We start from the raw sequence: 44,767 nt of genomic DNA on the forward strand, positions 1-44,767 counted from the left end.
GGACCACCGAAGGTGGTGGAGGGGCGGGCTACCGCGATCCGTAAGGTGATCTTGCGGGGCAGCGCCGCTTGCCCCTCCACCATGCTGCGCATGGCCCCCCTCCCCGTTCCGGGGAGGATTGCAAACATCCTTAAACTCGCGCGCCGCCGCCCGTCCTCACGATCATGACCACGACCTCCGGCTCATCCATCATCTCCGCGCTTGGCGCTGGCAGCGGCGTCGATTTCATCAAGCTGGCGCAGGATATCTCCGCCGCCAGCTTTGCCGCGCAGCGCAATGCCATCACCGCACGCAAGACCGCGCTGGAGGCGCAGATTTCTGCCGCCGGTAAGCTGCGCGGCGCGATTTCCGGACTGGTGAGCGCGCTGGGCGACCGCATCCGCAACGGCGATCTTGCGCCCAAGCCCGAACTTGCCAACCCCGCCGTCGCCAAGGTGACCGTGCCCGCTGGCCTCAACCCGCGCGGCAATTTCGCGCTGGAGGTGACCCAGCTTGCCCAAAGCCAGACGCTGGTGGGCCGTCCCTACGCCAATCGCGATGCGCTGGTGGGTCAGGGCACGCTCACCCTGCGGTTCGGCACGGTCAACGGCGCCAGCTTCACCCCCGATGTCGCGCGCGCCGCTGCCACCATTACCGTCACCGCGACCGATACGCTCGCAACGCTGGCGACCAAGATCAATCAGGCCAGCGGCGGGGCGGTGCAGGCCTATGTCGCCGAGGGCGCAAGCGGCGCGCAGCTGGTGATGAAAGGGGACGAAGGCGCGGCCAATGGCTTCGTGCTCGAAGCCGCGGGGGCGGGCGGCGCGGCGGCTCCGGGCGATCTCAGCTATAGCGGCTGGCAACCGGCGACCAATGCGGGCGAGTTGCAGACCGCCGCGCGCAATGCGGTGTCCCGGCTCGACACGGTGGAGCGCACCAGCCCGACCAACCGCGTCACCGACCTGCCGGGCGGGTTCGTCCTCAACCTCACCGCGACCAATGCCGGCGCGCCGACCAAGCTCAGCTTCGCCAGCAACACCGAGGCGATTGCCAGCGTGATGACGGATTTCGTCGCCGCGCTGAACGATATCGTCAGCCAGCTCGCCGATGTCGCCGCGCCGATTGGCGGGGAGCTCGGCAATGATCCCGGTGCGCGCGAATTGCGCCGCGCTCTCGCCGGATTGGCGGGCCAGATCGTCATGCCCGGCGCTGCCGAAGGCGAGCCGCGCACGCTCGGCGATCTCGGGCTGGCGCTGAACCGTGATGGCAGCTTCCGATTGGACAAGGCGCGCCTGAATCGCTCGCTTGAGACCAGCCCCGATGCCGTCGCGGCGATGTTCACCACCGGGGTCTCCGGCATATTCGCGACAATGGACCGCCTCGCGCGGGACAACAACCTGGTCACCGATCCCGGATCGCTGGGCGGATCGCTCAAGCGGTTCGAGGCGCAGAAAGCCGCCAGTGACGCGCGACTGGCGAAAATCACCGAGCAGCAGGACAACCTACGCGAACGCCTGACCCGCGAATTCACCGCGTCGGAGCGCCGTGTCGCAGCGTCGCAATCGACTTTGGCGTTCCTGCGCCAGCAGGTCGATATCTGGTCGAACAGCAATCGGTAACGGGGGCCTATAATGCAGATGTTCAGCCAGAACCCTGCCGCTGCCTATCGCCGGGTGGCGCTGGAAGCCCGGATCGAGGCTTCGGGCAGCGCCGATCTCACGCGCATATGTCTGGAAGAGGCTTACGCCGCGCTGGGGCAGGCATTGCGCGCCATAGAGCAGCAGTTGCCCGGTCATAGCGAGGCAGTAGCGGGGTCTTCGCGGGGTTATCGAGACCCGCTGAGCCGGGCGCAGACGATCCTGTTGTGGCTCGCCGGGTCGGTGGCGCCGGGCCATCCGTTGGGGGCAAGCCTCACAGCGTTCTATGGCGGACTGGCGAGCCAGACCGGGGTGCAAATCCAACAGCCGGACGCGCGGCGGATCGCCAGAATTCGTCAGGATATCAGCGATTTACTAGAGGCTGCGGCGTAGGGTTTCGCAGTGTTTCACGTGAAACATTTGACGAACATTGGCGCTCAGTCGATCCATTCCGCGATGATCCGCGCCGCGTCTGCCGGGTCCTGAAACGGGTGGAAGTGGGTCATGTCGGGCCGGTAAAGGTCAGTCCCCTGCGGCAGGACATTCGCCAATTCGGGCCAGGTCGGCGAGCTCTTGAAATCGTTGAGATTGGTCATCTGCGCCCGCACCACCAGCACCGGAATATCGACTGTCCGGGCGGTCTCCACGATCGCGCCGTTGCTGCGGCTTGAGGCATAGACGCTGGCTTCGACTTCGGGGGCGCAGGCCAGTTCCAGACCCTCGCCCGAGGCGGCTTGGGTCAGGCCGTAGCGGCAGTAATCGGCGAAAACGCGGGGGTCGAACAGGTTGTAGGGATCGCGGGTCTGGAAGCGCTCGATCATCGCGTCGGCGCTGGCGAAATCGCGCTTGCGGCGGATCGCGGGGTGGGGGTTGTCGGCGGTATAGAGCGGCTGGCCGTCCCCGTAGAACTCGGGCGCAAGGATCACCGGATCGAACAGCACGAGCCGGCTGAACCGTTCGGGCGCATCAGCGGCGACTTGCAGTAGGGTGTGCGCGCCCATCGAATGGCCGATGCCGACGGCGTCGGTGATGCCCGCCTGGGCGAAGAAATCGGCAACATCGCTGGCAACGACGCGCCAATCGTCAATCGGCCCGGCGCGCGATTGCCCGTGGCCGCGCAGGTCGATGGCGTAGGCGGGATGATCAGGGAAAGCCTCGACAATCGCGTCGAACACCCGCCCATGGAACCCGGTCGCATGGGCGAAGACGAGCGGCTTGCCGTCTCCGTCAGAGGCCCATTCGTGCACGGCAAGTTCGATGCCGCCAGTGGGGTAGAAGCGGGTGACGGGGGCGGGGCGGGTGGTGCTCATCCGCCTGCCCAACCGTATCACCGGCTCCAAGTCAATCGCACAGCTTTGCTAGGGGTCATTCGGCCGGAGCCGGTTCCGCCTCACCGCGATTGCGCAGGAAATGCAGCGCTTCGGCCAGCCGGTCCGGCGCGATCAGGTGGAGCGCGCCGAGGTACAGACCCACGCCGAGCAGCACGGCGCTCGCCAGCGCGGCGATGTCCGGCACCTCTGGCAAGGCCCGCAGCATCAGCCCCACGCCCGCCGCCATCACCAGCGCCGCAGCGGCCGGGGGTGCAATCGCGCTCGCCAGCCCGGCATAGCTGAAGCCCAGCACGGGGCGCGACAGCAGGATCGTCGCCCCGGTCAGCACTGCCATCCCGCCGACCCAGCCCCAGGCAAAGCCGACGAGGCCCCAGTTCGAACCGGTCAGGAATGCCAGCGGCATCACCACCGCGCCCAGCATCGTCACCTTGAGCGCGATCCCCGGAAAGCCGCGCGCATTGGTCGCGGGCGCGAACAGGATTTGCAGCGTCAGCATCGCCATTGCGCCCGCCAGGATCGGCAGCAGCGGGACGATCTGGATCCACTTTTCCCCCAGCAACACCGGCACCAGCACCGGGGCGACCACCGCGATCCCGGCATAGGCGGGCAGGCCGACCATCATCACCAACCGGATTGTGGCGAGCAGCGCGGAGGAACCCCAGTCGCTCTGCCCCTCACCCTGCTGGCGCGCATAGGCGGCGTAGGCGACTTCGTTGATCGGCGGGACGAACTTGGCCGCGAGCAATTGGGCGAGGAACAGGCCGGTGGTGTAAACGCCCAGACTGTGCGCATCGAGCACACGCCCGGCGATCATCACATCGGCCTGGCTCTGCACGAACCAGAACAGCTGCGTTGCGGTCATCACCCCGCCAAAGCCCGCGATATGGCCCGCGCCGGTAAAGCGGAAGATTGGGCGGATCGGCGCGTGCGCGGCCCAAGTCATGCCGACCGCTTCGGTCAGCAGCATGATCATCGGCGCGGCCACAAGCGTCCACACGCCCCAGCCGCTCAGGGCCCCGGTCAAAGCGGTCACCGCACCCGCCATCGCCGCCGCCAGCCGCACCTGTGCCGGGCGGCGGAAGTCCATCTTGCGGCTCAGCATCGCGTGCGGCAGCGCGCAGAATGGCACCGCGAGATAGAGCAGCGATTGCACCCGCAGCAGGTCTGTCACCATCGGCTGTTCGAACCACAGGGCCACCAACGGCGCGGCCAGGAACTGAGTCAGCGCCAGCCCGCCATTGAGCAGGATCAGCATCCCCAGCGTCTGGCGCAGGCGCTCGTCCGTCACCTCCTCCTCGCGGATCAGGGCACTCGCCAGACCCCAGCCATTCATGGTGCTGAGCAGCGTCAGCATCACCTGCGCCATCGCGAACAGGCCATAATCCTGCGGCGCGAGCAGGCGGATCACGATCAGGGTCGAGGCCCAGGACACGATCTGGGTCAGCACCTGACTGCCCGAGCGCCAGATCACCGCCGTGCGCACCTGCGCGGCGAGCGAGGGTTTGGAGATGGGGTCAGCCTCAGCCATCAATGGTCCTGCACGGCATGATCGCGGCGGTGGCGGGGGTGGGCGCCAGTTCGTCGCCCCAGGCTTGCGCCAGCATCCGCGCGGCGGAACGGCTGCGCACGAACAGCAGATCGGCCATCGCGTAGCCTTCGACCGCGCCCATGTCTTTCTTGTAGCCGGTGTCGCCCACGCCCATGTCCATCACGCTTTGCCCATCGGCAATGGCGTCCTCCATCGCGCGGTAATTGGTGAGCTTGCCGATGCCGAGGTGCTTCAGGTCTTCGACATAGCTGCCGGCAATGCCATATTGCACCGCGCCATCGTCGAGATCGAAGCTGAAGGCGACCGGGCGATCACCCATCATCAGGATCGTGGCCGAGAGATTCGCGGCGAGGACGGGATCGGTCAGCACATGGCTCCACAAGGCGCGCTGGGCGGGGGTCATGAACTTGGCGCCGCTGCCGTCGGTGGTGCGGCCGATCCAGCTTGCGGCTTCGATCCGGCCCATGTCCTCCAGCGCGCCGGTGTCCCAGCCCGTCCCGCGCACATAGCGCCAGCGCGGGGTGCCGTGCTCGTCGAGCTTGCGCCACGCGGCGCGCAATTTGCGGGCGGTCGAGGCGCTGGGCCAGCCCCGCTGGCGGGCAGCGTCGAGGTCGATCACCCAGCTTGTCCCGGCGGGGCGCGACAGCACGGTCCAGTTGGCGAGCTGGGCGGCGGCAATCAGCAGCGTCGTCGCCGGATCGTCGCACCGCGCCGGGCCAACCCGCCACACCGGGCCAAGACAGCGCGCGGCGGTGTGGTCGAGCGCATGGGCGAGTTCGAACACGTCGCAATCGGGCGCGAACAGCGGACTGCGCAGCGGCCAGTAGGATCCCGGCACCTTGCGTGCGCGGCCAATCATGGGGCCGAAAGTGATGGTCGGGATCGCGGCGAGCACTGTGCCGTCACCGCCGCGCCGCAACAGCAGCGTCCGCCCACGATTGGGCGCGCGGGCCGCATACCAGGCCGCGCGCAGGAAACCGTGTCCGGCAAGATTGCAGGATGCAAGCGTGTTGATTTCAGGCGGGAATCCCTCCACCGCTGCGACCGTCAGGCGGCTCGATGCAATGCTGCTCTCGTACATTCCTCACCTGCATGGCCCGTGTGGGCGAAGCGCAAACCTTGCCATAGCGGAGGGGCGTAACCACGCGGTTAACCACAGGCCTGACAATCGGGCGCTTTTGCCTGATGCCGCTGGAACCGTGGGCGGCGGTATTGATTGACACAGTGGGGCGGTATGCCGATGACCCCGGATGCGCGCCTGTTCCTTGATCGCCGGAGACCTTCGTGCCTGCTTCTGCTCCGGATATCTCTGCCGAAACCCGCGCGTTCCGCCAGCTGATGGGGCAATTTGCGACCGGTGTGGCGGTTATCTCGCTGGTGCCGCCCGGCGGCGGCGTGTCGGCGATGACGATCAATTCGCTGGTGTCGATCTCACTCGATCCGATGCTGGTGAGCTGGAGCTTGCAGAATTCGGCGAGCCTCTATGATGCCTATGCGGGCGCGGAGGCGTTTGCGTTCAGCATTCTGGCCGATAGCCAGCAGACGCTCGCCCGGCGCTATGCTGCGCGCGGGGACAGCGCGCTTGATCCGGCGGATTTTGAGCCGGGGCCGAGCGGGCTGCCGGTGATCCGTGGCGCGCTCGCCCACATCGCCTGCCGCCGGTTCGCGGTGCATCCAGCGGGCGACCATACGCTGATCCTCGGCGCGGTGACCGGGATCGCGCAGGCTGACACGGGCAGTGGACGCCCGCTGCTGTTCTTCGGCGGGCGGTTTGGCGAAATGGCGCCCTAGAACACCACCACGCTGCGGATCGACTTGCCTTCGTGCATCAGGTCGAAGGCGGTGTTGATCTCTTCGAGGCCCATGACGTGGGTGATCATCGGGTCGATCTGGATCTTGCCGGTCATGTACATGTCGACGATCTTGGGCACGTCGGTGCGGCCCTTGGCCCCGCCGAAGGCTGTGCCGCGCCAGTTGCGGCCCGTCACGAGCTGGAACGGACGGGTGGCGATTTCCTTGCCCGCTTCCGCAACGCCAATGATGATCGAGGTGCCCCAGCCCCGGTGGCAGGCTTCCAATGCGGTGCGCATCACTTCGGTGTTGCCGGTGGCATCGAAGGTGTAATCCGCGCCGCCATCGGTCATCTCGACGATCCTGGCGACCACCTCCTCGCGGCTCATGCCCTTCGAGTTGAGGAAGTGGGTCATGCCGAACTGGCGGCCCCAGTCCTCGCGCGCCGGGTTGATGTCGACCCCGATGATGAGGTTCGCGCCCGCCAGCCGTGCGCCCTGGATGACGTTGAGGCCGATGCCGCCGAGACCGAACACCACGACATTGTCGCCGACCTGCACCTTGGCGGTGTTGGTCACCGCGCCGACCCCGGTGGTGACGCCGCAGCCGATGTAGCAGGCGCTCTGGAACGGCGCGTCCTCGCGGATTTTGGCCACGGCGATTTCGGGCAGGACGGTGAAGTTCGAGAAGGTCGAGCAACCCATGTAGTGGTAGATCGGCTGACCCTTGTAGCTGAAGCGGGTTGTGCCATCGGGCATCAGCCCCTTGCCCTGGGTCGCGCGGATCGCGGTGCACAGGTTGGTCTTGCCGCTGAGGCATGACTTACACTGGCGGCATTCCGGCGTGTAGAGCGGGATCACGTGATCGCCCGGCTTCACGCTGAAGACGCCGGGTCCGACTTCGCGGACGATCCCTGCGCCTTCGTGGCCAAGCACGGAGGGGAAGATGCCCTCGCTGTCGAATCCGTCGAGCGTGTAGGCGTCGGTGTGGCAGATGCCGGTCGCCATGATTTCGACCAGCACTTCGCCCGCCTTCGGCCCCTCAAGGTCGAGTTCGACGATTTCGAGCGGCTTTTTCGCTTCAAAGGCAACGGCGGCGCGGGTCTTCATGGGGCGGATTCTCCGGTTGGTCAGCGGCGCGTCGGTACGGCCTCGTGATCGTAAGGGCAATGCCGACACGCCGATCCGCAACACTTCCCGCGCGCCAGATGGGCGACGCGGGTGAACACGGTGTAGCCGGTGTCGGGATCGCGATAGGTCGCCTCACCGCGCGCGCAGGCGGCTTCGTGCAGGGCGTGCCATGGTGGCTGGGTCATGGCGGCAAGCGATAAGGGACAAGTGTTCCGGATGCCATGCCTGAAACAAAATTGCCGCATGGGGCAGGATACCGTCTTGCGCGCCCGCCGCTTTTGCGCTCTCAAACGCCCCTGCCATTTTCCCGGAGAGCGCCCTTGCGTTTCGTGCTGTTTGTCGCCGCCCTGCTGTTCGCCGTCCCTGCTCACGCGCAAGGGGTTCAACAGACCAAGGGCAATTTCGAGGACAAGTTCCGCCAGCTGGACGAGGTGCTGCCCGACGCCAACACCTACCGCAACGCCAGCGGTGCGCCGGGGCATGAATACTGGCAGCAGAAGGTCGATTACAAGATCACGGCCACCCTCGACGAGACCAAGCGCCGCATCACCGCGCGCGCCACGGTGCGTTACACCAACAATTCGCCCGACAGCCTGCCGTGGCTGTGGATGCAGCTCGATCAGAACATCTTCAAAACCGATTCGATGGCCGAGCTGACCGATGCCTTCGGCGGCCCCGGTCGGCGCGGGCCGAAGGTGACACTGGGTTCCGGCAGCGAGCCGACCAAGCTGTCCTTCGAGGAACTGCGCCGTCAGCAGGCGATGGCCGACAACCAGTATGGCTATGACATCAGCGCCGTGAGATCGCTTGCGGGTGCGGACCTGCCGCATACCATCGTCGGCACGCTGATGCGGATCGATCTGCCCGCGCCGCTGGCTTCGGGTGAGACCACCGAATTCGCGATCGAATGGGCGTTCAACATCGTCGAGGAAGACGCCGTCAACGCACGTTCGGGCTACGAGCACTTCCCCGATGATCCGCGCAAGGGTGGGAACGACATCTTCCTGCTCGCCCAGTGGTTCCCGCGCATGGTGGTCTATTCGGACTACGAAGGCTGGCATAACAAGGAGTTCCTCGGGCGCGGCGAATTCACGCTCGAATTCGGCGATTACGAGGTCGATCTGACCGTGCCGTCGGACCACATCGTCGCCGCAACCGGCACGATCCAGAACCCCGACGCGGTGCTCACCGCCGCCCAGCGCCAGCGGCTCGAAACCGCCAAGAATGCGGATGCCCCCGTCTTCATCGTCACCCCGCAGGAGGCCGCTGCTGCCGAAGCGGGCAACCCCAAGGGCACCAAGACCTGGACATTCGCCGCCGCCAATGTGCGCGATTTCGCGTGGGCTTCCAGCCGCAAGTTCATGTGGGACGCGCAAGGGGTGAAGCAGCCGGGCGCGGAGAACGAAACCGTCCTCGCCATGAGCTTCTGGCCCAAAGAAGGCGGCGATCTCTGGAAGAAGTATTCCACCGCCGCCGTGGTGCACACGCTGAAGGTCTATTCGCGCTTCAGCTTCGATTACCCCTATCCCACCGCGCAGTCGGTCAATGGGCCGGTCGGCGGGATGGAATATCCGATGATCACCTTCAACGGCCCGCGCACCACCCTCAACAAGGATGGGACGCGCACCTATTCGCTGGCCGAGAAGATGTTCCTGGTCGGCGTGGTGATCCACGAGATCGGGCACATCTACTTCCCGATGACGGTCAATTCGGACGAGCGCCAGTGGACCTGGATGGACGAAGGGCTGAACTCCTTCCTCGATTCGGTTGCGGGTTACGAGTGGGACCCGAAGATGCCGTGGACCCGCAGCCTGCCGCGCGACATGGTCAGCTACATGGTGTCGAACAACCAGCAGCCGATCATGACGCAGTCGGACTCGGTCACGGACCTCGGCGCCAATGCCTATGGCAAGCCGTCGGCGGCCTATCACCTGCTGCGCGACACGATCATCGGGCGTGAACGCTTCGACTTCGCGCTGAAGGAATATGCCCGCCGCTGGAAGTTCAAGCGTCCGACCCCGGCTGACTTCTTCCGCACCATCGAGGAAGCCAGCGGCACCGATCTCGACTGGTTCTGGCGCGGCTGGTTCTACACCACCGATCACGTCGATATCACGCTGGATTCGATCTACCGGCTGAAGATGGACAGCAAGAACCCGGACATCGACCTGCCGCGTCGCCGGGCGGAACGTGCCGAGGAGCCGGAGGTGGTCGGCATCGGCCTCAATGAACAGCAAGGCCTGCCGATCTGGGTGCTCGAAAACCCCGGTGTGACCGACTTCTACGACAAGAATGACGAATTCACCGTCACGCCGAAGGACCGCAAGGGCTACACCGATTTCCTCGAAGCCCTGCTCCCGTGGGAACGTGCCGCGTTTGACCGTGCGGTGAAGGAGGACGCGAATTACTACGTCCTCAACTTCACCAACAAGGGCGGTCTGGTGATGCCGATCATCCTCGGCCTGACCTTCAAGGACGGCTCCACCGAGAAGCTCAACATCCCGGCGGAAATCTGGCGCCGCAATTCGCGCGAAGTCGCCAAGCTGCTGGTGTACCCCAAAGGCAAGGAGCTGGTGCAGGTGGTGGTCGATCCCGATTGGGAAACCGGCGACGCCGATCTCGAAAACAACCACTATCCGCGCCGCATCATTCCGAGCCGGATCGAGGCCTTCAAGGACGAAGCGTCGAAGTCGCGCGTCAGCCGCGATCTGATGGGTGAAGCCGCCGGGGCTGAGCCGGACAAGAAGAAGAAATGATCCGCCGCCTGCTGATGCTGCTAGCCTTGGTGCTGGCCCCGATCGGGGCTGGCACCGCCGGCGCGCATCAGCAGAAGTTCACGATCAGCACGGTCAGTCTCAACCCACGCACCGGCATGATCGAGATCGCGCATCAGGTGCCGGTGCACGATGCCGAGCATGCGCTGGTGGTGCAGCGGACGGGCAATCCCAACATCCACACGCCCGATATCATCGGCAGCGAGGACAGCCGCGAGGCCTTTGCGCGATATGTCACCCGGCGCTTCCTGCTGGTGGTCAATGACGCAATCATTACCCCCGATTACGTCGGCAGCGAGATCACGGGGGGCAGCCTGTGGGTCTATCAGGAGACGCCCGCACCTGAAGGTGAGGCCATGATCCGGGTCAATTCGCAGATCCTGACCGATGTCTGGGCGCGGCAGGAAAACCGGGTCAATATCGGCGGCGGCACCAGCGTGCAGACCTTCATCTTCAAGTCCGGAGACGTGGCCCAGACCACGCCGCTCACGCGGTAATCACGCCCGGCGGCGCTGCGCCGTTCCGGCCCCGTCCGTATCGGCAAAGCGCGCCTGCAAATCCGCCAGCAGCGCCGGTCGGCCATAGCGATAGCCCTGCACATGGCGGCAGCCGATGGCGCGCAGGAAGATTTCCTGTTCCTCGGTCTCGACCCCCTCCACCACGACGCGCAGGCCCAGGCTGTAGCCCATCTGCACAATCGCCTGAATGATCAGCCGCGACTGGTGATCCTCGCCAATCCCGGCGATGAAATCGCGGTCGATCTTGACCTTGTGGATCGGGAAGGCGCGCAGGTGGGTGAGTGACGAGAACCCGGTGCCGAAATCATCGAGGCAGATGGTGAAGCCGCATTCGTCCAGCATCGCCAGCGACGCGCGCAGCTGCCCGCCCGCGTCGATCAGCATGGTCTCGGTCACTTCGATGGTGATGTTCTGGGGGCTGAGCGGGCTATCGTCGATCACGTCGATCAGATGCTGCACGAAGTCGCCGCGCCGCAAATCGGCTTCCGACAGGTTGAGCCCGATCCGCGTGTCAGGCCCGAACAGAGCGAGGATTGCGGTGCCATCGGCCACGACCGAATCGAGCATCACCCGGCTGACCCGGCGCGACAATTCGGGATCGAGCAGGGCGGCAAACACGTCGCTCGCAGCCAGCAGGCGTCCATCCTCGTCGCGCAGCCGCAGCAGCGCTTCGACCGAGACGACTTCGCCGCTCTCCAGATCGACAATCGGTTGATAGGCCGCCATCGCCCGCCCGCTGTTGAGCGCCCCGCGCAGCTGCGCGATGGCGGTCTGGCGTTCGGACTGGCGCGCTTCGATGTGATGGTCCCAGCACACCACTGCGCCGCGCCCGGCCTCCTTGCCGCGATACAGCGCAAGGTCTGCCCGGCGCATGATTTCTTCGCTGCTCGCCGAGGTGCTCATCTGCGCTATGCCGCAGGTCGCGCCGATCTTGAGCATGGTGCTGCCGAGCGGCGGCATCTCCTCGAATTCGGCCAGCAGGTCCTCAAGGTAGCGGGTCACTTCGCCAAGCGTCATCGCGGGCGGGAACAGCATGGCGAATTCGTCACCACCCCAGCGCGCCAGAAACATGCCCGGCGCAATCCGCATCGTGAGCTGTTCGGCGATGGTTTCCAGCACCCGGTCTCCGACCAGATGGCCCAGCGTGTCATTGACGTCCTTGAACCCGTCGAGATCAAGCAGGGCGATCGTGACCGGCTCGGCCTCGGCCGCCTGCATCGCCTTGGCCAGCCTGCGATCGAAGCTGGCGCGGTTATAGAGCCCGGTCAGCCGGTCACGTTCGGCCGCACGGTTCAGGGCAACATTGCGCAGGTGTTCTTCGGTGCAATCAAGGATGATCCCGGCCACACATTCGGGCTGCCCGTCGACATCCATCCGTTCGCCGACCACGCGGATCCGGCGCCGTTCGCCATCGCGGCGGCGGATGGTGGTCTCAAAGCTGAACGGTTTGCCGTCCTCGATGGTGTCGTTGATCGCCTTGCTGACCATCGGGCGGTCTTCGGGCTGATAGAGCTGGACCACATCGGGGACGCTGACGGATCGGCCTGGCTCGAGTCCGGCGATATCGAACACCTGATCGGACCAGTGCAGCCGCCGGGTGGCGATATCGACCCGCCAGCTGCCGACATTGACCGCGCGTTCGGCCTGGCGAAACACTTGGGTCGACTGCTGGAGCGCAGCATTGGCAAGGCTCAAGGCGCGGGTACGGGCATTGAGCGCGAGGCTTTGTTCGGCAAGCTCGGCCAGCATTGCCAGCTGCGTGATCTGCTCGGGCCGGAAGGCGTTGGCTTCGGGCGAGATCACACACAGCGCGCCCAGCAGCACATCCTCGTCCGAACGGATCGGCACGCCGAGATAGGAGCGAATCCGAGGGCCGCCGGTGACAAGTTGGCTGTCACGCAGCCTATCGTCGGCTCGTGCGTCCGCGATCAGCAGTGGATCCTGGTTCAGCACGCAGACGGTGCAGAACGGGTCTTCGACCGGGGCTTCCAGCACGTCTGCGCCGGTGCGCCCCAGCACGCAGTGCTGTTCCTGCTCGACCACCGAGAGCAGCGCAATCGGGCAATTGAACATCGTGCTGGCGAGATGCGTGATGTGTGAAAAGACATCGCGCTCAGGAATCGCCTGAGCGCCGCGGTCGCGGATGGCAGTGAGACGGTGCTGATCCTTCACCCCCGCACCCATGCCCGAAAGCCCTTAATAAACCGTCGATAAGGGTCTGGGTATCTGACGAAGGTTAGTTATTGGCCAAGCCAGGGATGCAGCCGCCTCACGTGTCGAAGGCTTGGAACTAGTCACACAAGGAAGGTTCAACGCGCTCCGCATTTCGCGGCGCGGAAAGATCCCGACTGGCTCTGGTATTGAATGCCGCAAATTCGGTAATCGGCGAGGTTTCCACGCCCGTTACGGGGAAGATGGGCTCGTAGGTGTAGTAGATTTCGGTCACCATGACTGAGGTGCCGGCAGGGGACTGCACGCGCTGGTTCGGCGGACCCATGCCTTCGAAGGATGTGCCCCTTTCTCCCTGACCTTCGACACCATAAGCGGAGCTGAAGGTGCCTGCGCCATAGCATCGTTGCCACGCAATCCATTGGCCTCCATCGGCATTGCGTTGGAGACTGGACAGTATGATCCGTCCATTCCGTTCAAAATCCGGAAGATTGTCTTGCAGCTGCGCTCCGACGAACACATCGTTGATTTCGGCCTCGGAGATCTGCTGGACGCTTAGGCCTGCGCTTCGGGTTCCCATTCGCGACGCATTATCGGTGACCAAAACCGCGAGATCTCCGACCCTTTTTATAGCCAGGACGTAGTTCGCCAACTCCAATCCGAACGCCGCCATAACCAGCAAGATCGGGAGCGCGAAGGCAAACTCCGTTAGCGCTACGCCCCGGACATCCCGAAGGATATTCCTCCTGCTTGGCCCAGTGCCTCGTGTTCTTTTCGCAGAGACCATCACGCACACACGCCCGAAGTCGGCTGCGACTGCTGATCGAACGGTTGGTTCTTCAATATCGTGCGGGCTTGGAGCTCGACATCATTATCCATGCCGAAGAGCGCAGCGAGCGGGAAGAATCGGGTGTACCGCAAGGTCGCCGTGTAGATGACAACATCACGCGCGCCTCCTCCTCCGGCTCTGGCCCCGTTCAGGTCGAACCGGCTGTTGCCATTCAAATCGAGGTAGCTTTGCCCAGCGTCGCAGGTATCGTTATCATTGCCATCCACGAAAGGTTCGACGCGCGTTTGGGCTCGGCCGTAAGTATTGAACGACTCTCGGTCGAAGGTGACTGTGCCATCCGGCACGATCAACCTGACCTTTTCAGCGACACGAGCATCCATGTCGGCTCTTCTCTGATCCGTCGCAGTCTCAAGCGCTGAGGCGCGCCCCACTGCATTGATCTCTCCGCTCAATATAGAGCGTGCGTAGGCCATAAAGCCCAAGTCAAAAATGAACATTATGATGCCGATAAATATCGGAGCAACAACGGCAAATTCGACTATTGTCGCACCCGACGTGTCGCGCCCAAGGGTTCGATTGTTCAGGGGGGGCGAATAAGCATCAATCCGTCAACCTGAGCTCGGCCATCTGAGTTGCAATTTCGGTAAAGGTCTCGGTCAATTCGGCCGCGTTTCGTGCTTCGAAGGCTTTGCCTGGTGAAGCACAATTGATCAGAAGTTGATCGAGCTCGGTCCCGAAAGCGATCACCCAGAGCGTGATGTTCTTATTGTTCTTAGCGACGGAGCAAAGCTCACTGAGGCGCTGTTCCGATATGGAGTCTTCCTCCGTTCTCGAAGGAAAGGAGCTTGTCGGTGTGCGACGTCGTGCGACAGCAGCAATGCCCCACGCTGAATAGGTGAACGGCCTTGTGTCCTTCTGCCCATCCACCATCAAAATCATGTGTCTCTGCACGGCGCCGCCAGCATCGGCCTGACGGTGTTCCGAACTGAACAGCCCCTCACGCGAGATCAGGCGAAGGCCCCAGAGCATGCCGATCTCGTGATAGGTATATCCCTGGGGCCGCAGTGAGGCCATGTACGACTGGAGTTGCCCCCTGGACATTTCACCAAGCTTGCGTGCGGGCGAGGGACAAGCGCCCTCATAATTGGCAAGGTTGCCACCAAAAGGATTGAAGTAGTTGTAGGTCGATTGCAGCTTGATCCGCCGGGTGTAGGTCGGAGCCAATTGGCTAAACACCCACTGCCCATCGGTAAGCGGATTGTTTGAGACGCGGGTCTCTCTTTCCCGATTTCCCAATGACACGTTGCGTGCGTAAACCAGCGCCGGCAGGTAAGGCTTCCATTGCGTGTCGGGATCCGAACTGTCCGGCAGGAGGTCGATTTCCATATCGTAGCGCGGCGTCAGGAATGTTTCATTCGTTCGCCGCGTCGCCCGCTCCTCGATGCAGGCACGATCGCCATCCGGCCATCTGATGGTCCGGTTCGTCTGGTCATCGTTCACAGGTGCGGTGAAACTTCCGCCAGAGACAAGGGCATCGCCGGGACCGGAGCCCTTCAGAGGCCGAAGATCATACTGCACCGGTCGATAAATCCAGTGACGTGCCATGTTCGTGGACGGAGCGGTACCGGGACGTGTGTTCTGGCGGACCGTTTCAGTCTGTCGTTCGCGATAATTGACCCAATCACGGGGTGTAACCCAGCAATTCCCGCTGGCATCGCGCTGGACGGTAAATTGCGTGCCATTGAGCGTTCGGATGCGCGTGCGCGATCGCGGGAGCGACGTGGACGAAGGGTCCCAACTGCTCCATGCCGTAAACGTCTCGCTCCAGTTCTCCCGCGGAATGCTGGTCGGGCAATTTTCCGACGGCGCCCGATAGCGAGGACGCGCCGTGCTGGTGCCGCTCAGATAAGTGGCCGTTGTCTGACTTGTGGTGCTGGGGGGCGCGCTTCCGGAGGTTGTCCAGGTGTGAATGCCATCGGGCTCCCGCGAGTCATAGGTCCCAAAATCCTGAACCCAATCCCTCCTGAGCAACGTGCCCACGTTTACGGTCTGGGAATACGGCACGAAGCCGTAGCGGATACGCGCCCCTTCGGGCTTTGCGGCCTCCAGCGTATCAAAGAATGATGTGACGGCATTCGTAAGTGCATCAATGCGTCTGATGCTGTCACCCGGATTGGCGTCATTCATCGACAGGGTCGTATCCAGGACCATCATGACATCAGTATTGGGCAGGTTTAAATTCGCCGAGCAGGTGACGGTGACTTCCTGTGTCTCAATGCCGAAGAAGGTCATCAGGGTCATCGGAACATCAGCCGCAGCCGTGCCTTCCACCGCGCCGCCGGTTCTGGCCGCAAACGTCGCCGTCAGGTCGCCCGTGGCGTATTTTCCTTCGGGAAAGTTTGCGCGAAAGTAATTGTCAGCGACCTGCCGCGTTTCCCTTGTCCAATTCAGGCCGCTCATTGAGCGCCGCGACGCCAAAGCGCCAGCATCGCAAGCCGACTGAAGCCGCGACTGCACGAGATACATGCGGCTGAGATCTATGCCGCCGCCTATCAGCGCCATGATGGGAACGATGGCGGCTGCGGTCATCACGAGGGTGTTGCCCGCGTCGTTGCCAACGACGGACCGAATGAATGACAATCCGAGCGATCTCCGAACCATATTCAAACGCGCCCCTTGTAGATTAAGTATTCATCCGAAGCTGCTGAATAAAATAGTCAGACAACGGTGTTCGGATTTTCTACCGGCTGATCGTAAATAAATGGTTAACGGGTCCGATCAAGACTCTGAAATTACGCTGTATTATAGCGTCAGCGATAAGCCGCGCGAACGATGGCTGGTCTGTTGAGGAATTCAAACCTGCGATACTCGATCGCATGGATTACCGCGGAATACCTTGCTAATCAGGCCAATTAGTCTGCTTTGGGGCACGTTATGGCTTGATCGATTACATTCCCGCCACAATGAGAATAGTATTTAAGTCTATTCAAACATTTTTAGGGTCAATTCATGCTCTTGTCTCCGCCAATAGGCGGCGCTTGGGGTCGCCATGCATCCGATTGACAGCCCGAGCAGGAGCAGCGGAAAAATATGTAGCGACAGCCAAGTGAAGCTTTCCCAATAGAGCGACGGGAGCTGGATGTAGAGCGACATCTTTACGATTATCGAAGCCCCAATAAGCACGACTGCAATAAAAAGTCGCTGCACTGAGGCGAGATACCAAAGTATCAGGCTCGACAAGAAACAGAATGACGAGGAAATCGCGACTCGAATCGAGGCCATTTCAGGGCCAGGATTTCGGATGTATTCGATAATCGCGGCGGCTTCTAGTAAGAAGGCGCACCAAAACAGAAGATCGAATATCCACACGGTGACAGGTTTCTTCTGCGCCACGACTAATCATCCCATTGGATCATCGCATGACGGGGGCGAGCAAATCGCTGGTCGAACCCACCAATCCACTTTTCGCGCGCTTCGGCCATTACGAGGGCGTTGCCCGCGCCGTTGCGAACGACGGGCCGACACAATGCCAATCCGATCGATCTCCGAGACATAATCAAGAGTACCCTTTATCGCTTAAGTATCTATCCAACTCGGATAAATGAAATAGGAACGCACACGCGTCTGAATTCTTGTATCGGCTGATCGTAAATGGAGCGTTAACGCGAAAAATCAACATACTGAAAGAACCTGCAAATCTAGAAAAATGCATCATCTGGCAAACGTTGGCCGGCTTCTCGGGAACTTGAAGTGGGCGATTTCGACCCGCTTGGTTGGTGTCAGAACGGATTGATAATAAAGGTGTTTGTGCGGATTTTGGACACATTGTGCGCTAATGAAGTGCAATTTTTCCAAAGTGAGAAATGAATGTAAGTATATGGTCGCATTTAGTCGGTATGAATATGCTCTAATATTTTGGATAAGGTAGCTCGTGGTGCCGTCATACACACCGTTGCCAGGATCAATAGGAAAATCAGAAAAATCTGTCGCGACAGCGAGGCCTGCTCGCGGGTTGATGCCGAACCTGAGATCGAGTCCACCAGGCAAGAGACGCCCGGACGCGAAGCTATGGAGCGACAAGCGCCCGGTCGCTGGACAGACAAATCGCAAACGCGTCAGCCTGATCGCGGAAGCGATGGCCGTAGGAGACCTGCAGCTCTCCGATTGTTAGCAGGCGCAGGAATGGATGTTGGAGCACGCGGCGCAACGCAGCGCCGCGGCATCTGCGGCCCACATTCTCCTGATAGAGATAGGGCAGAGAACAGCCGGGATATCCGGCGCTTTCTTCATGCTGGGGCACAGCACGGCTGATCACAGCCCCAAAATCCCGCAGACCTGCGCCACCTTTCGCGCCGCCGCGGGCCCGAAGGCAAAATCTCGATTTCGGGAGAGACTGTTTGGTGCGGTCGAGAAGACTCGAACTTCCACGGGCTTTCGCCCACAACGACCTCAACGTTGCGCGTCTACCAATTCCGCCACGACCGCACTCGGGTTTGCCGGGGCAGCAAAGTGCTGGCCCCGCGGTAGGAGCGCGCCCCTAGCAAGGGGTATGGCGCCGCGCAAGCTCTTTGACGATGGCTTGCGATTGGCGCGTCATCTGCCGCTCAGTTGGGCGCCCAGCCGATGGCAGCCTTGGCGGCGCCGGGTGGGATATTGGTGATGGCCTGCGTCACAGTGATGGTCTCACCCGGGGCGAGGCGGCGCTTGGCCGGGGTGACCGGCCAGTCACCGATGTTGCGGTCGCGCCGGTCGCTGAACACCACCAGCAGGTTGGGAACATCAAGGCTTTCGCGCCCATTATTGGTGATCGTGCCGCGCACCCCGAAAATCTCCTCGCCGGTTTCGAGCATCTTCTTCTTCTGCTCGGCCGGGGGGAAATCGAGTTCGAGCCCCGGACGGCTGACACCGAAAGTCGGGCGGCTGATCGGCACCCATTCGGGTAGGCCGTAGTAATTCACGGCGACGATGGTACCCAGCACCATCGCTGCAAACAGCATGGCCGCCAGCGTCCACATCCGCAGCGTGTTGCGCCGCCGGGTGAAGGGCGCGCGGTACCCGAATTGCGAGCCGCCGTCCTCGTCATTGTCCTCATCCTCGAAGGGCGGGTCAGACATGTTGTCAGAGAGCGCGGGCGGCTCGGGCGGTGCCGCGTCCACAGGCGTTTCGCCGCGCGTACCGAAGCCGCGCCGTGCCACAGGCGCGTCTTCGTCGATAGCGTTCGGCGCGGCGGGCGGCTCGGGCGAGCGCCAGTGGCTGACCGAGGGACCAGCGGTTTCCGGTTCGGGAGCGGGCGCTGCCGCAAAGGGTGCAGGTGCCGGCGGGGGCGGAGGCGGAGCGACCGCCACAGTCTCGGCCACCTGCGACGGCGCGGGCTCAGCAACGGCGGGCTCTACTGAGACCGGCGGAGGCGCTTCCGACGCTGGCGCGTCCTCAGCCGATGGGGGCGGGTCCTGGAACCAGCTGTGCTTGCACTTCGCGCAGCGCACGGTGCGGCCCTCACTGCCGATGGCGGCATCGGGCACGGCGTAACGGGTGCCGCAGGCTGGGCAGGCGATGATCATGTCACAAATTGCATACTCGCCACACTCTTGCGCACAAGACCAACTGCGGCAGAGCCCCCTATTTACTCTCTGTTTTCCACATTACGGGGCGTAAATCAGCCGATCGATGGCCTGCATTGCGATCTCCGGCTTCCCCCGTGCCTGCCCCCCTGATAGGTGCGCGACATGAATGATCGCCTCGCGGGACAAGTGAAATTCGACAATGTCGGCTTGCGCTACGGCACCGATCCCGAGGTGCTGAGCAATCTCAGCTTCACGCTCTATCCCGGAAGCTTCTACTTTCTCACCGGCGCGAGCGGCGCGGGGAAGACTTCGCTGCTGAAGCTGCTCTACTTGGCGCAGCGGCCATCGCGCGGGGCAATCCGCATGTTCGGGCAGGATCTGATCACCATGCCGCGCGAACGCCTGCCGGAGTTGCGGCGGCGGCTGGGGGTGGTGTTCCAGAACTTCCGGCTGGTCCCCTATCTCACCGCCTTCGACAATGTCGCGCTGCCGCTGCGGCTGGCGGGGACGGACGAGAAGAAGGTGGTCAAGTCGGTCGGCGACATGCTCGACTGGGTCGGCCTGTCGCACCGTGCCCATGCCGTGCCGCCAACCCTGTCGGGCGGGGAGCAGCAGCGTGTCGCCATCGCCCGCGCGGTGATCGTCCGGCCCAAGATGCTGATTGCCGACGAGCCCACCGGTAACGTCGACCCCGACATGGCGCTGAAGCTGCTGCGCTTGTTCGAATCCCTCAACAACCGCGTCGGCACGACCGTGGTGGTGGCGACCCACGATGTCCACCTGCTCAAGAAGGTGCCGGATTCGCTGATCATGCGGCTGCACAAGGGCCAGTTGTCCGACCCCACCGGCGCGCTGCGCTATCCGCCGCGCGCGGTCTCCCCGGGTGGAGGCGAGCCGGAGTGAGCACGCTTCCCCCGCTCGCCGCCGAGCCTGAGACCGAGGAGGTCAAACCCGCGCCCGTCCGCCCGCGCGGACGCGCCGCAGCGCGGCTGCTGCCCCCGACGCGGCTGACCGGGCCGATCCCCTGGGTCATCGCGATCCTGATCGCCCTCGTGGTGATCGCCGCGGCGGGCGGCCTTGCCCTGCGCAACCTTGCCACCAACGCGCGGGCCGATCTGTCCAGCGCGGTCAGCGTGCAGGTGATCGAGCCCAACCCCGATCTGCGGGCTGCGCGCGGCGCGGCGGCGGTCAAGGTGCTGACACGGATGGAGGGCGTGCAATCCGTACGGCTGGTGCCCGAAGCGGAGCTGGTCGCCTTGCTGGAGCCCTGGCTCGGCGAAGGGGCGACCAGCAATGACGTGCCGATCCCGGCGCTGATCGATGTCGAGCTGACCGGCAGTGCCAGCCGCGCGGACATCACCCGGATCGAGACCGCGCTCGCCGCCCAGGTCCCCGGTGCGCGGGTCGATGCGCAGGGCGATTTCCTGCGCCCGGTCTATGAGGCGCTGTCCGCCATGCAATATCTCGCGCTTGGCCTGATCGCTCTGGTCGCGCTGGCGACCGCAGCGGCGGTGTGGCTCGCGGCGCGCAACGCCTTTGCGGGCGCGCGCGACACGGTCGAGATCATGCACCTGCTCGGCGCCAGTGAGAAGCAGATGTCGGCGGTGTTCCTGCGCGATGTCCTGCGCGAGGCGGTGTTCGGCGCGCTGGCCGGCGCTGGCCTGGGCGTTGGCGCGGTCTGGCTGCTCGGCCAGCAATTCGCCGCGCTCGACAGCGGGATGGTCGGCAGCGGCGGGCTGGGGCTGACCGATTGGCTGGTGATCGCGATGATCCCGCTGATCGGGGTGCTGCTCGCATTGGTGACAGCACGGATCACCATTGCACTTGCCTTGCGCGACATGCTTTAGGCTCTGACCCATGATCCGGCGTCTCTTCTCCTTGATGTTCCTGGCGTGGGCGATCGGCTTCCTGTGGTTTGCCGTGGCCCTGCCCAAGCCCGTGGTCGGGTCCGTGACCACCGACGCGGTGATCGTCGTAACCGGCGGGCCCGGACGGATCGCGCGCGGGCTGGAGGTGCTGGACAAGGGGTTGGCCGACACAATGCTGGTCAGCGGTGTTGACCGCGAAGTGCGTCCGGGCGAATTTGCTGCCGAGTTCGGCGTCTCGCCGGCCGAGATGGCGTGCTGCGTCACCTTGGGCTTTGCGGCGGTCGATACCCGCAGCAACGCCGCCGAAACCGCCAAGTGGGTCGCGCAGAAAGAGGTCCGCTCGTTGCGGCTGGTGACGACCGATTGGCACATGCGCCGCGCCGCGGGGGAGCTTGACCGGACCCTGCCCGATCATGTCACCGTGATCCGCGATGCCGTGCCCTCGCAGCCTGATCTCGGCACGCTGTTCCTCGAATATCACAAGCTGATCGCGAGCCGTGCGGCGGGTCTGGCTGACCTTTGACCTGGTTGCTGGCGGCCCTGCGATCCTTGGTCTTTTATGTGCTGTTCTACGGGGTCAGCGCGGTGCTGGTTATCGCGTCGGTGGTGGCCGTGGTGGCGCAGCGCCGCTGGCTCGGCCCGATTGTGGAGCGCTGGGGGTATTGGCACCTGTGGTGCGTGCGCCATCTGCTCGGCATCGAGGTGGTGATGGACGGCGCCTTGCCCGATGGCCCGGTGCTGATCGCGATCAAGCATGAGAGCTTTTTCGAAGCGATCGACACCCCGCGCCTGTTCACGCTCCCGGCGGTGTTCGCCAAGCAGGAGCTGTTCGCGATCCCCGGCTGGGGCTATTCGGCGCGGACCTATGGGCTGATCCCGGTGGCGCGCGACAAAGGCGCCAAGACGCTGCGCGCCATGCTGGCACTGGCCAAGCAGCGCGTGGACGAGGGCCGCCCGCTGGTGATCTTTCCCGAAGGCACCCGCGTCGCCCACGGCACCCGCCCGCCTCTGCAAGCGGGCTTTGCGGGGCTGTACAAGCTGCTACGCCTGCCGGTGGTGCCCATCGCAGTGGATAGCGGCGCGGCCTATCACCGTCTGGTGAAGCGGCCCGGGCGGATCACCTACAAGGTCGGCGACACAATCCCGGCGGGCCTCCCGCGCGAAGAGGTCGAGGCGCGGGTGCACGCGGCGATCAATGCGCTGAACGGGTAGTGTCGGGCTGCGGCATGTCCGCTTTCGGGCGACGAGGGATGCTGCGTTGATGGCGGAAGGTGGGTGGAGAGCAGAATGGCGGCTTCTCAACAAATTGATTTAGATTCCGGACCCCTACGTCGGCTCTGCCAAGGTAAGATGATTCCTCCGCCAGCGTTGAATTTCCAGCGGATCGACGTGCCGCTCTCGACCAGCCGACCGTCAACTAGTTGCGTTGGACTTTCGTGATCCAGTCTGACGGCTGCGCCGCAACAGGGGATGGCTTCAGTCCGAGCAGCGGCCGCATCCAGTTCACCCGACGCGCGACCTCGTAAGTCAGCGCGCAGCCGAGGATAGTCGTCAACAGAATGACGCCGAAAGCGAGTTCAGGCTGCGCGCCGACTTGCTTAAGCCAGAAGCCTGCGGCGACGATGATTGTCTGATGCGCGATGTAATAGGGGAAGATTGCCTCGGTCAGGTATCGCCGCACCGGGCCATCGTGATGCAGGCGGGTCTGAGCAAAGCCTAGCAGTCCGATGATTGCGCTCCACGCCAGCACGGAGCGGGCACATGCCCGGGCGATATCCCACACAGGCGTTGCGTCGCTCAGGCGATGCACCGTGAACAGCGCGACACAGGCGATTGCAGCAAGGCTGAGCAGCTCGCGCCAATAGCGAAGAATGGTCGTCCAGGCCGCTTGCGAGCCCGCCAGCGCCACGCCGAAGAAGAAGGCGAATCCATAGATCGCATGGGCATAGGGATCATCGACCAGCGCATGAGTCTCGCCGAACACCGGATGCAATTCCAGCCGAGCGAACGTCAGCCATACGATTGGGAGCGCCACAAGGCGCCAGCCGGAAAGCAACGCGTCGAAACCGTCCTGCAGTCGCGCTCGCATCGTGGTTGGGAGTGCAGCTAGCACGGCCAGCATCAGCGAATAGGCCCACAGATAGGCGACGAACCACAGGTGGTTCCACGTCGGCAGAGGCGTGCCGCGGGTGCCGCCGAACTCGAAGTAATCGTTGAGCCAGAAATGCACGAAACCTGCATCATAAGTTCCGCGGTCGCGCAGCTCGAACCATGGCTGTGGGGCAACAAACAGGATCATTCCTGCCAACAAGGGCACCGCAAGGCGCACCGAACGGCTGACGGCAAAACCCTGTGGCGCAGCCAGCTTGATCAAGAGCGCGCGCGACACCACGCCCGAGATCACGAACAGCAGCATCAGCCGCCATGGGCTGACCGCCATCATCGGCCAAACCGCCCATTCGACCGGAGCGGCGGCTTTGACGTGCCAGCCCCAAGGCACAAAGAACATGCCGATATGATAGAGGATGAGCAGCGCAAAGGCGCCTATCCTGAGCCAATCGAGGCCGTATTGCCGGCCATTCATCACCGTCGTGGGTTGCATGTCGCGTCTCCATCGCATCTAATCTGCGAGCAGATGTGCCTCCCTGACCGCGCTGTCGCGGCTTGGGTGATGGGCGGCGGAACCGGTGGGACGGAATGCGGGGCGGGTTGTGACGAGTGGCGGCGATCGAGGGCTGAGCGGTGAGCGGCACAATCCCGGCTTCTTGCGCGATCCCCGCGCGATTGCCGCACTGGTATTCACCGGATTCGGATTGCTCTACATGGTGGTCAATGCTGCCAGCCTGATCGACCAGCGCCGCGCGCTCGGGCAGCCAATTGCGCCGTGGCAGGCGTGGGTGCTCGAAGGCACCAGCTTTACAGCTTGGCTCGCGCTGCTGCCGGTGGTGCTGATATTCGCGTCCCGGCTCGCATCGCGTCCGCTGCCTCAGGCTGCGCTCGGCCATGCAGCGGGCTGCCTTGCGGTTTCTTTGGCGCACACCGCACTGATGGCGGGATTGCGGATCGCATCCTTCGCGCTGGCAGGCGAGGACTATGCACCGACTGAACCTTGGTCCGACCGTCTGCTGTTCGAGGCGCGGAAGGACATCATTACCTATATCTCGATCCTTGCGGTGTTCCTGTTGGCTCGGCAGCTGGCGGTTCCCGCCATATCGTCAAAAACATCCCCATCCGATGCGACGGCGTTGGTCGAGGTGCGCGACGGCAGCCGAGTTGTAATGCTACGTGTCGAGGAGATTGACTGGGTGAGTGCGGCTGGAAATTATGTCGAGCTACACGGAAATTTTGGTAGCGAACTGTCTCGGCGGACGATGGCGGATATGGAATCGGAGCTGACACCCCATGGCTTCGTTCGCATCCATCGTTCGCGCCTTGTGCGGCGGACAGCAATCGCAATCACGGAAACGCGGCAAAGCGGGGACTTCGACATTACCTTGCGTTCAGGCACGGTGATTAGCGGCAGCCGCCGGTTCCGACAGAACCTCGCCTAGCCGGCACGGAAGGCTTGAGCATTTACTTTAGGCGTAACGCTGCTGCGTGTCCTGTGACCGATTTGGGGTCGCTCCCCGAACGGCAGGTTTGTTCCGCAGAGCAGCAAATGCCGCCGTCCCGTCACGCCCCGTGTTCGCGTCCGAAGTCGGGCCGCTCGTCGTCCTGGCCTTGCTCGATCACCTGCCGCCGGATCGCGCGGGTGCGGGTGAAGAGGTCGAACAGCGCGTCGCCGTCGGCGGAGCGGATCGCGCGCTGCATGGCGGTGAGGTCTTCGGTGAAGCGGCCCAGCATCTCCAGCACCGCGCCCTTGTTGCTGAGGAACACGTCGCGCCACATGACGGGGTCGGACGCGGCGATGCGGGTGAAGTCGCGGAAGCCCCCGGCGGAGTACTTGATCACCTCGCTCTGGGTCACGTCCTCCAGATCGCTGGCGGTGCCGACGATGGTGTAGGCGATGAGGTGCGGGATGTGGCTGGTCACGGCGAGCACCAGATCGTGGTGCGCGGCGTCCATCAGCTCGACCTTGGAGCCGAGCGCAGTCCAGAATGCGCTGAGCGCCTCCAACTGCGTCGGATCGCAGCCTTCGGGCGGCGTGATGATGCACCACCGGCCTGCGAACAGCGTGGCGAACCCGGCATCCGGCCCGCTCTGTTCGGTGCCCGCGACCGGGTGGGCGGGGATGATGCAGGCGCCCGGCAAAGCCTCGGCCAGCGCGGTGGCGACCGCTTCCTTGGACGAGCCGACATCGCTGATGATGGCGTGCGGCGCGAGGCCCGGCGCAATCGCCCGCGCCGCATCGCCCATCGCGCCGACGGGGACGCACAGGATCACGAGGTCAGCGGCGGCTACCGCGTCTTCGGCGGTCGCGCAAACGGTCTCCACCAGCCCGCGCTCCGCCGCGCGTGCGCGCACCGCGGGGTCACGGTCCCACCCAGTGGTGGCAATGGCGAGGCTGCGGGCCTTCACCGCCAACCCGATCGAACCGCCCAGCAGCCCAAGGCCGATAATGGCAACGCGGCGGATCGTCATGCCGCTTCCCCGCACAGAGCGCGCAAGGTGGCGATCACTCGGGTCATATCGTCCGACTTGCCGATGGTGATGCGCACCGCATTGGGCAGGCCCTGACCCGGCAGATGCCGCACGGCGTAACCCGCCTCGGACAAAGCTTCGACCGCATCAGCCGCGCTCACTTCGCCCTCGAAATGCACCAGCAGGAAGTTGGCCTCGCTGGGGGAGGCGGAGAGGCCGTGGTTGCCGAGCATCGCGATGGCGTCGGCCAGTCGTTGTCGCTCCGTTGCATTGTGGTCGCGGCTGCGTGCGACGAATTCCTGATCGCCCAGCGCGGCCAACGCCGCCTTCTGCCCGCTGACCGAGACGTTGAACGCGCCGCGCAGCCGGTTGACGAGATCGATCAGATGCGGCGCGCCGGTCACCCAGCCGACCCGCTCCGACGCCAAGCCATAGGCCTTGGAAAAGGTGCGGCTGACCAGCACGTTCTCGTGCGCGGCGGCGAGCGCGAAGGCGGCGTGTTGCAACCCCGGATCGACATATTCGCCGTAAGCCTCGTCCACCACCAGCAGCACGTCACTCGGCAGACCAGCGTGAAGGCGGGACACCTCCGAAGGCGGCAGGAAGCTGCCCACCGGGTTGTTCGGGTTGTCGAGCAGCACGACCTTGGTAGCGGACGTTACGGCGGCAAGCAGGTTGTCGACGCTCGCGGCGTAGCCCTCGGGATCGGCAAACACCGGGGTCGCGCCGATTTTCTGCGCCAGCAGCGGATAGAGCGAGAAGGAGTAGCGCGAAGCCAGCACCTCGTCCCCCGGACCGGCCAGCGCCTGCACCGCGCAATGCAGCAGCTCGCCCGAGCCTGTGCCGCACACGATCCGGTCGGGATCGAGGCCGTGCACCTCGGCGATCTTCTCGCGTAGCGCGCGGGCGTCGGGATCGGGATAGTCGGCCGCCACATGCCCTTCGGCCAAAGCCGCCAGCGCCGCCGGGCTGGAGCCGAGCGGGTTCTCATTGGCCGAAAGCTTGGTGAGCGGCTTCCCGCTCGCCGACTTGGACTTGCCCGGCACATAGGCGTGGATCTCGCTGATCCAGGGTTTGGGTTGGGGTCTTGCCATTGTCATCGTGATGCGCCGCTTGAAGAAAAGGCAGTGCTTCGACAAGCTCAGCACGAACGGATTATGGAAAAAATACCCCTTACCGCGTGGCTCACGCTTGTCGAAGGGCTGTTTTTCCGCTTTCGCAGCAATTCTGTATGAACGCCGCCCCGATATCTCAGGTCTATGCCATCCCCGAACCCCTGCCGCTCGACAGCGGGCAGGTGCTGGAGCGTGCAGAAATCGCTTACGAGACTTACGGTACGCTCGCGCCCGATGCTTCGAACGCGGTGCTGGTGTGCCATGCGCTGACGGGTGACCAATATCTCGCCAGCCCGCACCCTATCACCGGCAAGCCCGGCTGGTGGGAACGGATGGTCGGCCCGGGCAAGCCGATCGACACGGACCGGCACTTCGTGATCTGCGCCAATGTCATCGGCAGCTGCATGGGATCGAGCGGCCCGGCCAGTCTCGCCCCTGATGGCGAACCCTATGCGATGCGCTTTCCCGTCATCACCATCCGCGACATGGTGCGCGGATTGGTTGCGCTGCTTGACGGGCTGGGGATTGCCAAGCTGCACGCGGTGGTCGGCGGATCAATGGGCGGGATGCAGGCGCTGAGCCTCGCTGCCAATTGGCCCGAGCGCGCGGCGCGCGTGCTGGTGATTGCCTCCACGGCGCGGCACTCGGCGCAGAATATCGCCTTTCACGAGGTCGGCCGGCAGGCGATCATGGCCGATCCCGCCTGGGCCGAGGGCAATTACTACGCGAGCGACGCGAAGCCCGACAACGGCCTCGCCGTCGCGCGGATGGCGGCGCATATCACCTATCTGTCCGAAGCGGGCCTGACCGAGAAGTTCGGCCGCCGCTTGCAGGACCGCGAGGCCAAGGGCTTCGGCTTCGACGCCGAGTTCCAGGTCGAAAGCTACCTGCGCTATCAGGGCAGCGGCTTTACCCGCCGGTTCGATGCCAACAGCTATCTCTATATCACCCGCGCGATGGACTATTTTGACATCGCGGAAGAGCATGGCGGCAGACTTGCCAATGCCTTTGCCGGGACGCAGGCGCGGTTCTGCATTGTCAGTTTCGATACCGACTGGCTCTACCCCACCGCCGAAAGCCGCCACGTGGTCCACGCGCTGAATGCGGCGGGGGCGAAGGTCAGTTTCGTGGAACTCAGCGCGCCCAATGGGCATGACAGTTTCCTGCTGGAACATGATCAGCTTGACCGGGTGGTGAAGGGGTTCGTGGAATGACCTTGCGTCCCGACCTCGCTGCGATCGCCGCCCATGTCGCGCCGGGCAGCCGGGTGCTCGATATCGGCTGCGGCGATGGGGCTCTCATGGCCGAACTGGAGAGCGTCAGCGGCTGCGATGCGCGCGGGATGGAGCTGGACGGCGCACTGGTCGAACGCTGCGTTTCCCGCGGCCTCAGCGTGGTGCAGGGCGACGCGAACCTCGATCTGGCGAACTACCCCGACAAGGCGTTCGACTACGCGATCCTCAGCCAGACGCTTCAGACTGCGACTCGGCCCGACCTGATCCTTGATGAATTGCTGCGCGTCGGGCGGCGGGCGTTTGTCTCGTTCCCGAACTTCGCCCACTGGCGCACCCGCGCTGCACTGATGTTCGGCGGGCGGATGCCGGTCACCCGCGCGCTTCCGGTGAGCTGGTACGAGACCGAGAACATCCACCACGTCACGGTCGAAGATTTCCGCGATCTGGCGAGGATGAAGGGCGCGACCATCGAGCGCGCGTGGTTCTTCGCCAATGAAAAACAAATCGGCGCGCCAGCCGCTAACTGGCGCGCCGAATTCGCGGTATTCGAACTCAGTCGGTAATTAGCCCGCGCGGTGCAGCATGCACAGCTTGTGGCCGTCCAGATCGAGCACGTAGCCGAGGTTCATCGTGCCCATCGCGCCGGTGCGCGGGCCTGGGGGGTCTTCGATCGACTTGCCACCCGCAGCCACCGCCGCATCGTGGAACGCCTGCACCTGTTCAAGGCTGTCACAGGCAAAGCCGATGGTCGAGCCGTTGGCGCAGGCGGCGGGTTCGTTGTTGATCGGCTGGCTGATCGCGAAGATCCCGCCATTGTGGAACCAGAACGCGCGCTTGTGGCCGGTGGCCGCTTCGTTGATGTTGCCCGGACCGGCGCCGAGCGTGGCCAGCACGGCGTCATAGAACGCCTTGGCGCGGTCGAAGTCATTGGTGCCGACCATAATGTGACTGAACATGGAAATCCGTCTCCTCTCATAAGACCAGTTGCGGATTAGGACGGAATTCACCTGCCCGCAATCGGCATTTCCGGGCGGAATTCGGTAGCGCCGCGTTCATAATGCAGGGCATAGGATGCGCCATGCTCACCTCTCTTCTGGCCCCCCTGCTCTTGGCAGCACTGGCGCTGCAATCCGCCCCTGCGCTGGTCGCCCCCGAACCTGCGCCACTATCGCAGGAAAACCGCGCCCTGCTGCGCTGTGCGGCGGCCTTTGCGCTGGTGGCGCAAGGTCAGGTGGCGGGCGATCCGCAGGCCAAGGCCTGGCCTGATCTGTCCGAGCGGGGGCGGGAGTTCTTTGTCCGGTCGATGGCGCAGCTGATGGACGAAACCGGGCGCGACCGCGCGGGCATAGCAACGCTCGTCAATGCCGAAGCGCAGGCGCTGACCACCAGCGGCGACCTGCATAAGGTCATGCCATCGTGCCTGTTGATGCTGGAAGCCGCGCAGCTCTGAATACTCCCCCGTTACTCGTGTCGCGCGCTGGATTTGCCCTGCAAAATGCGGCAGAGCTTGGGGCCTTATGTGGCTCCTCTATCAATTCCCTCTGTGCCCCTTCAGCCGCAAGATTCGGCTGCTGCTGAGCGAAAAGAACGTGCCCTTCGATCTGGCGCGCGAGGATCCGTGGGCGGCGTCGGACATGTTCTTCAACCTCAACCCGGCCGGGCGCACGCCGGTGATCGTCAATGCCGAAAAGAACATCACCATCCCCGATAGCCGCGCGATTGCGGAGTATTTCGAGGAAACGGTTGATCGCAATCCGATGATCAACGGCACCGCGACCCAGCGCGCCGAAATCCGCCGGCTGGTCGCGCTGTTCGACGAGAATTTCTACGCCGATGTCACCGGGCCCTTGCTGTCCGAACGCATGAAGAAGCGCATCCTGCGCCAGCCGCCAGATAGCGGTGCGCTGCGCAATGCGATGAAGATGGCGCACGGGCATCTCGACTATCTCGACTGGCTGATCGACAACCGCCCGTGGGTGGCAGGGTCCACCATGAGCCTCGCCGATCTGGCGGCGGCAGCGCAGATTTCGGTGGCGGATTACCTTGGCGGGATTGACTGGGCGGGGCACGAACAATCGCGCGGCTGGTATGCGGTGTTCAAGAGCCGCCCGAGCTTCCGTCCATTGCTGACCGAGCGGATGGAGACGATCAAGCCGCCGCCGCACTACGCACTGCTGGACGGGTAACGGCATCCCTGACGCTTGCGAATTGCCCCTGCCGCGCCGATATTGCGCGTGAGCAGAGAGGATACTCCATGGACAACCCCGACCCCCGCAGGCTGACCGACGCCGAATGGCGCGAGAAGCTCGACCCGATGCAGTACCATGTGTTGCGCGAGGCCGGGACGGAACGCGCCTTCACTGGCGAATACGACAAGTTCTACGACGAGGGTGAATATCACTGCGCCGCCTGCGGGACGCAGCTGTTCTACTCGACCGCCAAGTATAACAGCGGTTGCGGCTGGCCCGCCTTCACCAAGCCCGCTGATGACGAGGTGATCGAAGAACACCGCGATGTCAGTTACGGCATGGTCCGCACCGAAGTGCGCTGCGGCACATGCGGCGGACATCTCGGCCATGTGTTCCCCGATGGTCCCCCCGAACAAGGGGGCTTGCGCTACTGCATCAATTCGGCTGCGCTGATCTTCACTCCGGCTGAAGGCTGAGGCAATCCGCCGTTGATGGGGGAGAGCACGGTAAACCCGGGTTCACCCCCGGTTACAACTTGCCTATGCATGGGCGCGCGTCCCACGTGTCAGCGGTGGGGATCAGATTAGGCGCAAGCAATGTCGAAACGGGGTGAGCGGTTGCAGAACAAGGGCGGACGCGGAACGCGCCGGGCAGCGACGGAACGATCGGCTGCGCCCGACGGCGATGGCGGCGCGCCGCGCTCGCGCTGGAAGCTGTGGCTGAAGCGGCTGTTCCTGTGGGGCGTCGGGCTGGCGGTGCTGGGCCTCATCTTCCTCGCCTTCGCAGTCGGCTTTGCCGCGCAATCCCTGCCGAGTTACAGCACCTTGCAGGCGACCCAGCCGGGCCAGACCATCGTCATCCGCGCGCGCGACGGGCGCGAATTGGTCGAGATCGGGCCGAGCTTCGGCGAATGGCTCAAGTATGACGACATCCCCGAAAACATGACCAACGCGATGGTCGCGGTGGAGGACAAGCGCTTCCGTTCGCACTTCGGGGTCGATCCGGTCCGCTTGACGGGCGCGCTGATCGAGGGGGTTACCGGCTCGCGCTCACGGCTCGGCGGCACATCGACCATCACGCAGCAGCTCGCGCGCAACCTGTTCCTCAACAACAACCGCTCGCTCGACCGCAAGGCGCGCGAGGCGGTGCTGGCGATGGCGCTGGAATGGAAGTTCTCGAAGGAAGAGATCCTCGAACTGTACCTCAACAAGGTCTATTTCGGTGGCGGCGCTTATGGGATTGATTCTGCGAGCCGCAAATTCTTCAGCCACCCGGCCAACGACCTCAGTGTCGAGGAAGCAGCGATCATTGCCGGGCTGGTGAAGGCGCCCAGCCAGTATTCGCCGACCGCCGATGTCCAGGCCGCGGTTGACCGGGCCGAAGTGGTGCTCGAGCTGATGCGCGAACAGGGCTACATCACCGCTGACCAGGCCCAGGTCGATGTCAGCGCGGTACAGCTCAAGGAGCAGGCCGGGCAGAATTCGGTGCGCTATTTCACCGATTGGGTGCTGCCGCAGCTCGATATCATCCTGCCCGAAACCTACGAGCCGATTGAGGTGTGGACCACGCTCGACATCGGGATGCAGCGCGCTGCCACCGCTTCGATTGAGGCCAACACGCCCAAGGGCGCACAGGGCGCGCTGGTCAGCCTTGATAGGGACGGTGCGATCCTCGCGCTGGTGGGCGGCACGGATTACGTCGCGAGCAATTTCAACCGTGCCACCACCGCGATGCGCCAGCCGGGCTCGGCGTGGAAGCTGTTCGTCTATCTCGCCGCGCTGGAGGCAGGCTACAAGCCGGAGGACAAGGTCAACGACACCCCGGTGACGATTGACGGGTGGAGCCCGCGCAATTCCAACGGCCGCAATGTCGGTGAGACGGATCTGCGCACCGCCTTTGCCTATTCGATCAACACCGTCGCCGCCCAGCTTGGCAATGAAGTCGGCTTCGGCACGGTCGCGTCGATGGCGCGGCGTTTCGGCGTCAATTCCAAGGTCGACACCAACCCGTCTATGGTGCTTGGCGCGTCCGAGATGCGGGTGATCGAGATGACGCAGGCCTTCGCAGGGATCGCGGCCAAGGGCGTGGCGGTCGAACCCTATGGCATCACCAAGGTAACCGGCGCGAGCGGCGAGGTGCTTTATCGCCGCGAAGCATCGTCTGGATCGCCGGTTGTGCCGGATTACGTGGTCGCCGGGATCACCGATCTGCTGCAAGCCGCCGTGCAGACCGGCACGGGCCGCGCCGCACAGATCGGGCGGCCGGTCGCGGGCAAGACCGGCACCACGTCCTCGAACAAGGACGGCTGGTTCATCGGCTTTTCCAGCGGCATCACCACCGGCGTGTGGATGGGCCGCGACGATGCGAAGGCCGTCCCCGGCCTGCAAGGCGGGCGCGCGCCGGCGCAGGCCTTTGCCGCTTATATGCGGTATGCCGTCAAGAGCCGCCCGGTTGAGGAATTCGACGTTACGCTCGAACTGCCGGAATGGCAGCTGGAGCCGGATGCCGAAGCGATGTTCGGTGAGCCTGATGATTATTACTACATCGACGAGCAGGGCAATATGATCCAGCCGGGCCGCGATGAGTTCGGCCCCGAGGACGAGCGCGGGCCGGATGCACCGCCTGCCGCCAGTCAGGACTTCCTTGAGGAAGCCACGGGCGGGGCCCTGCCGCAGCAGAGCCAGCGACCCCAGCGCGAACCCCGCCGGCCGCCGCCGCAGCCCGCGATCAAGCCGGGCGAATAAGGGACTGCGCATGAAAAAAGGCGCCGGGATCTGCTCCCGGCGCCTTTTTCGTTGGGCGCTATGGCGTGCTGGTGCCGATCAGCGGATCCGCACGGCCACGAAGGCGGGCGGCTGCGTGCGGCGCTGGATGCGCAGCAGGAGGGCCTCACGCTTTTCGGTGGTTGCGGCAGTGATCTGCGCCAGCAATTCCTCGACCGTGGCGGTCGGCTGGTAATTGGCCGAGAGGATGATGTCGCCGCGACGCAGACCCTTGCGCGCCGCATCCGAGTTGGGATCGACCGCAGCGATCACCACGCCCTTTGTATCGGCCGGCACGCCCAGCGAGCGGGCGATAGCCGCCGTCATCGGGGTGACCTGCATACCGAGCTTCTGTTCGATGGTGCTGTCCGAGGTGCCCGGCGCCATCGGCTCTTCCGCGTCGGGATCGAAGGTCTGGCCCTGTTGCAGCAACTCTGCTTCGGGCGGGCGCTTGCCGAGCGTGACGCTGAGCGCAAGACGCTCGCCGCTGCGCAGCAGTTCGACCGGCACCTTGGCACCCGGCTGGAGGTTGGCGACGAGGAAGGACACGGTCTGATCCGCGGTCACATCCTTGCCGTTGACCTTGGTCACGACATCGCCGGGCCTCAGCCCTGCGCGCGCGGCCGGACTATCGTCCTGCACGGTCTGCACAAGCTCACCACGGCGCTTGGGCAGGCCGAGCGAGGCGGCAAAGTCCTCGTCAATCGGCGCAAGGCCGACGCCGAGATAGCCACGCTCGATCTCGCGGCCCTCGCGCAGCTTCTCGACGATCGGCGCGGCGATTTCGGCGGGGATCGCAAAGCCGATCCCGACGCTGCCGCCCGAAGGCGAGAAGATCGCGTTGTTGATGCCGATCACATTGCCGCGCATGTCAAACAGCGGGCCGCCCGAATTGCCGCGGTTGATGCTGGCATCGGTCTGGAGGAATCGGTCATAGGGACCGCCCTGGCCGGTGTTGCGATACACCGCCGAGATGATCCCGCTCGTGACCGTGCCGCCAAGGCCGAAGGGGTTGCCGATTGCGACCACCCAGTCACCCACGCGCGCCGCGCTCGAGTCCCCGAAGCGCACGAAGGGGAAGGTGCGGTTGGCGCGGATCTTGAGCACCGCGAGGTCCGAGGCCGCATCCGCGCCGACCAGATCGGCTTCGTATTCGGTGCCATCGGGCAGGGTGATGGTGATCGATTCCAGCTTGGCGCGGGTATCGGGCGGCGAGATCACGTGGTTGTTGGTAACCACATAGCCATCGGCCGAGATGATGAAGCCCGAACCCAGCGACTGTGCCTCGCGCGTTTGCGGCTGACCGCCGCCTTCACCGCCGCCGCGGCGGTTGAACAATTCGGCAAAGGGTGTCCCTGCGAAGGGATTGTTCGCGACCTCGACCCGCTGGCGCGTGGCGATGTTGACCACGGCGGGCTGCAACTGCGCCGTCAGATCGGCGAAGCTGGCCGGAGCGCCGGCGACCGGTACGACGCGGTCCATCACGGCATCATCGTTCTGCGCCACCTGCGCGCCCAATGGCGAGCCGGTGATCAGCGAAATGGTAGCGCCGCCCACCAGCAACGCGCTCGTCAGTCCGTATACATAGCGCACTTTGTTCACGTCCTCATGGTCCTTATTCTTGGCAGGAATGCGCAGGGGTACCGCAGCGTTCCTCAAAGCCGTTGTCGGGGCCGACCACATGGGCCGGTTTCGCGCCCCAAATGCCCTTTTCCGGGCTGAACGCTGATTGAACACCTGCGACGTTCAGCGCCGCTTGTAGGCGCTTGGTCGATTGCTTAGCGGTCACCCTTGAACTGGCGGAAATATTCGCTGTCCTCCGACAGCACCATCGTGCTTTGCCCCTCACCTTGCAGGAAGGTTTTGCGGTAGCTCTGCATGGCCCGGTAGAAGTCGTAGAACTTCGGGTCTTTTCCATAGGCATCGGCATAGATGCGCGCCGCTTCAGCCGAGGCTTCGGCCTGGATGATCTGCGCATCGCGTTGGCCGGCGGCACGAATGGTCGTCGCCTCTTCCTCGCGATCGGTCTGCATCCGGGTAAAGGCGGCATCGAGCGGGCGACCTTCGGGAAGGTCAGCCGCCTTGATCCGCACGTCGAGCACCTGCGCCCCATAATTGCGCGCCTGCTTGTCGAGCGTGGCGGTGATGTTGGTCATCGCTGTCCCGCGCTCGGCATTGATCAGCGCCGAGAACGGCCGACGACCCAGCTCCTGCCGCAGCACCGAGGTGAGGATCGGCAGCAATTGGGATTCAAGCTGGGTTTCAGAACCGGCGCTTTTGACCAGCTTGACCGGATCGATGATGCGGTAGCGTGCATAGGCATCGACTTGCAGACGCTGCTGATCGTTGGAGAGCACTTGCGTGCGCTCCATGTCGAGATCGAGCACCCGGCGATCGATCATCCGGACTTCTTCGATAAAGGGAATGCGCAGCTGCAACCCCGCCCCGGTCTGGCCGTAGGGCACATCGGGACGGAACTGGTTGAAGGTTCGCACCGGCTTACCGGCCTGCACCACCACGCCCTGATGGGTTTCGGGCACGATCACCACGCTGGAGAGCAGGGCCACGGCGACCACAATCGCACCAATGACGAACGGCTTGTAGGTCTGAAACAGGTTGGTCATGTCCTTACTCCCCCTGCGGCGGCGGCGGAGGCGTTTGCGCACGGCGCTTCAGCTCGGGCAGCGGCAGGTACGGCGTCACATTGCCGCCTTCGACGATGGTCTTGTCGGTCTTGGACAGGATCTGCTCCATGGTCTCGTAATAGAGGCGGCGACGCGTCACTTCGGGCGCGAGCTTGTATTCCTCGTAAATGTCGTTGAATTCGCTGGCGTCACCCTGCGCGCGGGCGAGAGTTTGCTGCGCCACCGCGCGCGAACGGTTGATCGCGGCGTCGGCATCCTGCTGCGCGGACGAGACGTCCTTGAACGCCTCTTCGACACGGCTCGGCGGATCGACTTTGTTGATTTCGATGCCCTGCACCTTGATCCCGGAGCGATAGGCATCGAGCCGCGCCTGCATGGCGGCGCTCACGTCCTGTTCGATCTCGGCGCGGCCGGCACCGGTCAGCACGCTATCGAGCTTCTGCCGCGCCACAGCCGCGCGCATCGCGGCCTCGCCGATTTCCAGCAAGGCGTTGCGCGGATCGTTGAGCTGATACTTGTAAAGCGCCAGATCGGAGATGTTCCAGCGGATCAGGTAGCTTAGATCGACGAGGTTCTGGTCGCCGGTCAGGATCAGCTTTTCGGTCTTCGTGCCGGGCACTTCCTCAAGCCGGACCTGCGTCACGTTTTCCTTTTCGACCATGTGGATCGGCCAGGGTGCGGTGAAGCCGGTGGATTCAAGCGTGTGCGAATACTTGCCGCCCAGCCAGGTCACGACCGCCTGTTCGCCGGGCTGGATGAAGTGGAAACTCGTCACACCGGCCCACACCAGCGCAATCCCACCGATGATCACAGGCGCCCAGCTCTTGCCATTGTGACGCTCAGGCAAGCGGAAGGTCGGGCCGCCGCCACCACCGCCGCCTGCACGGCGCGGGCCTTCGGGGCCACGGCTCTTGAAGATGTCCTCGATGCTGGCGGAACGCCGCTTGCCGGGTTCACCGCCGCCGGGCAGCCACGGGTTGCGCGGGCCGCCGCCGCCACCTGCATCGCCATCGCCTGCGGGCCCATCCCCGCCGGGTTCGTCACCGCTTCCGCCGCCGCCCCAGGGGTTGTTTTTGCCAGCCATGGCGAAGCCTTTTAGGCCAGCGCCAAGTCGTTCTCTCCAGCCGTCTAATCTTTGCATAAGGTGTTTATAGGCACGCGTTCTGGCGAAAAACAGGGGTTCGCTGCGTGAATTTGGTGGTAGAGGCGTGCCGAAATGGACAAGTCACCCCAAGAACCCCGCCAGCCCGCTGCCGAAGAAGCGCTGATCCGCGCCGCCTTGACCCCGGAAATCAACCATCGGCTGCGCTCCGCCCGCATCGTTGTACGCCGTGCAGTGATCGTTGCCGAGGCCGGTGACCTGTCCGATTCCGCCCGCGCCGAACTCGAAACGGCCATCACCGCCGCGCTCCTTCCTCTGACGGAAATCGACGAAGTGCGGATCGCGCTGACCGGTGAGCGGCGGCGGCGGCGGTTGATTGCCGTGGGATCGGGCAAGGGCGGGGTCGGCAAGTCGACCTTGACCACCAATCTCGCGGTCGCACTCGCGCGGATGGGCCGCAAGGTCGGCGTGATCGACGGCGACATTTACGGTCCTTCCCAGCCTAAGCTGCTCAAGACCGAAGGCATCAAGCCCGGCGCGACCTCCGATGGCGCGCAGCTGGTGGCAATCGACAGCCCCTATAACGTCAAGGTGCTGTCGATGGGTCACATCGTCGCGCCTGGCAAGGCGCTCGCATGGCGCGGGCCGATGACCGGCAAGGCGCTCACCCAACTGGTCGATGCCGATTGGGGCGATACCGATCTGCTCCTGATCGACCTGCCGCCCGGCACCGGCGATGTGCAGCTTTCGATGCTGTCGGCCCACCGTCCGGATGGCGCGGTGCTGGTGTCCACCCCGCAGGATCTCGCGCTGATCGACGCGGCGCGCGCGGGACAATTGTTCGAGCAGGGCGACGTGCCGATCATCGGGCTGGTCGAGAACATGGCAGGCTATTGCTGCCCCGAATGCGGCCATATCAGCGACCCGTTCGGTTCGGGCGGGGTCGAGAAATTCGCCACCGCACTCGAAATCCCGTTCCTTGGCCGCGTGCCGCTGACCCTCGCCACCCGGATTGCCGGCGACAAGGGAGAGCCTCCCGCCGCGGGCGATGACGAGACCGCCGCGCCGTTCCGCGCCATTGCGGAAAAGCTGGGGCGCTGGCTCGATACCGGGACGGTCTGACGGATGGAGCTGACGCGGCGCGGATTGCTGGCAGGGGCAGCGGCGGGCGGCGGTCTGATTGTCGCCTGGTGGCTGATGCCCCGCAATTACGCGACCCCGCTGGTGGCAGCCAAGGGCGAGCATGTGTTCGGCGCCTGGCTCAAGATCGCTTCCGACGGTGTGGTGACCGTCGCCGTGCCGCAGCTCGAGATGGGACAGGGCATCACCACGTTGCTGCCGCAGATTGTCGCCTACGAACTGGGCGCCGACTGGCGGCAGATCGCGGTCGAGCCAGCGCCGGTTTCGGGTGCCTATGCCAATATCCCGCTGGCGACCAAGTGGATGGCGCTGTGGGACCCCTTCGGCGCCGGCCTGTCCGGTAGCACCGATGCGCTGATCGCGGCGCGCTTTGCCGGGTCGCAGCGCTTCAACGCGACCGCCGACGGCACCTCGCTCGCTGCCTATGAACAGCCCTGCCGCGAAGCCGCCGCCGCCGCGCGTGCGATGCTGGCGCAAGAGGCCGCTTCGCGCTGGGGTGTCGCGTGGGAGGAATGCGAGGTCGAAGGCGGCTTCGTGACCCACACTGACAAGCGCGCCAGCTTTGGCGAACTGGCCGAGGCTGCGGCGGACTACACCCCGCCCGACCTCCCGCCGCTGCGTCCCGAGCCTCCGCGAGAAAAGCCGCTGCCCGCCGATGTCGACGGCGCACCCGCTTTCCCGCGGATCGATCTGCCCTCCAAGGTTGATGGTTCCTACCGCTTCGCCGGAGACGTGCGCCTGCCGGGGATGGTGTTCGCCTCGATCCGCCACGGGCCGGTCGACGGGTCGGAACTGACCGGGTTCAACCCCAACGGAGCCGCCGGGATCAAAGGGCTGGCCGGGATCGTCGAAAGCAAGCGCTGGCTCGCGGTTGCGGCCGACACGTGGTGGAGCGCCGATCAGGCGCTCGCCGCAATGAAGCCCAAATTCGCCAACCCCACCCCGGTCAACAGCAACGAGATCGCCACGAAGCTCGATGCGGCGCTGACCGGCGGCGAGGCCCATACCATCGCCGAGACCGGCTATGGCGGCGAAGCGCTCCAGCGGGTCGATATTGGGCGCCGCTACGAGGTCGAGCCTGCCTATGCCGCTCCGGTCGAAACCGCGACCGCTGCGGCGCGCTATGCCGATGGGCGGCTCGATCTGTGGATTGCGTCGCAAGCGCCCGAACAGGCGCGCATCGCTGCCGCCCGCGCGATCGGCATTTCGACCGAGGACGTGGCCCTTTACCCCATGCCCGCCGGGGGCAGCTTCGATGCGCGGCTGGAACATGACCACGCCATCGAGATCGCGCTGATCGCCAAGGAACTGGGTCGTCCGGTGCAATTGACCTGGCCGCGCCGGGACGAACTGATCCGGGCCCGCCCGCGCGCGCCCGCCTGGTTGCTGCTCGGCGCGCAGCTGGCCAAGGGCGGGGCCAGCGGGGAAGGCGGCGCGATTGACGCGATGCGCATTCGCATCGCCACGCCGCCCGCCGCGCGCGAATTCGGCAAGCGTCTATTCGGCAATCTCACCAGCATGGCCGCGATCCGAGAAACTAGCGGCGAACCCGATCCGCTCGCCTGCGAAGGCGCGGTGCCGCCCTATCAGCTCCCGGCGCTGCTGGTGGAGCACGTCCCGGTCGAGATCGGGCTGCCGGTCGGCCGGGTGCGCGGTAATTCCTACGGGCCGACAGTGTTCGCCATCGAAAGCTTCATCGACGAGATCGCCGCCAAGGCCGGGCGTGAGCCGCTGTCGTTCCGCATGTCGATGCTGGGGAGCGATGTCCGGCTGGCCGCCTGCTTGCAGCGCGCGGCGCAGCTGGCCGGATGGGATGGCGGCGCGGACCAGAGCGGGCAGGGTCTCGCCTGCGCCCGGATTGGCGAAGGGCCGGAAGCCGGGCGCATCGCTTGCGTTGCCACCGCGCGTCAGGGCGAAGGCGGCGTGCGGGTGATCCGGCTCTCGGTCGCGGCCGACATTGGCCGGATCGTAAATCACGACATCGCCAAGCAGCAGATCGAGGGCGGGCTGGTGTTCGGCATGGGCATCGCGCTCGGCAATGCGCTGCGGCTGCGCGGCGGCCTGCCCGAAGGCGGCGATGATTCCGGGCTCGGCCTGCCGGTGCTCGCCGATTGCCCGGAGATGCGGATCGAGTTTATCGCCAGCGAAGCCCCGCCCGCCGACCCCGGAGAGCTGGGCACGGTGGTCGCCCCGCCTGCGATTGCCAATGCGCTGTTTTCGGCTACAGGGTTGCGCCTGAGACGCCTGCCCCTACTTTCGGACGGCATATGACCCGCACAATTTTGCCACACCGAGTCCGGGCGATGGACTTTGCCCGGAAACGAAACGCCTGCCGACCGTTAGGCGGGCTATGACTTGGCAGACCCAGCGCCTTCCGGGCGACCATCCTCCCGCCAAGAGCGGCCAGATCGGCGTATTGCTGATCAACCTCGGCACGCCCGACGGGCCTGATCCGGAGTCGGTGAAGAAGTACCTCAAGCAATTTCTGTCCGATACGCGGGTGGTGGAGATTCCGCCGATCGCCTGGCAGCTGATTCTGCGCGGGATCATCTTGAACACCCGGCCTCAGAAGAGCGCGAAGGCCTATGCCAAGATCTGGACGGATCGTGGATCGCCGCTGGCCGACATCACCTCGCGCCAGGCCGAAGCGATGGTCGGTCGGTTTGGTGACAAGGTCGTGGTCGATTGGGCGATGCGGTACGGCAACCCGTCGATCGAGAGCCGCTTGACCGCCTTGATGGCCGACGGCTGCGACCGCATACTGATCGCGCCGATGTATCCGCAATACTGCGCCGCGACGACCGCGACCGTGTTCGACGAGGTCGCGCGTGTGCTCAAGAAGATGCGCTGGCAGCCGGCGCTGCGCTTCGTGCCGCCCTATCATGACGAGCCGACCTTCCTCGCCGCACTGGCGGACGACCTGACCCGGCAGGTGCGCGCGCTGACCTTCAAGCCTGAAGTGATGCTGCTCAGTTTCCACGGGATGCCGCAGCAAACGCTGGAAAAGGGCGATCCCTATTATTGCCACTGCTCCAAGACCGCGCGCCTGCTGCGCGAAGAATTGGCGACGCGGCCTGAATTTGAAGGCGTCCGGTTTGAAACCACCTTCCAGTCGCGCTTCGGCCCGGCCGCGTGGCTTGAGCCTTCCACCGATGCGACGCTGATGGCGGAAGGCGACAAGGGCACCAAGCGACTGGTGGTTGCGGCTCCCGGCTTTGCGGCGGACTGCGTGGAAACGCTGGAGGAACTCGCGCTGGAAGGGCGCGACGAATTCATGGAGCACGGGGGCAAGGAATACGCCGTGCTCGATTGCCTCAACACCTCGGATGATGGCCTCGCGATGATCGACGCGATGCTGCGGCGCGAGCTTTCCGGCTGGATTTGACCGCGCGGAGTATTTACATCAGAGTCAGTTGCGAATCCGAACCTTCACCGGAGCATCAAGACCCTCATGGCTACCCTTGCCGAAGCCCCGCAGTCCCCTGACACCGCGCCCGCAAATGCGCCCCGCCACTGGAGCGAGCTGCGCCTGACCGAGGCCGACCTCGCGCATATCCCCGGTGAGGCGGGCTGGCCGGTGGTCGGCAACACCTTCACCATGCTTGCCAACCCGCACGCCTTTGCCGAGCGGATGATCAAGACCCATGGCAAGGTCTATCGCAACCGCGCCTTTGGCGGCTGGCAGGTCGCGCTGATCGGCGCCGAGGCGAACGAGCTGCTGTTGTTCAACAAGGACAAGATTTTCTCCAGCGAACAGGGCTGGGGGCCGGTGCTCGATCAGCTGTTCCCGCGCGGGTTGATGCTGATGGATTTCGACCATCACCGGATCGACCGCCGCGCGCTCTCGATCGCGTTCAAGCCGGAACCGATGCGGCACTATTCGGGCGCGCTGAACCGCGGGATCGCCCGCGAAGTCGCCGGCTGGGCTGGGCCGAAGGAGTTCTATCCCGCGATCAAGAAGCTCACGCTCGATCTGGCGGCGGACAGCTTCATCGGCCTCCCTTGGGGGCCGGAAGCCGACAGGATCAACGAGGCTTTCGTCGACATGGTGCAGGCCTCTGTCGCCCCGGTGCGCAAGCCGCTGCCCTTCACCAAGATGAAGAAGGGCGTCGATGGCCGCGCCTTCCTCGTCGACTACTTCACCCGCGAGACGCTGCGCCGCCGTGCGGAAGGCGGCGGGCAGGACATGTTCAGCCAATTCGCCACCGCCACGCGCGAGGACGGGAGCCTGCTCCCGGTCGACGAAGTGGTCGATCACATGAACTTCCTGATGATGGCCGCGCACGACACCATCACCTCCTCGGCGACCTCGCTGATCTATCACCTCGCCACCAACCCGGTGTGGCAGGAGAAGCTGCGCGAAGAGATCATGGCGGTCACCGGCGGGCCGGATGGCGACGGCAACCCGCGTCCGCTCGACTATGATGATCTGGCGAAACTCGACCTGACAGAGATGGCGTTCAAGGAATCGCTGCGGATGATCCCCCCGGTGCCGTCCATGCCGCGCCGGGCGCTGCGCGAATTCGAATATGGCGGCTACCGCATTCCGGCGGGCGCGATGGTCGGGATCAACATCTACTGGACCCACCATTCCGAGGAATATTGGGAGAACCCCTTCGCCTTCGATCCGCTGCGATTCACGCCGGAGCAGGTCAAGGCGCGCCACAAGTACGCCTGGGTGCCGTTCGGCGGCGGGGCGCATATGTGCTTGGGCCTGCACTTCGCCTATATGCAGGTGAAGATCCTGCTCGCCCAACTGCTCCAGCGCTATCGCATCGAGGCCGCGCCGGGTTACAACCCCGAATGGCAGGACTGGCCGATCCCGCAGCCCAAGGACGGGTTGAAGGTGGAATTCAAGCCCCTGTGATCTGGCGATGATGTTCCACGTGAAACATCATCGCGCCTGATACGAAAGCGCATCCGCCTCGTTACGACGTGACAACGGCGTGGCTACGCGGTGCGCTGATCAGAAATCGACGGCGATCCCGTCGCCCCGCTCCCAGTCCCCGTATCGGGTCGGGGAGAGCTTTTCGTCGTTTGTGACCACCTTGGGCGCGGGCACCGGATCATTGGTCCAGTGGGCGGGCTTCTTGAAGGCCTTGGCGGCTTCGGACTTCTCTTTGGTCATGTGATGCAAATGCCCATGCTGGCACTTTGTTTCAAGGACGGTTAGGGGCGGGTCATGTCAGCCACCCCCGGACTTCCCGTGCGCCGCGCCGCGCTTCGCTTTCTTGATGCCGTGTTCCGGCGGGGCGAGACGCTCGAACAGGCGGAAGGCGGCGCGCTTGGCGATATCCGCAAGGCGCCCGACCGTGCGCTGGCAAAGGCGATTGCGGGCGAGACCTTGCGCTGGCTGACCGATCTCGATGCTTTGATCGACAGCGCGACCAAGCAGAACCTGCCCGATGATGCGAAGGCGCGGATGGTGCTGCGGATCATGCTGGCGCAAGCGTTGCGGCTCGACACCCCGCCCCACGCGGTGATCGCGACCGGGCTTCCGCTGCTGGCGGGCGGGCCGCGCAGACTGGCGCATGGCGTGTTCTCCGCGCTGGTGAAGCCCGGTGTGGGCGTGCTGCCCGAAGTTCCGAGTTTGCCCGAACGTGTCACCGAACGCTGGGGCGCAGAGAAGGCCGCTGCCATTGCCCCTGGCCTCGCCTTCCCGCCCGAGCTTGACCTCGCGCTCAAGGACGCGGCCGAGACCGAGACCCGCGCCGTCGCAATGGGCGGTGTGACGCTCGCCCCCGGCCATGTCCGCCTGCCGCGCGGTGCGGCGGTGGAGAGTCTTGCCGATTACAAGGCGGGCGACTGGTGGGTGCAGGATCTGGCCGCTTCGATCCCCGCGCGCCTGCTCGGGCCGGGCGAGGGCAAGAACGCGCTTGATCTCTGTGCGGCGCCCGGCGGCAAGACGATGCAACTGGCAGCAGCAGGGTGGAAGGTCACCGCGCTCGACAGTTCCAAGCGGCGGCTCGAACTGCTGAAAGACAACCTCAAGCGCACGGGCCTCAAAGCCTCGCCCGTGCGGGCTGACGCGCTGACGTGGGAGCCGAAGCACCGCTTCGACGCGATCCTGATCGACGCGCCCTGCACCGCGACCGGCACCTGCCGCCGTCACCCCGATGTCCTGCACCGCATCGGCAAGGGGCAGATCGCCGAAATGGTCGAACTGCAACGCGCACTGGCCAGCAAGGCGGCCGAATGGCTGAACCCTGGCGGCGCGCTGGTCTATGCGGTGTGCTCGCTGGAGGCCGAGGAGGGCGAGGAACAGGCGGCGTGGATCGACGCCGAACTCGGCCTTGCGCCGATGCCGATTACGCCGGGGGAACTCCCGGCAGGCCTCGCCCCCACCAACGAGGGTTGGCTGCGCACCCATCCGGGGATGCTGCCGGATGAGGGCGGACTCGACGGGTTTTTTGTAGGGCGGTGGGTGAGAGTCTAGCCGGCTGGCTTCGGATCAAGATAGGACGCGCTGTCGAGCGCGATCAGATAATCGACACGCGTCAGTTTGCCGTCACTGAAGGTATAGGCCACCAGCTTGTGCGGGCGATCGGGATGCCAGACGATGTCCTTGGCCAGCGGAAGCCAGAATTCTTCGACAACAATACGGTTCTGCCGATCGCGCCAGAACTTTTCGCGCAGCATCTGGAAACGTTCGACCCGCCCGCTGGCCAGTCCCTCGCGCCACGCAAGCCACGCTGTGCGGTTGTTGAACATCGGCTCGCCTTCGTTAGTGACGACCAGATCTTCAGCGATCATCACCTTCAGCGCGTCAGAATGCTCACCCGGCATGATTTGCGGCAAGGCCTCGAAGAAGGTCTGTTCGGCCGCCACCACGCCGGGTGGCGGCCGAACAGACCTTCTTCGAGGCCTTGCCGCAAATCATGCCGGGTGAGCATTCTGA

At 64.5% G+C, this 44,767-nt stretch carries 41 protein-coding genes and 1 tRNA gene; 21 read left to right on the forward strand and 21 right to left on the reverse strand.

Annotated elements, in window-relative coordinates:
- Window positions 1-164: 164 nt before the first annotated feature.
- A complete protein-coding gene (gene fliD, locus GVM20_RS15015) occupies window positions 165-1,598 on the forward strand; it encodes a flagellar filament capping protein FliD (RefSeq protein ID WP_166548004.1) in 1,434 nt (477 codons plus the stop codon).
- A 12-nt stretch (window positions 1,599-1,610) separates the two neighbouring features.
- Window positions 1,611-2,009 (forward strand): flagellar export chaperone FliS, encoded by a 399-nt coding sequence (fliS, locus tag GVM20_RS15020; protein ID WP_166548005.1) that lies wholly within the window; start codon window positions 1,611-1,613, stop codon window positions 2,007-2,009.
- 44 nt (window positions 2,010-2,053) lie between these two features.
- On the opposite strand, the gene GVM20_RS15025 is transcribed toward fliS, so the two are convergent.
- Genes GVM20_RS15025 through GVM20_RS15035 form a run of 3 tightly spaced genes read right to left on the reverse strand, consistent with a single transcriptional unit; the run spans window position 2,054 to window position 5,577 of the window.
- Window positions 2,054-2,926: an alpha/beta fold hydrolase gene (locus GVM20_RS15025; RefSeq protein WP_166548006.1), complete on the reverse strand. Its 873-nt coding sequence runs from the start codon at window positions 2,924-2,926 to the stop codon at window positions 2,054-2,056.
- A gap of 55 nt (window positions 2,927-2,981) precedes the next feature.
- Window positions 2,982-4,475, reverse strand: a complete 1,494-nt coding sequence (locus GVM20_RS15030; protein WP_166548007.1) for a lipopolysaccharide biosynthesis protein — start codon at window positions 4,473-4,475, stop codon at window positions 2,982-2,984.
- Window positions 4,468-5,577: a GNAT family N-acetyltransferase gene (locus GVM20_RS15035; protein WP_166548008.1), complete on the reverse strand. Its 1,110-nt coding sequence runs from the start codon at window positions 5,575-5,577 to the stop codon at window positions 4,468-4,470. Before GVM20_RS15035 ends, GVM20_RS15030 begins: the two co-directional genes overlap by 8 nt.
- Window positions 5,578-5,780: 203 nt before the next feature.
- Here GVM20_RS15035 and GVM20_RS15040 point away from each other — a divergent pair, with 203 nt between their 5' ends.
- Window positions 5,781-6,287: a flavin reductase family protein gene (locus GVM20_RS15040; protein ID WP_166548009.1), complete on the forward strand. Its 507-nt coding sequence runs from the start codon at window positions 5,781-5,783 to the stop codon at window positions 6,285-6,287.
- Here the strand turns inward: GVM20_RS15040 and GVM20_RS15045 are convergent.
- Both GVM20_RS15045 and GVM20_RS15050 read right to left on the reverse strand, forming a co-directional pair.
- The gene (locus tag GVM20_RS15045) at window positions 6,284-7,396 is read right to left on the reverse strand and encodes an S-(hydroxymethyl)glutathione dehydrogenase/class III alcohol dehydrogenase (protein WP_166548010.1); all 1,113 of its coding nucleotides are present in this window, start codon (window positions 7,394-7,396) and stop codon (window positions 6,284-6,286) included. The two genes, GVM20_RS15040 and GVM20_RS15045, sit on opposite strands and share 4 nt — an antisense overlap.
- A 20-nt stretch (window positions 7,397-7,416) precedes the next feature.
- Window positions 7,417-7,602: a C1orf53 family protein gene (locus tag GVM20_RS15050; protein ID WP_234032046.1), complete on the reverse strand. Its 186-nt coding sequence runs from the start codon at window positions 7,600-7,602 to the stop codon at window positions 7,417-7,419.
- Window positions 7,603-7,746: 144 nt separating this feature from the next.
- Between GVM20_RS15050 and GVM20_RS15055 the strand changes: the two genes are divergently transcribed.
- Window positions 7,747-10,173, forward strand: coding sequence for a M1 family metallopeptidase (locus GVM20_RS15055; RefSeq protein WP_353653174.1), 2,427 nt, complete (start codon window positions 7,747-7,749; stop codon window positions 10,171-10,173).
- Window positions 10,170-10,688 (forward strand): DUF6702 family protein, encoded by a 519-nt coding sequence (locus tag GVM20_RS15060; protein WP_166548013.1) that lies wholly within the window; start codon window positions 10,170-10,172, stop codon window positions 10,686-10,688. Before GVM20_RS15055 ends, GVM20_RS15060 begins: the two co-directional genes overlap by 4 nt.
- Here the strand turns inward: GVM20_RS15060 and GVM20_RS15065 are convergent, their stop codons facing one another.
- The 7 genes from GVM20_RS15065 to GVM20_RS15095 all read right to left on the reverse strand — a co-directional run bounded on the left by GVM20_RS15065 (window position 10,689) and on the right by GVM20_RS15095 (window position 19,229).
- Entirely contained in the window at window positions 10,689-12,893 is a 2,205-nt protein-coding gene (locus GVM20_RS15065) for a putative bifunctional diguanylate cyclase/phosphodiesterase (RefSeq protein WP_166548014.1), read from the reverse strand.
- A 106-nt stretch (window positions 12,894-12,999) separates the two neighbouring features.
- On the reverse strand, window positions 13,000-13,551 hold the full coding sequence (locus tag GVM20_RS15070; protein ID WP_234032047.1) for a hypothetical protein: 552 nt from the start codon (window positions 13,549-13,551) through the stop codon (window positions 13,000-13,002).
- Window positions 13,552-13,664: 113 nt separating this feature from the next.
- Window positions 13,665-14,273: a TadE/TadG family type IV pilus assembly protein gene (locus GVM20_RS15075; RefSeq protein ID WP_166548040.1), complete on the reverse strand. Its 609-nt coding sequence runs from the start codon at window positions 14,271-14,273 to the stop codon at window positions 13,665-13,667.
- Complete coding sequence (locus GVM20_RS15080) at window positions 14,269-16,329, reverse strand: TadE/TadG family type IV pilus assembly protein (protein ID WP_166548041.1); 2,061 nt, start codon at window positions 16,327-16,329, stop codon at window positions 14,269-14,271. The genes GVM20_RS15075 and GVM20_RS15080 overlap by 5 nt, the downstream gene beginning before the upstream one ends.
- Before the next feature lie 321 nt (window positions 16,330-16,650).
- Window positions 16,651-17,061: a hypothetical protein gene (locus GVM20_RS15085; RefSeq protein ID WP_166548015.1), complete on the reverse strand. Its 411-nt coding sequence runs from the start codon at window positions 17,059-17,061 to the stop codon at window positions 16,651-16,653.
- A 1,005-nt stretch (window positions 17,062-18,066) separates the two neighbouring features.
- Window positions 18,067-18,153: transfer RNA gene (locus tag GVM20_RS15090), tRNA-Leu, on the reverse strand.
- A 119-nt stretch (window positions 18,154-18,272) separates the two neighbouring features.
- Complete coding sequence (locus tag GVM20_RS15095; RefSeq protein WP_166548016.1) at window positions 18,273-19,229, reverse strand: zinc-ribbon domain-containing protein; 957 nt, start codon at window positions 19,227-19,229, stop codon at window positions 18,273-18,275.
- A 165-nt stretch (window positions 19,230-19,394) separates the two neighbouring features.
- On the opposite strand from GVM20_RS15095, the gene ftsE reads away from it, so the two are divergent.
- Genes ftsE through GVM20_RS15115 form a run of 4 tightly spaced genes read left to right on the forward strand, consistent with a single transcriptional unit; the run spans window position 19,395 to window position 22,312 of the window.
- Window positions 19,395-20,135: a cell division ATP-binding protein FtsE gene (gene ftsE, locus GVM20_RS15100; RefSeq protein WP_166548017.1), complete on the forward strand. Its 741-nt coding sequence runs from the start codon at window positions 19,395-19,397 to the stop codon at window positions 20,133-20,135.
- On the forward strand, window positions 20,132-21,079 hold the full coding sequence (locus GVM20_RS15105) for a cell division protein FtsX (protein ID WP_166548018.1): 948 nt from the start codon (window positions 20,132-20,134) through the stop codon (window positions 21,077-21,079). The genes ftsE and GVM20_RS15105 overlap by 4 nt, the downstream gene beginning before the upstream one ends.
- A 10-nt stretch (window positions 21,080-21,089) precedes the next feature.
- Window positions 21,090-21,623 (forward strand): YdcF family protein, encoded by a 534-nt coding sequence (locus tag GVM20_RS15110; protein WP_166548019.1) that lies wholly within the window; start codon window positions 21,090-21,092, stop codon window positions 21,621-21,623.
- Window positions 21,620-22,312 carry a lysophospholipid acyltransferase family protein gene (locus GVM20_RS15115; protein WP_234032050.1) on the forward strand — a complete coding sequence of 231 codons (693 nt, stop codon included), beginning with the start codon at window positions 21,620-21,622 and terminating at the stop codon, window positions 22,310-22,312. The genes GVM20_RS15110 and GVM20_RS15115 overlap by 4 nt, the downstream gene beginning before the upstream one ends.
- Before the next feature lie 205 nt (window positions 22,313-22,517).
- Here GVM20_RS15115 and GVM20_RS15120 read toward each other — a convergent pair whose 3' ends face one another.
- Window positions 22,518-23,702 (reverse strand): acyltransferase family protein, encoded by a 1,185-nt coding sequence (locus GVM20_RS15120; protein ID WP_234032051.1) that lies wholly within the window; start codon window positions 23,700-23,702, stop codon window positions 22,518-22,520.
- A gap of 163 nt (window positions 23,703-23,865) precedes the next feature.
- Between GVM20_RS15120 and GVM20_RS15125 the strand changes: the two genes are divergently transcribed.
- Complete coding sequence (locus tag GVM20_RS15125) at window positions 23,866-24,651, forward strand: LytTR family DNA-binding domain-containing protein (protein WP_166548020.1); 786 nt, start codon at window positions 23,866-23,868, stop codon at window positions 24,649-24,651.
- A gap of 121 nt (window positions 24,652-24,772) precedes the next feature.
- On the opposite strand, the gene GVM20_RS15130 is transcribed toward GVM20_RS15125, so the two are convergent.
- Together GVM20_RS15130 and GVM20_RS15135 are read right to left on the reverse strand one after the other, a co-directional pair.
- Window positions 24,773-25,681 carry a prephenate/arogenate dehydrogenase family protein gene (locus GVM20_RS15130; RefSeq protein WP_166548021.1) on the reverse strand — a complete coding sequence of 303 codons (909 nt, stop codon included), beginning with the start codon at window positions 25,679-25,681 and terminating at the stop codon, window positions 24,773-24,775.
- Entirely contained in the window at window positions 25,678-26,775 is a 1,098-nt protein-coding gene (locus GVM20_RS15135; RefSeq protein ID WP_502706200.1) for a pyridoxal phosphate-dependent aminotransferase, read from the reverse strand. Before GVM20_RS15135 ends, GVM20_RS15130 begins: the two co-directional genes overlap by 4 nt.
- A 137-nt stretch (window positions 26,776-26,912) precedes the next feature.
- Between GVM20_RS15135 and metX the strand changes: the two genes are divergently transcribed.
- Together metX and metW are read left to right on the forward strand one after the other, a co-directional pair.
- Entirely contained in the window at window positions 26,913-28,010 is a 1,098-nt protein-coding gene (metX, locus tag GVM20_RS15140; protein WP_166548023.1) for a homoserine O-acetyltransferase MetX, read from the forward strand.
- Window positions 28,007-28,594: a methionine biosynthesis protein MetW gene (gene metW / locus GVM20_RS15145; RefSeq protein WP_166548024.1), complete on the forward strand. Its 588-nt coding sequence runs from the start codon at window positions 28,007-28,009 to the stop codon at window positions 28,592-28,594. The genes metX and metW overlap by 4 nt, the downstream gene beginning before the upstream one ends.
- On the opposite strand, the gene GVM20_RS15150 is transcribed toward metW, so the two are convergent.
- Window positions 28,595-28,987: a VOC family protein gene (locus GVM20_RS15150; protein WP_166548025.1), complete on the reverse strand. Its 393-nt coding sequence runs from the start codon at window positions 28,985-28,987 to the stop codon at window positions 28,595-28,597.
- 122 nt (window positions 28,988-29,109) lie between these two features.
- Between GVM20_RS15150 and GVM20_RS15155 the strand changes: the two genes are divergently transcribed.
- The 4 genes from GVM20_RS15155 to GVM20_RS15170 all read left to right on the forward strand — a co-directional run bounded on the left by GVM20_RS15155 (window position 29,110) and on the right by GVM20_RS15170 (window position 32,964).
- Window positions 29,110-29,481, forward strand: a complete 372-nt coding sequence (locus GVM20_RS15155) for a hypothetical protein (RefSeq protein WP_234032052.1) — start codon at window positions 29,110-29,112, stop codon at window positions 29,479-29,481.
- A 67-nt stretch (window positions 29,482-29,548) separates the two neighbouring features.
- Window positions 29,549-30,217, forward strand: a complete 669-nt coding sequence (locus GVM20_RS15160) for a glutathione S-transferase family protein (RefSeq protein WP_166548026.1) — start codon at window positions 29,549-29,551, stop codon at window positions 30,215-30,217.
- A gap of 68 nt (window positions 30,218-30,285) precedes the next feature.
- A complete protein-coding gene (msrB, locus tag GVM20_RS15165; protein ID WP_166548027.1) occupies window positions 30,286-30,696 on the forward strand; it encodes a peptide-methionine (R)-S-oxide reductase MsrB in 411 nt (136 codons plus the stop codon).
- Window positions 30,697-30,816: 120 nt separating this feature from the next.
- Window positions 30,817-32,964 carry a transglycosylase domain-containing protein gene (locus GVM20_RS15170; RefSeq protein ID WP_166548028.1) on the forward strand — a complete coding sequence of 716 codons (2,148 nt, stop codon included), beginning with the start codon at window positions 30,817-30,819 and terminating at the stop codon, window positions 32,962-32,964.
- Between the two features lie 78 nt (window positions 32,965-33,042).
- Here the strand turns inward: GVM20_RS15170 and GVM20_RS15175 are convergent, their stop codons facing one another.
- The 3 genes from GVM20_RS15175 to hflK all read right to left on the reverse strand — a co-directional run bounded on the left by GVM20_RS15175 (window position 33,043) and on the right by hflK (window position 36,711).
- Window positions 33,043-34,584, reverse strand: coding sequence for a Do family serine endopeptidase (locus GVM20_RS15175; RefSeq protein ID WP_353653173.1), 1,542 nt, complete (start codon window positions 34,582-34,584; stop codon window positions 33,043-33,045).
- Window positions 34,585-34,760: 176 nt separating this feature from the next.
- Window positions 34,761-35,606, reverse strand: coding sequence for a protease modulator HflC (hflC, locus tag GVM20_RS15180; RefSeq protein ID WP_166548030.1), 846 nt, complete (start codon window positions 35,604-35,606; stop codon window positions 34,761-34,763).
- A 4-nt stretch (window positions 35,607-35,610) separates the two neighbouring features.
- Window positions 35,611-36,711 (reverse strand): protease modulator HflK, encoded by a 1,101-nt coding sequence (hflK, locus tag GVM20_RS15185; RefSeq protein ID WP_166548031.1) that lies wholly within the window; start codon window positions 36,709-36,711, stop codon window positions 35,611-35,613.
- Between the two features lie 132 nt (window positions 36,712-36,843).
- On the opposite strand from hflK, the gene GVM20_RS15190 reads away from it, so the two are divergent.
- From GVM20_RS15190 to GVM20_RS15205, 4 genes are all read left to right on the forward strand, one after another.
- Complete coding sequence (locus GVM20_RS15190; RefSeq protein ID WP_166548032.1) at window positions 36,844-37,851, forward strand: Mrp/NBP35 family ATP-binding protein; 1,008 nt, start codon at window positions 36,844-36,846, stop codon at window positions 37,849-37,851.
- 3 nt (window positions 37,852-37,854) lie between these two features.
- Window positions 37,855-40,140, forward strand: coding sequence for a molybdopterin cofactor-binding domain-containing protein (locus tag GVM20_RS15195; protein WP_166548033.1), 2,286 nt, complete (start codon window positions 37,855-37,857; stop codon window positions 40,138-40,140).
- A gap of 79 nt (window positions 40,141-40,219) precedes the next feature.
- On the forward strand, window positions 40,220-41,254 hold the full coding sequence (hemH, locus tag GVM20_RS15200) for a ferrochelatase (RefSeq protein WP_166548034.1): 1,035 nt from the start codon (window positions 40,220-40,222) through the stop codon (window positions 41,252-41,254).
- A 66-nt stretch (window positions 41,255-41,320) separates the two neighbouring features.
- Window positions 41,321-42,736 carry a cytochrome P450 gene (locus GVM20_RS15205; protein WP_166548035.1) on the forward strand — a complete coding sequence of 472 codons (1,416 nt, stop codon included), beginning with the start codon at window positions 41,321-41,323 and terminating at the stop codon, window positions 42,734-42,736.
- A gap of 99 nt (window positions 42,737-42,835) precedes the next feature.
- On the opposite strand, the gene GVM20_RS15210 is transcribed toward GVM20_RS15205, so the two are convergent.
- On the reverse strand, window positions 42,836-42,997 hold the full coding sequence (locus tag GVM20_RS15210) for a DUF1674 domain-containing protein (protein WP_166548036.1): 162 nt from the start codon (window positions 42,995-42,997) through the stop codon (window positions 42,836-42,838).
- A 54-nt stretch (window positions 42,998-43,051) separates the two neighbouring features.
- On the opposite strand from GVM20_RS15210, the gene GVM20_RS15215 reads away from it, so the two are divergent.
- On the forward strand, window positions 43,052-44,305 hold the full coding sequence (locus GVM20_RS15215) for an RsmB/NOP family class I SAM-dependent RNA methyltransferase (protein WP_166548037.1): 1,254 nt from the start codon (window positions 43,052-43,054) through the stop codon (window positions 44,303-44,305).
- Here the strand turns inward: GVM20_RS15215 and GVM20_RS15220 are convergent.
- Window positions 44,302-44,700 (reverse strand): hypothetical protein, encoded by a 399-nt coding sequence (locus GVM20_RS15220; RefSeq protein WP_166548038.1) that lies wholly within the window; start codon window positions 44,698-44,700, stop codon window positions 44,302-44,304. The genes GVM20_RS15215 and GVM20_RS15220 overlap by 4 nt on opposite strands.
- Window positions 44,701-44,767 lie beyond the last annotated feature (67 nt).

The sequence above is a fragment of the Porphyrobacter sp. SLTP genome (genome assembly GCF_009905735.1).
In the GTDB taxonomy this organism is placed as follows: domain Bacteria; phylum Pseudomonadota; class Alphaproteobacteria; order Sphingomonadales; family Sphingomonadaceae; genus Erythrobacter.

Coding starts and splice junctions, on each gene's coding strand:
- fliD (WP_166548004.1), top strand. CDS start 165: ATGACCACGACCTCCGGCTCATCCATCATCTCCGCGCTTGGCGCTGGC.
- fliS (WP_166548005.1), top strand. CDS start 1,611: ATGCAGATGTTCAGCCAGAACCCTGCCGCTGCCTATCGCCGGGTGGCG.
- GVM20_RS15025 (WP_166548006.1), bottom strand. CDS start 2,926: ATGAGCACCACCCGCCCCGCCCCCGTCACCCGCTTCTACCCCACTGGC.
- GVM20_RS15030 (WP_166548007.1), bottom strand. CDS start 4,475: ATGGCTGAGGCTGACCCCATCTCCAAACCCTCGCTCGCCGCGCAGGTG.
- GVM20_RS15035 (WP_166548008.1), bottom strand. CDS start 5,577: ATGTACGAGAGCAGCATTGCATCGAGCCGCCTGACGGTCGCAGCGGTG.
- GVM20_RS15045 (WP_166548010.1), bottom strand. CDS start 7,396: ATGAAGACCCGCGCCGCCGTTGCCTTTGAAGCGAAAAAGCCGCTCGAA.
- GVM20_RS15050 (WP_234032046.1), bottom strand. CDS start 7,602: ATGACCCAGCCACCATGGCACGCCCTGCACGAAGCCGCCTGCGCGCGC.
- GVM20_RS15060 (WP_166548013.1), top strand. CDS start 10,170: ATGATCCGCCGCCTGCTGATGCTGCTAGCCTTGGTGCTGGCCCCGATC.
- GVM20_RS15065 (WP_166548014.1), bottom strand. CDS start 12,893: ATGGGTGCGGGGGTGAAGGATCAGCACCGTCTCACTGCCATCCGCGAC.
- GVM20_RS15070 (WP_234032047.1), bottom strand. CDS start 13,551: ATGGCGGCGTTCGGATTGGAGTTGGCGAACTACGTCCTGGCTATAAAA.
- GVM20_RS15080 (WP_166548041.1), bottom strand. CDS start 16,329: ATGGTTCGGAGATCGCTCGGATTGTCATTCATTCGGTCCGTCGTTGGC.
- GVM20_RS15095 (WP_166548016.1), bottom strand. CDS start 19,229: ATGATCATCGCCTGCCCAGCCTGCGGCACCCGTTACGCCGTGCCCGAT.
- ftsE (WP_166548017.1), top strand. CDS start 19,395: ATGAATGATCGCCTCGCGGGACAAGTGAAATTCGACAATGTCGGCTTG.
- GVM20_RS15110 (WP_166548019.1), top strand. CDS start 21,090: ATGATCCGGCGTCTCTTCTCCTTGATGTTCCTGGCGTGGGCGATCGGC.
- GVM20_RS15120 (WP_234032051.1), bottom strand. CDS start 23,702: ATGCAACCCACGACGGTGATGAATGGCCGGCAATACGGCCTCGATTGG.
- GVM20_RS15130 (WP_166548021.1), bottom strand. CDS start 25,681: ATGACGATCCGCCGCGTTGCCATTATCGGCCTTGGGCTGCTGGGCGGT.
- GVM20_RS15135 (WP_502706200.1), bottom strand. CDS start 26,775: ATGGCAAGACCCCAACCCAAACCCTGGATCAGCGAGATCCACGCCTAT.
- metX (WP_166548023.1), top strand. CDS start 26,913: ATGAACGCCGCCCCGATATCTCAGGTCTATGCCATCCCCGAACCCCTG.
- metW (WP_166548024.1), top strand. CDS start 28,007: ATGACCTTGCGTCCCGACCTCGCTGCGATCGCCGCCCATGTCGCGCCG.
- GVM20_RS15150 (WP_166548025.1), bottom strand. CDS start 28,987: ATGTTCAGTCACATTATGGTCGGCACCAATGACTTCGACCGCGCCAAG.
- GVM20_RS15155 (WP_234032052.1), top strand. CDS start 29,110: ATGCTCACCTCTCTTCTGGCCCCCCTGCTCTTGGCAGCACTGGCGCTG.
- GVM20_RS15160 (WP_166548026.1), top strand. CDS start 29,549: ATGTGGCTCCTCTATCAATTCCCTCTGTGCCCCTTCAGCCGCAAGATT.
- msrB (WP_166548027.1), top strand. CDS start 30,286: ATGGACAACCCCGACCCCCGCAGGCTGACCGACGCCGAATGGCGCGAG.
- GVM20_RS15170 (WP_166548028.1), top strand. CDS start 30,817: ATGTCGAAACGGGGTGAGCGGTTGCAGAACAAGGGCGGACGCGGAACG.
- hflC (WP_166548030.1), bottom strand. CDS start 35,606: ATGACCAACCTGTTTCAGACCTACAAGCCGTTCGTCATTGGTGCGATT.
- hflK (WP_166548031.1), bottom strand. CDS start 36,711: ATGGCTGGCAAAAACAACCCCTGGGGCGGCGGCGGAAGCGGTGACGAA.
- GVM20_RS15190 (WP_166548032.1), top strand. CDS start 36,844: ATGGACAAGTCACCCCAAGAACCCCGCCAGCCCGCTGCCGAAGAAGCG.
- GVM20_RS15195 (WP_166548033.1), top strand. CDS start 37,855: ATGGAGCTGACGCGGCGCGGATTGCTGGCAGGGGCAGCGGCGGGCGGC.
- hemH (WP_166548034.1), top strand. CDS start 40,220: ATGACTTGGCAGACCCAGCGCCTTCCGGGCGACCATCCTCCCGCCAAG.
- GVM20_RS15205 (WP_166548035.1), top strand. CDS start 41,321: ATGGCTACCCTTGCCGAAGCCCCGCAGTCCCCTGACACCGCGCCCGCA.
- GVM20_RS15210 (WP_166548036.1), bottom strand. CDS start 42,997: ATGACCAAAGAGAAGTCCGAAGCCGCCAAGGCCTTCAAGAAGCCCGCC.
- GVM20_RS15215 (WP_166548037.1), top strand. CDS start 43,052: ATGTCAGCCACCCCCGGACTTCCCGTGCGCCGCGCCGCGCTTCGCTTT.